53 protein-coding genes (1 of these 53 only partly in view) are annotated in these 56,511 nt (G+C 60.6%); 22 read left to right on the top strand and 31 right to left on the bottom strand.

Going from position 1 to position 56,511, the window contains the following annotated elements:
* From MRY17_RS00265 to prlC, 7 genes are all read right to left on the bottom strand, one after another.
* Nucleotides 1-653: the 5' portion of a carbonic anhydrase gene (locus MRY17_RS00265; RefSeq protein ID WP_065895266.1), read on the bottom strand. It extends 79 nt beyond the left edge of the window; the window shows 653 of its 732 coding nt (coding positions 1-653); the start codon lies at nt 651-653; the stop codon falls past the left edge of the window.
* Between the two features lie 227 nt (nt 654-880).
* Nucleotides 881-1,939, bottom strand: coding sequence for a PA0069 family radical SAM protein (locus tag MRY17_RS00260; protein WP_181285410.1), 1,059 nt, complete (start codon nt 1,937-1,939; stop codon nt 881-883).
* 70 nt (nt 1,940-2,009) lie between these two features.
* Entirely contained in the window at nt 2,010-3,308 is a 1,299-nt protein-coding gene (locus MRY17_RS00255; RefSeq protein ID WP_243353090.1) for a cytochrome c, read from the bottom strand.
* A 12-nt stretch (nt 3,309-3,320) separates the two neighbouring features.
* Nucleotides 3,321-5,105, bottom strand: coding sequence for a GMC family oxidoreductase (locus MRY17_RS00250; RefSeq protein ID WP_065895305.1), 1,785 nt, complete (start codon nt 5,103-5,105; stop codon nt 3,321-3,323).
* Nucleotides 5,106-5,107: 2 nt separating this feature from the next.
* Complete coding sequence (locus tag MRY17_RS00245) at nt 5,108-5,860, bottom strand: gluconate 2-dehydrogenase subunit 3 family protein (protein ID WP_191956294.1); 753 nt, start codon at nt 5,858-5,860, stop codon at nt 5,108-5,110.
* A gap of 764 nt (nt 5,861-6,624) precedes the next feature.
* Complete coding sequence (locus MRY17_RS00240) at nt 6,625-6,900, bottom strand: YheV family putative zinc ribbon protein (RefSeq protein WP_065886753.1); 276 nt, start codon at nt 6,898-6,900, stop codon at nt 6,625-6,627.
* The gene (gene prlC / locus MRY17_RS00235; protein WP_181285632.1) at nt 6,897-8,948 is read right to left on the bottom strand and encodes an oligopeptidase A; all 2,052 of its coding nucleotides are present in this window, start codon (nt 8,946-8,948) and stop codon (nt 6,897-6,899) included. Before prlC ends, MRY17_RS00240 begins: the two co-directional genes overlap by 4 nt.
* Nucleotides 8,949-9,049: 101 nt before the next feature.
* Between prlC and MRY17_RS00230 the strand changes: the two genes are divergently transcribed.
* Together MRY17_RS00230 and MRY17_RS00225 are read left to right on the top strand one after the other, a co-directional pair.
* Complete coding sequence (locus tag MRY17_RS00230) at nt 9,050-9,592, top strand: gamma carbonic anhydrase family protein (protein WP_191956293.1); 543 nt, start codon at nt 9,050-9,052, stop codon at nt 9,590-9,592.
* Nucleotides 9,589-10,248, top strand: coding sequence for an HAD family hydrolase (locus tag MRY17_RS00225; protein WP_191956292.1), 660 nt, complete (start codon nt 9,589-9,591; stop codon nt 10,246-10,248). Before MRY17_RS00230 ends, MRY17_RS00225 begins: the two co-directional genes overlap by 4 nt.
* 101 nt (nt 10,249-10,349) lie before the next feature.
* On the opposite strand, the gene MRY17_RS00220 is transcribed toward MRY17_RS00225, so the two are convergent.
* A complete protein-coding gene (locus MRY17_RS00220; RefSeq protein WP_243353089.1) occupies nt 10,350-11,393 on the bottom strand; it encodes an aminopeptidase in 1,044 nt (347 codons plus the stop codon).
* 101 nt (nt 11,394-11,494) lie between these two features.
* On the opposite strand from MRY17_RS00220, the gene MRY17_RS00215 reads away from it, so the two are divergent.
* A complete protein-coding gene (locus tag MRY17_RS00215) occupies nt 11,495-11,917 on the top strand; it encodes a hypothetical protein (RefSeq protein WP_057725722.1) in 423 nt (140 codons plus the stop codon).
* Here MRY17_RS00215 and MRY17_RS00210 read toward each other — a convergent pair whose 3' ends face one another.
* A complete protein-coding gene (locus MRY17_RS00210) occupies nt 11,918-12,157 on the bottom strand; it encodes a DUF1161 domain-containing protein (protein ID WP_057725723.1) in 240 nt (79 codons plus the stop codon).
* Between the two features lie 204 nt (nt 12,158-12,361).
* Nucleotides 12,362-12,793 (bottom strand): OsmC family protein, encoded by a 432-nt coding sequence (locus MRY17_RS00205; RefSeq protein WP_065886746.1) that lies wholly within the window; start codon nt 12,791-12,793, stop codon nt 12,362-12,364.
* A 214-nt stretch (nt 12,794-13,007) separates the two neighbouring features.
* Here MRY17_RS00205 and MRY17_RS00200 point away from each other — a divergent pair, with 214 nt between their 5' ends.
* Nucleotides 13,008-14,009, top strand: coding sequence for an LLM class flavin-dependent oxidoreductase (locus tag MRY17_RS00200; protein WP_181285628.1), 1,002 nt, complete (start codon nt 13,008-13,010; stop codon nt 14,007-14,009).
* Nucleotides 14,010-14,154: 145 nt separating this feature from the next.
* Here the strand turns inward: MRY17_RS00200 and MRY17_RS00195 are convergent, their stop codons facing one another.
* Complete coding sequence (locus MRY17_RS00195; RefSeq protein ID WP_181285627.1) at nt 14,155-14,379, bottom strand: DUF1161 domain-containing protein; 225 nt, start codon at nt 14,377-14,379, stop codon at nt 14,155-14,157.
* Nucleotides 14,380-14,495: 116 nt separating this feature from the next.
* On the bottom strand, nt 14,496-14,711 hold the full coding sequence (locus MRY17_RS00190) for a dodecin (protein WP_057725727.1): 216 nt from the start codon (nt 14,709-14,711) through the stop codon (nt 14,496-14,498).
* Nucleotides 14,712-14,868: 157 nt separating this feature from the next.
* On the opposite strand from MRY17_RS00190, the gene MRY17_RS00185 reads away from it, so the two are divergent.
* A complete protein-coding gene (locus tag MRY17_RS00185; protein ID WP_003170746.1) occupies nt 14,869-15,195 on the top strand; it encodes a DUF883 family protein in 327 nt (108 codons plus the stop codon).
* Here the strand turns inward: MRY17_RS00185 and MRY17_RS00180 are convergent.
* Entirely contained in the window at nt 15,192-16,088 is an 897-nt protein-coding gene (locus tag MRY17_RS00180) for a LysR family transcriptional regulator (protein ID WP_181285626.1), read from the bottom strand. The genes MRY17_RS00185 and MRY17_RS00180 overlap by 4 nt on opposite strands.
* Nucleotides 16,089-16,198: 110 nt before the next feature.
* Here MRY17_RS00180 and trpB point away from each other — a divergent pair, with 110 nt between their 5' ends.
* The 3 genes from trpB to MRY17_RS00165 all read left to right on the top strand — a co-directional run bounded on the left by trpB (nt 16,199) and on the right by MRY17_RS00165 (nt 20,064).
* On the top strand, nt 16,199-17,425 hold the full coding sequence (gene trpB, locus MRY17_RS00175; RefSeq protein ID WP_181285625.1) for a tryptophan synthase subunit beta: 1,227 nt from the start codon (nt 16,199-16,201) through the stop codon (nt 17,423-17,425).
* The gene (gene trpA / locus MRY17_RS00170) at nt 17,425-18,234 is read left to right on the top strand and encodes a tryptophan synthase subunit alpha (RefSeq protein WP_181285624.1); all 810 of its coding nucleotides are present in this window, start codon (nt 17,425-17,427) and stop codon (nt 18,232-18,234) included. Before trpB ends, trpA begins: the two co-directional genes overlap by 1 nt.
* A gap of 168 nt (nt 18,235-18,402) precedes the next feature.
* Nucleotides 18,403-20,064 carry an FAD-dependent oxidoreductase gene (locus MRY17_RS00165; RefSeq protein WP_181285623.1) on the top strand — a complete coding sequence of 554 codons (1,662 nt, stop codon included), beginning with the start codon at nt 18,403-18,405 and terminating at the stop codon, nt 20,062-20,064.
* 73 nt (nt 20,065-20,137) lie between these two features.
* Here MRY17_RS00165 and MRY17_RS00160 read toward each other — a convergent pair whose 3' ends face one another.
* From MRY17_RS00160 to MRY17_RS00135, 6 genes are all read right to left on the bottom strand, one after another.
* A complete protein-coding gene (locus MRY17_RS00160; RefSeq protein ID WP_243353088.1) occupies nt 20,138-21,442 on the bottom strand; it encodes an MFS transporter in 1,305 nt (434 codons plus the stop codon).
* Nucleotides 21,443-21,566: 124 nt separating this feature from the next.
* Nucleotides 21,567-22,715, bottom strand: coding sequence for a galactonate dehydratase (gene dgoD, locus MRY17_RS00155; protein WP_003170741.1), 1,149 nt, complete (start codon nt 22,713-22,715; stop codon nt 21,567-21,569).
* Between the two features lie 48 nt (nt 22,716-22,763).
* Nucleotides 22,764-23,384 carry a 2-dehydro-3-deoxy-6-phosphogalactonate aldolase gene (locus tag MRY17_RS00150; protein WP_243353087.1) on the bottom strand — a complete coding sequence of 207 codons (621 nt, stop codon included), beginning with the start codon at nt 23,382-23,384 and terminating at the stop codon, nt 22,764-22,766.
* A gap of 1 nt (nt 23,385) precedes the next feature.
* Nucleotides 23,386-24,345, bottom strand: a complete 960-nt coding sequence (locus MRY17_RS00145) for a 2-dehydro-3-deoxygalactonokinase (RefSeq protein WP_181285620.1) — start codon at nt 24,343-24,345, stop codon at nt 23,386-23,388.
* A gap of 164 nt (nt 24,346-24,509) precedes the next feature.
* Entirely contained in the window at nt 24,510-24,836 is a 327-nt protein-coding gene (locus MRY17_RS00140; protein WP_243353086.1) for a DOPA 4,5-dioxygenase family protein, read from the bottom strand.
* Between the two features lie 30 nt (nt 24,837-24,866).
* Complete coding sequence (locus MRY17_RS00135; RefSeq protein ID WP_243353085.1) at nt 24,867-25,817, bottom strand: choline sulfate utilization transcriptional regulator; 951 nt, start codon at nt 25,815-25,817, stop codon at nt 24,867-24,869.
* A gap of 103 nt (nt 25,818-25,920) precedes the next feature.
* Between MRY17_RS00135 and betC the strand changes: the two genes are divergently transcribed.
* The 3 genes from betC (at nt 25,921) to MRY17_RS00120 (ending at nt 30,175) form a co-directional block, all read left to right on the top strand.
* Nucleotides 25,921-27,432 carry a choline-sulfatase gene (gene betC, locus MRY17_RS00130; protein WP_243353084.1) on the top strand — a complete coding sequence of 504 codons (1,512 nt, stop codon included), beginning with the start codon at nt 25,921-25,923 and terminating at the stop codon, nt 27,430-27,432.
* 19 nt (nt 27,433-27,451) lie between these two features.
* Nucleotides 27,452-28,366, top strand: a complete 915-nt coding sequence (choX, locus tag MRY17_RS00125) for a choline ABC transporter substrate-binding protein (RefSeq protein WP_181285616.1) — start codon at nt 27,452-27,454, stop codon at nt 28,364-28,366.
* Between the two features lie 240 nt (nt 28,367-28,606).
* The gene (locus tag MRY17_RS00120) at nt 28,607-30,175 is read left to right on the top strand and encodes a SulP family inorganic anion transporter (RefSeq protein WP_243353083.1); all 1,569 of its coding nucleotides are present in this window, start codon (nt 28,607-28,609) and stop codon (nt 30,173-30,175) included.
* Nucleotides 30,176-30,288: 113 nt separating this feature from the next.
* Here MRY17_RS00120 and aroE read toward each other — a convergent pair whose 3' ends face one another.
* Both aroE and hemF read right to left on the bottom strand, forming a co-directional pair.
* Entirely contained in the window at nt 30,289-31,107 is an 819-nt protein-coding gene (gene aroE, locus MRY17_RS00115) for a shikimate dehydrogenase (RefSeq protein ID WP_191956289.1), read from the bottom strand.
* On the bottom strand, nt 31,107-32,039 hold the full coding sequence (gene hemF / locus MRY17_RS00110) for an oxygen-dependent coproporphyrinogen oxidase (protein WP_181284490.1): 933 nt from the start codon (nt 32,037-32,039) through the stop codon (nt 31,107-31,109). Before hemF ends, aroE begins: the two co-directional genes overlap by 1 nt.
* Before the next feature lie 159 nt (nt 32,040-32,198).
* Between hemF and MRY17_RS00105 the strand changes: the two genes are divergently transcribed.
* Nucleotides 32,199-33,176, top strand: coding sequence for an NADPH:quinone reductase (locus tag MRY17_RS00105; protein ID WP_124356410.1), 978 nt, complete (start codon nt 32,199-32,201; stop codon nt 33,174-33,176).
* A 104-nt stretch (nt 33,177-33,280) separates the two neighbouring features.
* Here MRY17_RS00105 and MRY17_RS00100 read toward each other — a convergent pair whose 3' ends face one another.
* The 3 genes from MRY17_RS00100 to MRY17_RS00090 form a co-directional block, all read right to left on the bottom strand.
* The gene (locus MRY17_RS00100; RefSeq protein ID WP_057725743.1) at nt 33,281-33,838 is read right to left on the bottom strand and encodes an L-threonylcarbamoyladenylate synthase; all 558 of its coding nucleotides are present in this window, start codon (nt 33,836-33,838) and stop codon (nt 33,281-33,283) included.
* A 58-nt stretch (nt 33,839-33,896) separates the two neighbouring features.
* A complete protein-coding gene (dprA, locus tag MRY17_RS00095) occupies nt 33,897-35,000 on the bottom strand; it encodes a DNA-processing protein DprA (protein ID WP_243353082.1) in 1,104 nt (367 codons plus the stop codon).
* A gap of 63 nt (nt 35,001-35,063) precedes the next feature.
* On the bottom strand, nt 35,064-35,840 hold the full coding sequence (locus tag MRY17_RS00090; RefSeq protein ID WP_243353081.1) for a peptidoglycan-binding protein: 777 nt from the start codon (nt 35,838-35,840) through the stop codon (nt 35,064-35,066).
* 135 nt (nt 35,841-35,975) lie between these two features.
* Between MRY17_RS00090 and def the strand changes: the two genes are divergently transcribed.
* The 5 genes from def to MRY17_RS00065 all read left to right on the top strand — a co-directional run bounded on the left by def (nt 35,976) and on the right by MRY17_RS00065 (nt 40,538).
* A complete protein-coding gene (gene def / locus MRY17_RS00085; RefSeq protein WP_005783383.1) occupies nt 35,976-36,482 on the top strand; it encodes a peptide deformylase in 507 nt (168 codons plus the stop codon).
* Nucleotides 36,483-36,551: 69 nt separating this feature from the next.
* Complete coding sequence (gene fmt, locus MRY17_RS00080) at nt 36,552-37,505, top strand: methionyl-tRNA formyltransferase (RefSeq protein WP_181284494.1); 954 nt, start codon at nt 36,552-36,554, stop codon at nt 37,503-37,505.
* Nucleotides 37,502-38,812, top strand: a complete 1,311-nt coding sequence (gene rsmB, locus MRY17_RS00075; RefSeq protein ID WP_191956286.1) for a 16S rRNA (cytosine(967)-C(5))-methyltransferase RsmB — start codon at nt 37,502-37,504, stop codon at nt 38,810-38,812. The genes fmt and rsmB overlap by 4 nt, the downstream gene beginning before the upstream one ends.
* A gap of 22 nt (nt 38,813-38,834) precedes the next feature.
* Nucleotides 38,835-40,208: a Trk system potassium transporter TrkA gene (gene trkA, locus MRY17_RS00070; protein ID WP_124360585.1), complete on the top strand. Its 1,374-nt coding sequence runs from the start codon at nt 38,835-38,837 to the stop codon at nt 40,206-40,208.
* 18 nt (nt 40,209-40,226) lie between these two features.
* Nucleotides 40,227-40,538, top strand: a complete 312-nt coding sequence (locus tag MRY17_RS00065; RefSeq protein ID WP_065897832.1) for a tetratricopeptide repeat protein — start codon at nt 40,227-40,229, stop codon at nt 40,536-40,538.
* 124 nt (nt 40,539-40,662) lie between these two features.
* On the opposite strand, the gene MRY17_RS00060 is transcribed toward MRY17_RS00065, so the two are convergent.
* Both MRY17_RS00060 and MRY17_RS00055 read right to left on the bottom strand, forming a co-directional pair.
* Nucleotides 40,663-41,550, bottom strand: a complete 888-nt coding sequence (locus MRY17_RS00060) for a lysophospholipid acyltransferase (RefSeq protein ID WP_124369040.1) — start codon at nt 41,548-41,550, stop codon at nt 40,663-40,665.
* 40 nt (nt 41,551-41,590) lie between these two features.
* On the bottom strand, nt 41,591-42,148 hold the full coding sequence (locus tag MRY17_RS00055; protein WP_243353080.1) for a DNA-3-methyladenine glycosylase I: 558 nt from the start codon (nt 42,146-42,148) through the stop codon (nt 41,591-41,593).
* Nucleotides 42,149-42,229: 81 nt separating this feature from the next.
* On the opposite strand from MRY17_RS00055, the gene glyQ reads away from it, so the two are divergent.
* From glyQ to MRY17_RS00035, 4 genes are all read left to right on the top strand, one after another.
* The gene (gene glyQ / locus MRY17_RS00050; RefSeq protein WP_003187265.1) at nt 42,230-43,183 is read left to right on the top strand and encodes a glycine--tRNA ligase subunit alpha; all 954 of its coding nucleotides are present in this window, start codon (nt 42,230-42,232) and stop codon (nt 43,181-43,183) included.
* Nucleotides 43,180-45,234, top strand: coding sequence for a glycine--tRNA ligase subunit beta (gene glyS, locus MRY17_RS00045; RefSeq protein WP_191952445.1), 2,055 nt, complete (start codon nt 43,180-43,182; stop codon nt 45,232-45,234). Before glyQ ends, glyS begins: the two co-directional genes overlap by 4 nt.
* Complete coding sequence (gene gmhB, locus MRY17_RS00040; protein ID WP_181284509.1) at nt 45,234-45,773, top strand: D-glycero-beta-D-manno-heptose 1,7-bisphosphate 7-phosphatase; 540 nt, start codon at nt 45,234-45,236, stop codon at nt 45,771-45,773. The genes glyS and gmhB overlap by 1 nt, the downstream gene beginning before the upstream one ends.
* Before the next feature lie 82 nt (nt 45,774-45,855).
* On the top strand, nt 45,856-46,626 hold the full coding sequence (locus tag MRY17_RS00035) for a lysophospholipid acyltransferase family protein (RefSeq protein ID WP_181284498.1): 771 nt from the start codon (nt 45,856-45,858) through the stop codon (nt 46,624-46,626).
* Between the two features lie 179 nt (nt 46,627-46,805).
* Here the strand turns inward: MRY17_RS00035 and MRY17_RS00030 are convergent, their stop codons facing one another.
* Nucleotides 46,806-49,082, bottom strand: a complete 2,277-nt coding sequence (locus tag MRY17_RS00030; protein ID WP_181284499.1) for a CHASE2 domain-containing protein — start codon at nt 49,080-49,082, stop codon at nt 46,806-46,808.
* Nucleotides 49,083-49,450: 368 nt separating this feature from the next.
* Here MRY17_RS00030 and MRY17_RS00025 point away from each other — a divergent pair, with 368 nt between their 5' ends.
* Nucleotides 49,451-50,173 (top strand): response regulator transcription factor, encoded by a 723-nt coding sequence (locus tag MRY17_RS00025; RefSeq protein ID WP_181284500.1) that lies wholly within the window; start codon nt 49,451-49,453, stop codon nt 50,171-50,173.
* Nucleotides 50,174-50,310: 137 nt separating this feature from the next.
* Here the strand turns inward: MRY17_RS00025 and gyrB are convergent, their stop codons facing one another.
* Genes gyrB through dnaA form a run of 4 tightly spaced genes read right to left on the bottom strand, consistent with a single transcriptional unit; the run spans nt 50,311 to nt 56,504 of the window.
* Nucleotides 50,311-52,728 carry a DNA topoisomerase (ATP-hydrolyzing) subunit B gene (gene gyrB, locus MRY17_RS00020; RefSeq protein ID WP_181284502.1) on the bottom strand — a complete coding sequence of 806 codons (2,418 nt, stop codon included), beginning with the start codon at nt 52,726-52,728 and terminating at the stop codon, nt 50,311-50,313.
* 4 nt (nt 52,729-52,732) lie between these two features.
* Nucleotides 52,733-53,836 carry a DNA replication/repair protein RecF gene (gene recF, locus MRY17_RS00015; RefSeq protein WP_191956283.1) on the bottom strand — a complete coding sequence of 368 codons (1,104 nt, stop codon included), beginning with the start codon at nt 53,834-53,836 and terminating at the stop codon, nt 52,733-52,735.
* A gap of 20 nt (nt 53,837-53,856) precedes the next feature.
* On the bottom strand, nt 53,857-54,960 hold the full coding sequence (gene dnaN / locus MRY17_RS00010) for a DNA polymerase III subunit beta (protein ID WP_065886702.1): 1,104 nt from the start codon (nt 54,958-54,960) through the stop codon (nt 53,857-53,859).
* A 38-nt stretch (nt 54,961-54,998) separates the two neighbouring features.
* Nucleotides 54,999-56,504 (bottom strand): chromosomal replication initiator protein DnaA, encoded by a 1,506-nt coding sequence (gene dnaA, locus MRY17_RS00005; RefSeq protein ID WP_181284503.1) that lies wholly within the window; start codon nt 56,502-56,504, stop codon nt 54,999-55,001.
* Between the last annotated feature and the right edge of the window lie 7 nt (nt 56,505-56,511).

Here is a 56,511-nt window from a genome sequence, read left to right as displayed (position 1 = left end):
TAGGCCCGGATCTCGCTGGTCTCGATGTTGTAGATCCAGCCGTGAATAAACAATTGGCCATTGGCCATGCGCGAAGCCACGGAAGGGTGGGTGCGCAAGTGCTGCAACTGGGCGATGACGTTTTCTTCAGTCAACACCTTCATGCTCTCGCCTTCATTGGCGCAGTCGCAGTTGTCGTGAACCATCGTTTTGGCTACCTCGGCATGACGCAACCAGGCCTTGACCGTCGGCATCTTCTCGAGGCTGTCGGGATTGAGTACCGCACGCATGGCGCCGCAATCGGAGTGCCCGCACACGATGATGTGCTGTACGCCCAGGGCGAGTACCGCGTATTCGATGGCCGTGGAAACACCGCCGTTCATCTGGCCGTAGGGAGGGACCACGTTACCCACGTTGCGGGTCACGAACAGGTCGCCGGGCGAGCTTTGCGTAATCAGCTCGGGCACGATGCGCGAATCGGCGCAGGTAATGAACATCGCACGCGGGCTCTGGGCCGTGGCGAGTTTCTTGAAGAGTTCTTCCTGCTGGGGGAAGACGTCGTGATGAAAATGCAAAAAACCGTCAACGATATGCTGCAGCGCTGCATCGGCGGTTTCCGCCACTTGAGGGGCTGAAGCCGACGCAGCCAACGGCTGTTTATCCTTATCACTCATGATTCAACCTCTTGATCAATGCAGGGAAAGTGTTCAGGTCAGTTCGACGCCTGGGCGGTGAAATAGTTGGGAACTTCACCGACCAAGGCACCGACTCATCAGTCACTCGTTGAACAAGGTACCCATCGAAACTTAACTCAAACTGAATGAACCGCTCTAGATCGGGGGTTTCATTGATATCAAAACGCGACCATTCCTACAGCGGTTTCGCATTTGTCTGCTTCAGTCTACAACAATGCCATTTGCCTGCCCGGTGGGCAAAATGCCGTGCAATCAAGATTGAAGCCTTCGCGCCGGTTGAGCCCAAGACGTTTGATCGCCTTGCTGAAACGCTGGGCCAGCAGATCGGCAAACGGGCCCTCACCGCGCATGCGCACACCGAAACGGCTGTCATACACCTGGCCACCACGCACCTGACGCACCAGGCTCATCACATGCGCCGCGCGCTGCGGGTAATGCGCCGCCAGCCACTCCTCGAACAGCGGCGCCACCTCGAGCGGCAGGCGCAGCATCATGTACGCGGCACTTTGCGCACCTGCGGCATGGGCCTCGGTAAGCAGGCTTTCCAACTCCATGTCATTGATCATCGGAATCATCGGCGAGCACAGCACACCCACCGGAATACCTGCCTCCCGCATCACCCGTATCGCCCGCAATCGCGCCTTGGGTGCTGCCGTGCGTGGCTCAAGGATGCGCTTGAGCTCATCGTCGAGGCTGGTGAGGCTGATCATTACCGCCACAAGCCGTTGCCGGGCCAGTTCGGCAAGCAGGTCCAAGTCGCGCAGGATCAATGAGCCCTTGGTGATGATGGTCACCGGGTGCCGATAGCGCAGCAGCACTTCGAGGGTTTGGCGGGTGATCCTGTATTCACGCTCGATAGGCTGGTACGGGTCAGTGTTGGAGCCCAGGTTGATCGGCGCGCATACGTACCCCGGCTTCGAGAGCTGCTGTTCAAGCACGTCGGCGGCATTGCTCTTGGCGATCAGTCGGGTTTCGAAATCCAGCCCCGGCGACATGTCCCAGTAGGCATGGCTGGGCCGTGCATAGCAGTAGATACAGCCGTGCTCACAGCCGCGATAGGGGTTGATGGAACGATCAAACGGCAAGTCCGGCGAGTTATTGCGGGTGATGATGGTCTTGGCCGTTTCGATGCGCACTTCGGTGCCCTGGGTGGGCGGCACTTCCTGGAACCAGCCGTCGTCCTCGGCCACGCTGACGGTAGGCGCGAAACGATTATGCAGGTTGGTGGCCGTGCCCCGGCCACGGGGTGGCAGTGCAGTGGTCATGAAAACGCCTCGATACTGTTTTTATATACAGTATCGAGACGCGAGGTTTCTGACCAGTGCCGTCCGGCGGTCAGTGCTTTTGCGTGACCTGTCCCAGGTCGTCACCCGAGGTGGTGCGCATATCGTTCTTGCGTAGATCGGCCACGTCGCCTGCGCTCACGGGTGCGCCCTGATTGCCCCAGCTGCCACGGATGAAACTGACCACGTCGGCCACTTCCTGGTCCGACAAGCGCCAGGCGAATGCCGGCATGGTGAAGGTCGACGGCGCGGCGTGGGTGGCGGGCAAGGTACCGCCGTTCAACACAATGTTGATCAACGACGTGGCATCCGCCGTCTGCAGCACCGGGTTGCCCGCCAGCGCCGGGAACACCCGCGTATAGCCATGCCCATCGGTACGGTGGCAGGCCGCGCAGTTGTCGATGTACACCGAGGCGCCCGGCTTGCTGTCATCCCCTTTCCACAGCGCCTGGGCCACTTGTTTGTCGTACTGGTGCGGCTGGTCCTTGGGGTCCACCGCCGGCAGGCTCTTGAGGTAACGGGCAATCGCGGTCAGGTCGTCCTGCGACATGTGTTGCATGCTGTGGACCACCACATCGCTCATGCCGCCGAACACCGCGCTGCGATCACTGCGACCGGTCTTGAGAAATTGCACCAGTTGCTCTTCGCTCCAACTGCCGAGGCCGTCCTTGTGGTCGCCGCGCAGGCTTTTCGCAATCCAGCCTTCCAGCGGCGCGCTGCCGGACAGGAATGCGCTGCCGTCGGCGGCGCTCAGGGCTTTTTCCTGCATGGTCAAGGCGCGCGGTGTATGGCACGCACCGCAATGGCCCAGGCCTTCGACCAGGTAGGCGCCACGGCTGACCACGGGGTCGGCGGCCGCTTGTACCTGATATTCCTCGACCGCTGGCGCGAACATCCAGCGCCATGCCGCCAGGGGCCAGCGCATGCTTAACGGCCAGGGAATATCACTGTCCTTGTTCTCCTGGGCGACCGGCTCGACGCCTTTCATGAAGTAGGCATATAGCGCCTGCATATCGCTGTCGCTGACGCGTGCGTAAGACGGGTAGGGCATCGCCGGGTACAGCGTACTACCGCTCTTGGCGACGCCATGGCGCACGGCCTTGTCGAAGTCTTCGAAGCTGTAGTCGCCCAGGCCGGTTTTGTCCGGTGTGATGTTGGTGGAATAAATCACACCAATGGGGGTTTCCATCGGCAGGCCGCCGGCGAATGGCTTGCCGCCCTTGGCGGTGTGGCAAGCCACACAGTCACCGGCACGGGCCAGGTATTCACCCTGCTTGATCAGGTCGGTTTCAGCCGCGCTGACCGAGCAACTGCTCAGCAGCGCCAGAGAGGCGATAACGAGTGCTTTCATGGTCATCGCTCCTTATGCCTGAACCAGCGGGCCGGGGTTTTTCAGGTACTGCTCGCGGATTGCCCGAGCCGACCAATAGGTCAAAGCTGCTACCAGACCGGTAGGGTTGTAGCCCAAACCTTGTGGGAACGCGGACGCTCCCGGGACAAATACGTTGTGTACATCCCAGCTCTGCAGGTAGCGGTTCAACGCGCTGGTTTTCGGGTCGGTGCCCATGATCGCGCCACCGTTGAGGTGAGTGGTCTGGTACGACGCGGTATTGAAATGCTCACCGACCTTTTTGCCCAACACGGCGATCGCCTTGGGATTCATGGCCTGGGCGACCTTGCCCATTTTTTCCATCATGAAGCGGTTCATCTTGATGTCGTTTTCCTGCCAGTCGAAGGTCATTCGCAACAGCGGCAGGCCGTAGGCATCGCGGTAAACCGGGTCCAGATCCAGGTAATTGCTGCGGTAGGACTGATGCGCACCGTGGGAATCCATCGATACCTGGTGGGTGTAGTAATCGGCGGTGGCACGCTTCCACGCACTGCCCCAGGCCGGCGTGCCCGGCGGGTTGGAAGTGCCGGCAATCGGCCGGCTGCCCGCCTGATTGACCCACATCGGCGAGCCGCCCACGAAGCCGTGGGGGCCGTGGTCGAAGTTGTCGGCGTTGAAGTCGTCGATGGCCACGCCATTGCCGCCCGCGCCGATAAAGTTGTTGGTGTGGGTGTCCTTGTCGAAGAACGCCTTGATGGTGCCCATGTTCTGGTAGGCAAAGTTCCTGCCGACCACGCCTTCGTTGGTAATCGGGTCGTAAGGCTTGCCGATGCCCGACAGCAGCATCAGGCGTACGTTGTGGAACTGGAATGCACCGAGGATCACCAGGTCCGCCGGTTGCTCGCATTCCCGCCCCTGGCCGTCGACATAGCTCACACCGGTGGCTTTCTTCCCGGTGCTGTCGAGGTTGACCTTGAGCACATGGGAATTGGGCCGCAGCTCGAAATTCGGCACCTGACGCAACGCCGGCAGGATGTTCACGTTCGGCGACGCCTTGGAGTACATGTAGCACACGTAGCCACTGCAAAAGCCGCAGAAGTTGCACGGTCCCATCTGCGCGCCGTAAGGGTTGGTGTAAGGCCCCGAGGTATTGGCCGACGGCAGATTGTAGGGTTTGTAACCCACATCAGCAGCCGCTTTCTGAAACAACTGCGCGGAGACCGTGTTTTTCTGGGCCTCCAGCGGGAAGGGGTTGGAGCGATCCGGTGCATAGGGGTTGCCGCCGCGACCTTCACCCACCAATTGACCCTTGACGGTCCAGGCCTGGCCGGAAGTGCCAAAGACTTTTTCCGCGTAGTCGAAAAACGGCTCCAATTCTTCGTAGCTGACCCCGAAGTCCTGAATGGTCATGTCCTTGGGAATGAAGTGCTTCCCATAGCGTTCTTCGTAGTGGCTGCGCATGCGCAATTCGATGGGATCGACACGAAAATGCACGCCCGACCAATGCAGGCCTGCGCCGCCGACACCGTTACCCGGGAGGAAGGCGCCGAGCTGACGGTTGGGCAGGGCGACGTCATTCACGCTATGGCGAATGGTGACCGTCTCTTTGGAAATGTCCTGGAAGAGTTTTTTACGCACGCTGTAGGTCAGTTCGTCGATGACCTGGGGATAGTTGCCGTCCGGGTAGGTGTCCTGCATCGGGCCGCGCTCCAGCGCTACCACGTTGAGGCCGGCTTCGGTCAGTTCCTTGGCCATGATCGCGCCGGTCCAGCCAAAGCCCACGATCACCGCGTCCACTTTCTTCATGATGGTCGCCACGGTCATGCCCTCTCGCCGCGAATGGAAACAGCCGGAAAGGGGTATGGCTCGTTGCGCTCCACCCAGTCCATGAAATCGGCGCGGGCGCCGGGGAACCCGATCATGGTCCAGCCGACCATGCCTTTGTTGCCGCCGTGGATGGGGTCGCAGAAAAAGCCCTCCTTGGTGTTCTGCAACAGCAGGTTGAAGAACATCTTCGGCGGCACCGCGTCGAAATGAGCGCTCACTTCGCTGCCACCCGCCTCCAGACGGCGCAACATATCGTCCCGGGTAGCGCTGTCTTGCGCAGCAAAAGCTTTACCGTTGAACGCCTTCGACCAGGCATCCGTCGCGGCGATACCCAGGCGATAGATCTCCTTGGGCACCAACTTGCTCTGCCAGCCCATCTCGGGCGCGGCATCGGCATTGAAGGGGCCTTGCATGAACCACAGCGCGCCACTGGCGTACGGGGTGTTCATCTGACGGTCGATGTATTCCGGCGCGCCGGCTTCCAGGGCGCCTGGGCCCTGGGCATCAGCGGGAATCAAACGCTCGACGGCGGCGTTGATAAACGCCCATTCCTCGGCGGTGAAATAAGTCGGTTCATACGCCTTGTCACTGGGAGCCGGCTGGACTGGCGCGGCCTGGACAGGCTCGGGCGTAGCCATCAGCATCGAACCGCCAAGGCCGGTACTGGCAACCGTGACCACCGGGATCAAGGTCAAGGATTTGCGCAGAAAATCACGCCGGGGGTTGTCTTGATCTTGATCAGACATGGGTGCACCTCATCATGTGGTCACGGGTTTGGCCGCCGCTTCTGGGGAGCGGCTTGGCTTTTTTTGCTGGGAGCGGCAACTAATGGTTACAAATGATAGCAGGCTAAGCATGTGGAGGAGGAATTCAGCGACCTAAGTCGCATACAGGCGGGCAAAAAAATGGGAGGGGGCTTGCTTCCGATGGCGGTGGGTCAATCATGTGTAGGCGTAGATATACACAACTCTGTAGCGCTCAACCGTAACCACGATGCGAAGCGAGCCGCTCTTGCTTTTGATCTCAGGCGCCCCGTTAAACCACGCTGGCCGAACGCAGGCTTGAATCCGTGGGCAACCCGGCAGGACGCCGGGTTAGCCGCACTGGGCCATGGATGGCCCATTGCGGCGGCCCACGGATTCAAGCCGGAGAGAGGGCACACCGAGCCCAGGCGAGGTGCCGAGTGGTGGGGCAAGAGCGTTTTGCTTACTTTTGCGCTTTTCAAAAGTGAGCCGCTGTAAAAGCGGAACCCATAGCAGCCGTGACCGCAGAAACGGATATGTACTCGATCTGATCCAACATCCTGGTCGGTCCTGAGGCCGCCATCGGGGGCAAGCCCCCTCCCACATTTGGACATCGGAGCGTCAGGTAGAACCGCGTCGGCTGTCCAGCCGTCACGGGGGCAAGCCCCTCCCACATTTGGACATCGGAGCGTCAGGTAGAACCGCGTCGGCTGTCCGGCCGTCACGGGGGCAAGCCCCCTCCAACATTTTGGATCGACGTAAGGCTGCTAGTCTTTTTTCAACTTTGGATTGGGGAAGAACTGCACCGCTTGCACCTTCGGGTCCGCCGGCGCTTTCAACGCCGAGGTATTGACCCGCGTACCCAACTCCCTGGGCACTGACAGCCCCTGGTCATTGAGCGTATCGGTATAGCCGCAGGCCACGCATTCACGGTGCGGCACGTTGTCTTCGGTCCACATCTTCAGCTTGTCCGGCTCGCTGCACGCCGGGCAGACCGCCCCGGCGATAAATTGCTTTTTGGTGATCACAGGCCCTTCACTCATGCTGCCGCGTCCTCACTCAGGCCGCTGTGGCGCAAGAGTGCGTCAATCGACGGCGCCCGTCCGCGGAAGTCGACGAACAACACCATCGGCTCCTGGGAACCGCCCCGTGCGAGGATCGCTTCACGGAAGGCGCGACCGGTCTGGGCATTGAGCACGCCGTCTTCTTCGAATTTGGAGAAGGCATCCGCCGAGAGCACTTCGGCCCACTTGTAGCTGTAGTAACCCGCCGCATAACCACCAGCGAAAATGTGCGCGAAGCTATTGGGGAAGCGGTTGTAGGCCGGTGGGCGCATCACTGAGACTTCATCGCGCACGCCTTCGAGCACCTGCGCCACAGTGCGACCGTCGCCGCGGGTGGCATGCAGTTCGAAGTCGAATAGCGAGAACTCCAGCTGGCGCACCATCATCAGGCCGGACTGGAAATTTTTCGCCGCGAGCATTTTTTCCAGCAGGTCCTGGGGCAACGGTTCACCGGTTTCATAGTGACCGGAAATCAGCGCCAGGCCTTCAGGCTCCCAGCACCAGTTCTCCATGAACTGGCTCGGCAACTCCACCGCATCCCAGGCCACGCCGTTGATACCGGACACGCCGGCATGTTCAACGCGGGTCAGCAGGTGGTGCAGGCCATGGCCGAACTCGTGGAACAGGGTGGTGACTTCATCGTGGGTCAGCAGGGCCGGCTTGCCGCTGTCGGCCGGGGTGAAATTGCATACCAAGTTGGCCACCGGGCTTTGCAGGACCCCATCGACGGTGCGGCGGCGGTCGCGGGCGCCGTCCATCCAGGCACCACCGCGCTTGTTGGCGCGGGCATACAGGTCAAAGAAGAAACGGCCGACGTGCTGGCCGTTTTCCTTGATCTCGAACAGGCGCACGTCCGGGTGCCAGGCGTCGAAACCTTTCTGTTCGGCGATTTCGATGCCGTACAGGCGCTGCACAATGGCGAACAGACCGCCCAGCACCTTGTCGATCGGGAAGTAGGCGCGCAAGGCTTCCTGGGAGACGCTATAGCGTTGCTCACGGAGTTTTTCGCCGTAGAAACCGCTGTCCCAGCTTTGCAGGTCGGCGCAACCTTGTTCGGCGGCGTAGGCCTTGAGCTGCTGCAGATCCTGGGTGGCGAACGGCTTGCTGCGCCGGGCCAGGTCGCGCAGAAAACTCAGCACCTGGTCGCTGGACTCGGCCATCTTGGTGGCCAGGCTCAGTTCGGCAAACGACGCGTAGCCCAGCAATTGAGCCAGCTCCTGACGCAAGTCGAGGATCTGTTCCATCACCGGGCCGTTATCGTTCTGACCGGCATTCGGGCCCTGGTCCGACGCGCGGGTGCAGTAGGCCGCGTAGACTTCTTCACGCAGGGCACGGTCCTGGGCGTAGGTCATTACCGCGTAATAGCTCGGAAATTCGAGTGTGATCAGCCAGCCATCGAGGCCTTTGGCCTGGGCGGCAGCGGCCATTTGCGCCTTGGCCGAATCGGTTAGGCCGGCGAGGGTGGCCTGGTCGGTGACGTGCTTGGTCCAGGCCTGGGTGGCATCGAGCAACTGGTTGGAGAATGTGCTGCCCAGCTCCGAAAGCTTGCTTTGCACGTCGGCGTAGCGCTTCTGCTGCTCGGGCGGCAAATCGATACCCGACAGGCGGAAGTCGCGCAGTGAGTGTTCCAGGATGGTTTTTTGCGCCACATCGAAACCGGCGGCCTCCGGGCTGTTGGCCAGGGCTTCGAAGGCCTGGAACAGTTCACGGTTCTGCCCCATTTCGGTGGAGTAGGCGCTCAAGGCCGGCAGGCAAGCCTCATAGGCTTCGCGCAGCTCGGCGCTGTTACACACGGCGTTGAGGTGGCTGACCGGGCTCCAGGCCGCGCCCAAGCGATCGTTGAGCTCGTCCATGGCCAGAACCAGGCCCGCCCATGTCGGATTTTTGCCCTGGCTTTGCAGGATGTCTGCGATCGCTGCACGGTTGTCGGCCAGGATCTGTTCGATGGCCGGCTGGACATGCTCGGCACGGATCGCCGAGAACGGCGGCAGGTCGTAGGGCTGCAGAAGAGGGTTGTTCGCGCTCACGGTTGGCACCTTGGCTGAAGAAACAGATAAGACAAAGATGGGGCCATCTTAATTACAATCAACACCCACCGCAGCTATCAGTACAACAGAGAGAGGCTATCGTGACCCTTCGCACCTATCAGAATCACACGCCAACCCTGTGCGCCGGGGCGTTTGTCGATGTTTCGGCGGTGGTGATCGGCGATGTCGAAATCGGCGCCGACAGCTCGGTATGGCCATTGACGGTGATTCGCGGCGACATGCACCGCATCCGTATCGGTGCGCGCACCAGCGTGCAGGACGGCTGTGTGCTGCACATCACCCACGCCGGCCCGTTCAACCCGGACGGTTTCCCGCTGTTGATTGGCGACGACGTCACCATCGCTCATAAAGTCATGCTGCATGGCTGCACCGTAGGCAGCCGCATCCTGATCGGCATGGGCAGCATCGTCATGGACGGGGCCGTGGTGGAAGATGACGTGATCATCGGGGCCGGCAGCCTGGTGCCGCCGGGCAAGAAACTCGACAGCGGTTTTTTGTACGTCGGCAGTCCGGTTAAACAGGTCCGCCCACTGACCGACAAGGAGCGTGCCTTCTTCACCTACAGCGCGGCGAACTACGTAAAGCTAAAAGACCTGCACATCGCTGAAGGATTCGATCAATGATCCTGCACCACCGGACGGTACTGTTCGACCTCGACGGCACCCTCACCGACCCGCGCGAAGGCATCACGCGTTCGATCCAGTATGCCCTCGGCAAGCTGGGCATCGACGAGCCGGACCTGACCCGCCTCGAACACTTCATCGGCCCGCCGTTGTTGCAGGCGTTCATGCAGTTCTATGGCTTCGACGAGGCAAAGGCGTGGGAAGCGGTGAATTTTTATCGCGAACGCTTCAAGGTCACCGGGCTTTATGAAAACCAGGTGTTCGACGGCGTGATGCCACTGCTGGAAGAACTGAACAGCCAGGGCCGCCAGCTCTACGTGGCAACATCCAAGCCGTGGGAATTCGCCCGTGAGATCGCGCGGCATTTCGACTTTGCCAAGCACTTCAAGGTGATTTACGGCAGCGAGCTGGATGGCACACGCACCAACAAGGTCGAGTTGATCGCCCATCTGGTGCGTGAAGAAGGGTTGGACCCGGCCACCACCTTGATGATCGGTGATCGCAAGCATGACCTGATCGGCGCGCGCAGCAATGAGCTGGACTCGGTGGCGGTAGGCTATGGATTTGGCAGCTTTGAGGAACTGAATGCCGAAGCGCCGACCTGGCATTTTGAGACCTTGGTAGAAATGCATCAGGCGTTTTTGCGGCGGACGTGAGGCCGCCATCGGGGGCAAGTCGAATCGTCGCACCGCCCCTCCCACATTTTGAGCGGTGTACACAGGCCAATTGTGGGAGGGGGCTTGCCCCCGATGAGGCCCTAATGGGCAACACTCTCCAACTGCCTCAACGCCGCCTTGCGCTGCTCCACCGGCAACCCGCCTAACATTTCCACCGCCCCATAGAACCTCACCCAATCCCGCCCTTCCTGCGCAAACAACGCCGCAAACGCCGGCACCCACTGGTCATACAGCCCGAACGGCAGCAGCCGCGCGTTGTTCATCGGCTGGTTGATCCAGGCGTCATAACGCTTGTCGCCGCCCCACTGGGTGTCGCGCAGGTGGCGGTACTCACGGCGCAGGCGTTCGAACTGCGCGGCCTTGGCCTGGCGCATCACATCGGCGGCCAAGGGCTGGGCGTAAAGGGTTTCCAGGCGTTTGCGGGTATCGAGAATCAACCGGGTAAACTGGTCGCGCTGCTGCAACGTCGCATCGCTCAGCGGCGCCAGGCCACGGGCGGCGCGCCATTGCCGCGTACCCTCCTGCTCGACGAAGGTGGCGAATGACTCGTTGAATTCGGTGTCGTCCTTCACGTAAAAGCGCTGATGCGCCAGCTCGTGGAAGATCAATGTGGCCAGACGCTCATCACCCCAGCTCATCATCGAACTGATGATCGGGTCATTGAACCAGCCCAGCGTGGAATAGGCTTCGACGCCGCCAATCGCCACGTCCATGCCTTGCTGGCGCAGCAACGCCGCCTCGCCACGCGCCGCGCCCTGGCGGTAATAGCCGCGATAGGCCACGCAACCGGCGATGGGGAAGCAGTGGTTTTGCGCAGAAAGAGAAAACTCCTGCGTGGCGAACACATTCCACACCACATAGGGGCGGCCAATATCGGCGTAGAGCCGGTAGCTTTGATTGTCCGGCAGGTGCAGCTGTTGGCTGGCGAAGGTACGAGCCTTCTGCGATTGAAGCAGGTGCTCACGCAACGATGGAGGACGGGCCGGATCGGCAACGACCTCGGCCACCGGTTCCCGCGCCCGCAGCAAGTGCCACTGGCCACTGGCTAACTGGCCGTAGTAACTGACGCTGGAGCAGCCGCCGAGCAACATAACCATCAACCCTGGAAGAAAACGCCTGATCATGCCGCGACTGCTCCTGGGCAGTGGGTGCTTGAATTGAATTTGAATTTTCCACGCGATGGCGTGTTTATACTCAAAATATCTTCTCGCGTTGAGTACCTGCCATGCGCCAGCTTCTGTATCCCGTCGCCGCCCTGTTGCTCAGCGCTTGCGCATCGACCCCAATCCCGCCCGTCGATCCGCAGCAGGCCTGGGTCGATTTCACCACGCCAACTCCGGGCGCCAAATTGGTCATGGCTCAGCGCCTGGACGGGAAAAACCTTGAAGACGGGCGCTATTTCCAAATGCCGCCCGGGGCCCACGAATTGATGGTGCGCTTCGACTTCGAAGTGCCCGCCGGTGGTGGGTTGGGGGGGCTCAGCCAGATGATGTATCGAACTTGCTTCATGACCTTGCAGTACGACCACTTCCAGGCCGGCCAACGCTATGTACTGGAAGGGCGCTCCTTGGCCTTCACGCCCAACATCCGCCTGTACGACTCGGCGCGCCAGTTGCTCGCCGAAGAGCGCAGCGTGAACTGCATCTGATCAGTCGTTGTTTTTCTGATAGATGATGCGCTTGGTGCCGTTTTCGCACGAGCCGACAATCATGGCGCTGTCATGATTCTTGGCTTCTTCGGCGGTGATGATTTCCAGGGTATAGGACGGGATCGCCTTGGCCTGGATGTTGACTTCGATTTCCTTGCGCAGCTCTTCGCAGTCTTTTGGCGCGGCCACGGCCGAAGTGGCCAATACGCCGCAGATAACCGCCAAAGCAAAACGTTTCATGTGTGTAGCTCCCTGAATGCATTGCGCACGGGTGTGCGTCTAGGCTGCATAGGCTATAGGACCACATCTATGAAACACGAGTTCTGATTTAACGCAGAACAAAATGTAGGAGGGGGCTTGCTCCCGATAGCGGTGGTTCAGCTACAGATTGGTTGGCTGATACATCGCTATCGGGAGCAAGCCCCCTCCCACACTGTCCAGGGGTTAGTTCAAAAGCGTGGCATCCAGGGTGATGGTTGCATTCAGCACTTTGGACACCGGGCATCCTTCCTTGGCCTTTTTGCTCAGTTCGTCGAACTGTGCCTGGCTGGCGCCTGGGATCTTGGCTTTAAGCACCAGATGCACAGCGGTAATCGCAAAACCGCCCTCGACCTGGTCGAGCGTCACCTGAGCTTCGGTGTCGATGCTGTCAGCCTTAAGACCTGCATCGCCGAGAATCATGGAAAATGCCATGGAGAAACAGCCGGCGTGGGCCGCACCAATCAGCTCTTCAGGGTTGGTACCCTTGCCGCCTTCGAAACGAGCCTTGAAGCCGTAGGGCGCTTCGCGCAGCACGCCGGTCTCGGTGGAAATGGAACCCAGGCCGGTCTTCAGATCGCCTTCCCAATGCGCGGATGCCTTTTTAACGATACTCATAGCTTTCTCCTCGAACGGTGGTTTGCGTCAGTAAGGTTCTGAGGATAGACGCCGTGGCAAAGTTCATCTTGTCGGAAAGACCTACCAAACAAGTAGGAAATTTCATGACTGCTATTGAATCTCGGGTATATGCCCTCATTGCATAGACCATGCACATGAAGCGGCAGGTTTTGGTTCGTCTAAGAAGCCTGCGCCCCTATTGGAGAAGCAGGCTATGAAATCGCTGTCCGACGTGAAGTTCTCGACCCTCGACCTGGTGCCCGTACGCGCCAACGGCAGTGCGGCGCAATCGTTGCGCAACTCCCTGGACCTTGCCCAGCACGTGGAAAAACTCGGCTATAACCGTTTCTGGGTAGCTGAGCACCACAATATGGACGGTATCGCCAGCTCGGCCACGTCGGTGTTGCTCGGCTATCTGGCCGGTGGCACCTCGACTATCCGCGTCGGCTCCGGCGGAGTGATGCTGCCCAACCACGCGCCGCTGGTGATTGCCGAACAGTTCGGCACCCTGGAAAGTTTGTATCCTGGCCGTATCGACCTGGGCCTGGGCCGCGCGCCCGGCTCCGACCAGATGACCGCCCGCGCCTTGCGCCGTGAGCGCTCCGGTAGTGCGGACGACTTCCCGCAAGATGTGGCCGAACTGATGGCCTATCTCGGCCCACGCACGCCCGACCAGCGGGTGATCGCGGTGCCCGGCACTGGCACCAACGTGCCGGTATGGTTACTGGGCTCAAGCCTGTTCAGCGCGCAATTGGCTGGTGAACGTGGCTTGCCCTACGCCTTCGCCTCACATTTCGCACCGCGGCTGATGCATGAAGCGATTCGGGTGTACCGCAACCACTTCAAGCCTTCGGCGGTGCTGGACAAGCCCTACGTGATGCTCGGCATTCCGCTGGTCGCCGCGGACACCGACGAACAGGCCGACTACCTGGCCACCTCGGTGTACCAGCGCATCCTCGCGCTGATGCGCGGGCAAAGCCTGGTGCAGCGCCCACCGGTAAAAACCATGGAAGGCCTGTGGCTGCCCCACGAGAAAGAAGCGGTGGGCAGTTTCCTCGGCCTGGCGATGGTGGGCAGCCCGGCGAAGATTCGCGCCAAACTGGAGGTGTTGATCGAACAGACCGGCGCCGACGAACTGATCTTTACCTGCGACCTGTATGAGCACGCCGACCGGATTCATTCCTACGAGCTGCTGGCGCAGGTGATGAAGAGCTGAACCCCAGACGACAAACGACGCACCTGTGGCGAGTGAGCTTGCTCACGCTGGGCTGCGAAGCGGCCCCAAAAACGGGAGCGCTACGCACTCCAGCGGGAGCAAGCTCCCTCGCCACAGGTGCGTCGTTTATGTCTGCAGCACGGGATCAACCGCGCTTGTAGACGATTTCCTTGGTGCCGCCTTCACAGCTGCCGACTACATCGCCGCCGGCCGCAGCACCTTTATCCACCACTTCAAGCGAATACCCCGACGCGCCCTTGGCGTCGATTTTCGCTGCAATTTCGCTTTTCAGTTCTTCACAAGGCTTGCCCGCCGCCAGGGCCGTACCTGCAATGCTCAACAAACCTACCGCCAACAAGAACTTCTTCATCCGATACTTTCCTTGCGCTGGTCGAAAAGAGCATGCCGACGCTCAGGGCGTCGGCATGCATTGGGTGTAGCGCAGGTTATGGCAATCGGCCAGCGATCAAAGTTCCGCGCGCCCGATCAACTACTGGCAATTCGGAATCCCACCTTCAGGGTGACCTGATAGTGAGCAACCTTGCCATTCTCGATATGCCCACGGGTTTCAGTCACTTCAAACCACTCCAGATGCTTGAGGCTCTTGCTGGCTTCGGCCAGGGCGTTCTGGATCGCGTCCTCGATGGTGGTGGTGGATGAGCCCACCAGTTCGACTTTCTTGTAGGTGTGATGTTCGCTCATGGTGTTTCTCCTGTAGGTCGTCAATCAAGACTAGCAGTGAATATTCGTACTGCTTGAGGCGACCGCTTGGCTGCGAAAGTTCAGATTTAATGCACTTTCCGAGACAGGCGCAGTCGGTATCTACACACGCCACTCAATCACTTCAGGAGATGTCCACATGGCCAACACTTCTTTACGCAAAGCGTCGCTGGAAAGCATGGAAGCCGAGATTTCGAGCCTGCTCAAATCCCTCGAGAGCCTCAAGGACGACGCATCCGATGAGTCGCGCAAAACCCTGAAGGCCCTGAAAAGCAATGCCGAGAATGCCCTCAAGCACTCCCGCCACCTGATCAGCGACGCCTACGAAGAAAGCAAAGTCAAAATCCGCGAAACCGGCGTTGCCACTCGCGACTACGCACAAGAGCACCCATGGACTACAGCCGGCGTTGCGGTAGGCGCTTTGGGTCTGCTGGCCGCTTACCTGCTGTGCAAACGCGGCGACTAAACAGGTTGGCGCGCTAGCTCAGCCTTGAGCCACTGCGCCAATTGCCCGGCGCGCCCGTCTGCGGCGCGCTTGGGTAGCCACAACGCCAGGTGCGCCGGGGTTTCACTGAAACCCCACGGCGCCACCAGGCGACCCGCTCGCAGGTCCTCCGCCACCAGCGGTTGTGGCGCAATCGCCACGCCCAGTCCTGCCACCGCCGCTTCCAACAAATAATACAAATGCTCAAAACCCTGGCCGAGTTTCAGCACGCCGGGTTCGATCCCGTGTTGCTGTGCCCAACTGGGCCAGGCTTGCGGCCGCGATGTAGTGTGCAACAGAGGTTCGCCACGCAAGGCCTGGGCGGGGGCCTGGCGAAGGCGCTCATAGCCGGCGAAGCGCGGACTCATGACTGCGCCGATGCGCTCGGCGGCCAGCTCGTATACCTGCATATCGGCCGGCCACGGTGGCTCGGCGAATACCAGCAAGGCATCGAGGCCGGGGCGGCGGGGATCGAGATCACCGTCACCCGCCGACAGATGCAGACGCAAGTCCGGCAAATCGGCATTCAAGCGTCCCAGACGCGGTATCAACCAGCGTGCCAGCAAGCTGCCCGAACACCCCAATACAAACGGCGCGTCGGCGCTGCGCTGGGTGAGTTCGGCACACACATCGCGCAGGCGCTCGAACGCCTCGGCGCTGGCATCGCGCAACCTTGCCCCGGCATCTGTGAGTTTAAGGCCGCGCCCGTCCTTGACGAACAGGCTGACACCCAAGTGTTCTTCAAGTACTTTCAACTGGCGACTGACCGCGCCATGGGTGACATGCAATTGCTCTGCAGCCTGGCTGACACTGCCGAGGCGGGCGGTGGCTTCAAATGCGCGCAGCGCATTGAGCGGCGGAAGGTCTCGGCTCATCTGTGAGTTTTCCTGACAGGTTACGGCGATCTTATCGGTTTTCAGTCCGCAGCGGCAGGGGTAGAGTGGTCCTCATTGTTTTCCGCCCCCTTTCTTTCCTGGAGCGTCCCATGACTCAGTCCCAGACCGACCTGCGCAACGGCCCCGACGTCAACGGCCTGTTTGGCGCGTTCGGCGGCCGTTACGTCGCTGAAACCCTGATGCCGTTGATCCTCGAACTGGCCCGTGAATACGAAGCGGCCAAGATCGATCCGGCGTTCAATGAAGAATTGGCCTACTTCCAGCGCGATTACGTCGGGCGTCCAAGCCCGCTGTACTTCGCTGAACGCCTGACCGAGTTCTGCGGCGGCGCCAAGATCTACCTCAAGCGCGAAGAGCTGAACCATACCGGCGCGCACAAGATCAACAACTGCATCGGCCAGATCCTGCTGGCACGGCGCATGGGCAAGAAACGCATCATCGCCGAGACCGGCGCCGGCATGCACGGTGTGGCCACTGCCACCGTCGCTGCGCGCTTTGGCCTGCAATGTGTGATCTACATGGGCACCACCGACATCGAACGCCAACAGGCCAACGTGTTTCGCATGAAGCTGCTGGGCGCTGAAGTGATCCCGGTGGTCGCCGGCACCGGCACCCTGAAAGACGCAATGAACGAAGCCCTGCGTGACTGGGTGACCAACGTCGACGACACGTTCTACCTGATCGGCACCGTGGCCGGCCCGCACCCTTACCCGGCCATGGTGCGTGACTTCCAGGCCGTGATCGGCAAGGAAACCCGCGACCAGATGCAAGCCCAGGAAGGCCGCCTGCCGGACAGCCTGGTGGCATGCATCGGCGGCGGTTCCAATGCCATGGGCCTGTTCCACCCGTTCCTGGATGACACCAGCGTTGAGATCATCGGCGTTGAAGCAGCCGGCCACGGCATCGAAACCGGCAAGCACGCCGCCAGCCTGAATGGCGGGGTGCCCGGTGTACTGCACGGCAACCGCACCTTCCTGCTGCAGGACGATGACGGCCAGATCATCGACGCGCACTCGATTTCCGCAGGCCTGGACTACCCCGGCATCGGCCCTGAACACGCCTGGTTGCACGACATCGGCCGCGTCCAGTACACCTCGGTGACGGACGACGAAGCCCTCGACGCTTTCCACAAATGCTGCCGCCTGGAAGGGATTATTCCTGCGCTGGAAAGCGCCCACGCCCTGGCCGAAGTATTCAAACGCGCGCCGACCCTGCCCAAGGATCATCTGATGGTGATCAACCTGTCCGGTCGAGGCGACAAAGACATGCAGACCGTCATGCACCATATGGAACAGTCCCAGCAGGAGAAACATTGATGAGCCGCCTGCAAACGCGCTTCGCGCAACTCAAGGAGCAGAACCGCGCCGCCCTGGTGACCTTCGTCACTGCCGGCGACCCGGGTTATGACGCCTCGCTGGCGATCCTCAAAGGCCTGCCCGCTGCCGGAGCCGACGTGATCGAGCTGGGCATGCCCTTCACCGACCCGATGGCCGACGGCCCGGCCATCCAATTGGCCAACATCCGTGCGCTGGAAGCCAGGCAGAACCTGGCGAAAACCCTGCAGATGGTTCGCGAGTTCCGCAAAGACAACAACGACACGCCGCTGGTGTTGATGGGCTACTTCAACCCGATTCACAAGTACGGTGTGCCGCAATTCATCACCGACGCCAAGGAAGCGGGCGTAGACGGGCTGATCGTGGTGGACATGCCGCCTGAACACAACGGTGAACTGTGCGATCCGGCCCAGGCGGCGGGTATCGACTTCATCCGCCTGACCACGCCGACCACTGACGATGTACGCTTGCCGACGGTGCTCAACGGCAGCTCCGGCTTTGTGTACTACGTGTCAGTAGCGGGCGTGACCGGTGCCGGCGCGGCAACCCTGGAGCACGTCGAAGAAGCGGTGAAGCGCCTGCGTCGCCATACCGACCTGCCGATCAGCATCGGCTTCGGCATTCGCACGCCGCAACAAGCGGCGGCCATTGCGCGCCTGGCGGACGGTGTGGTGGTGGGCTCCGCGCTGATCGATCACATCGCCAGCGCCAGCAGCGACCAGCAAGCGATCGATGGCGTACTGAGCCATTGCGCGGCGCTGTCCGAAGGCGTGCGCAACGCTCGCCGGTAAGCGCGCCTGCGGATTCTTGCGCTAGGCTTGTGGGGTGACATACCGTCACCCCACAAGCACTTCATGCCTCTTGTCGTCTAACTGCCTCTGCAAGCCCCCGCAGTTCTTGCCATCCGGTCGTTAAGTTAGCTGCATCAGAAGTCATCTTTGGCTCTTAAGGAGTACATCATGGCATTTGATCTCATTACGTCTTCAGACTCCCGTCACTCCACCTTGCAGAAAGGCTTCAACCTGCGCTGGCCGTTGGGCAACGTGCAGGGCGAGTCGTCGTCCAACGGCGCGAGTCGCATCTACCTCTGCCACAGTCCCCAGGACATCATCGACGCCGCCGCCGAGGCGCTGGCGATCACCCACGGCCGTATAACGGTTCGAAGCGGTGGTCACTGCTACGAAGGTTTCGTCTCCAACAGGATGCCCGGCAACAGCGACGAGGTGCTATCGATTCTGGATATCAGCCCGCTGAACCAAGTGGTCTACGCTGCCGACGGGCAACTCGCTTCCGCGCTGGTGCCCGCGCGGCCTGAACGCTACAGCTTTCGCCTGGAGGCCGGTGCGCAGAATTGGGACGCCTACGTCAGGTTGTACAAGCTGGCCAATAAAACATTGCCGGGCGGCTCGTGCTATTCGGTAGGCCTGGGCGGGCATATCTGCGGAGGCGGCTATGGGTTGCTGTCACGCAAACATGGCCTGGTGTGCGATTGGCTGCACGGCGTGGACATGTTGGTGCCCAATGCACAGGGCAGCGGACTGACACCCGTGCATGTCTCGCGAGACAGTACAGACCCTGACGAGCTGGACCTCTTCGCGGCGTGTTGCGGCGCAGGCGGCGGTCAGTTCGGCATCATCACCAGCTATTACTTCAAGGCGTTGCCCGAGGCGCCGAAGGAAGTGCTCTGGCTGGCGCTGGAATGGGACTGGTCGCTGCTGACCGAGAAGTCCAGGCTCGACAATCTGCTTATTGCCTATCAAGACTGGTTCGCCCTCAACCAAAACAATCCCGACACCTGGGGATTGGCCACAAAACTGGAGATGCGCCACCCAAACACCGGCAATGTGACCCTGGGCGTTCACTACGTTGATCGGGCTGGAGGGCTGGAAGACCAGGCGCCCTTTGAAGATTTCGTCGCAAAAATGCTCGCCGCCATTGGCCTGCCCGCGACGGAATGCCTGGTGCCGTTTTACGTCGTGCATATGCCAAGCGGCGGCGCCCGCGGACGCACCATCAATGCATTGCCGGACGCATTGGCGGCCACACGACGCCTGGATTGGCTGGTGTGCCAGCAGACCTTGAACGGTTCGGGGGACAATCTGCGAGGGCGCTACAAGTCAGCCTATCAAAAGGGTGAGTTCACCCCTCAGGTGCTCCAGGCGATCTGGGACACACTGCACCTGGACGACCCTGATGAACACTTGACCCAGAGCCTGATACAAATCCAGTCATTTGGCGGGCGTATCAACGAGCCTTCACCGGCGGTTCGCAAAGAGTCGTCGGCTTCACAACGCTCCTCCTACCTGAAGTGGCAACCGCAATGTTATTGGCACGGTGCCGGCGAGGCGGCAGACCAGGCACACGCCCGCTGGATTCAGGGACTGTTTTTCCAAGCGTTTGCCAATGACCAGGGAGTGCCCCTCAATGACCAGTTCGAGGGTTGCTACATCAATTACCCGGACCTGGACATGACCCATGTCGGCGGCGACCCCAGCAATGGGAAAAATCCCTACTGGTACAAGATTTTCGTCCCCGACCTCATGATCGAAAGCCGCCTGCGCCGCACCAAGCGGCACTGGGACCCGCACAACATGTTCCGTAACGAGATGTCCGTGCCGTGAACAGGTAAGGCAACCCCAGGAACGATCGTTCCCACGCTCTGCGTGGGAACGATCAGCCTCAGGGTCGCATTGCTTACAACTCGATTCGCTCGACCTTGCCCACCAGCAACACATAGGAAAGCGCCCCCAGCAGCGCCAGCACCGCGATATAGGTAATCGCCGGCGCAAATGAATCACCACTGGCGAGAAAACCGATCACGATCGGCGTGGCAATGGCCGACAGGTTGCCGATGAAGTTGAACACACCACCGGTCAGCCCCAGCAAGCGGGCAGGTGCCAGCGTGGACACCAACGACCAGGTGATCGACGCCAGGCCGTTGCCGAAGAACGCCACCGCCAGGAATGCAATCACCCAGGCGGTGGAATCCACGTAGTTGGCGCCGATGATCGCGGTGGAAATCAGCAGCCCGCCGATGATCGGCAACTTGCGCGCAAAGCCTACCGACGCGCCCCGGCGAATCAGCCAGTCGGAAAAAATCCCGGAGCACAGCACACCGACGAACGCCGCCAGGAACGGCAGCGAGGCGAGCAGACCGGATTTGATGAAGTCCATGCCGCGATACTTCACCAGGTAGGTCGGGAACCAGGTCAGGAAGAACCACAGGGTGGAGTTCAGGCAGAACTGCCCCAGGTAGATGCCCCACAGCTTGCGCTTGCTCAGCACAATGCCCAGGTCAACCCAACTGAACGGCGCCTTGACGGCCTTTTCCTGCATATCCACCAGGCCGCCGCCCTCACGGATCAACTGGATTTCCGCCGCGTTGGCGCCTTTGAAGTCCATGGGCTCGCGGTACACCGCGTACCAGATCAGCGCCCACAAAATGCCGACGCCACCGGTGGCGACGAACACCATGTGCCAGCCGAATGCATGCTGCAGCCAGGCCAGCACGGGGGTGAGAAACGCCAGCCCGACAAACTGTCCGGAGGTGTAGACGCCAATCGCCGTGGCGCGCTCACGCTCGGGAAACCAGGTGGTCACCACCCGGCTGTTGATCGGATAGGCCGGGGCTTCCAGGGCGCCGACCGCCATGCGCAGCACGAACAACGCGATAAAGCTTGCGGCAAAGCCGAGCATGACGGTGGCAATGGACCACAGCAGCAGGGCGGCGGTGTAGAGAATGCGCGGGGGCACGCGGTCAACCAGCCAGCCGCCAGGGATCTGCATCGCAGCGTAAGTCCAGCCGAAGGCCGAGAAAATCAGCCCGACATGGACCGGGTCAATGCCCAGTTCGCTGGTCAGCGCCGGGGCGGCAATCGACAGGTTGCTGCGGTCGAGGTAATTGATCACCACGGTGATGAACAGCAGCACCATGATGAAGAAGCGCTTTCGGCTAGGCGTGACTAAAGGAGCCTGTCCGGTGAGGGATTCAGGGTGCATGGGGAGGTGCCTCTTTTTATGTTTATTGAGGTCTGAAAAACTGAGCTGTCTGACGAAATTGGATCAAATGTGGGAGGGGGCTTGCCCCCTCCCACATTTTTGACCGCATTTCAGTCAATCAACATCACCACTCGGCGAAACTTCCATCGGCATGGCGCCAGATCGGATTGCGCCAGCGGTGGCCGATGGCCGCGCGCTCGATCACATATTCCTCGTTGATCTCAATGCCCAGGCCCGGCCCGTTGGGGATCTTCACGAAGCCCTGGTCATAATCGAACACGCCCGGATCGCGCACGTAGTCGAGCAGATCATTGCTCTCGTTGTAGTGAATGCCCAGGCTCTGTTCCTGGATAAACGCGTTGTAGCACACCGCATCCAGTTGCAGACAGGCCGCCAGGGCAATCGGGCCCAGCGGGCAGTGCAGGGCCAGGGCCACGTCGTAGGCTTCGGCCATGTTGGCGATCTTGCGGGTTTCGGTGATGCCGCCGGCGTGGGACGCATCCGGCTGAATGATGTCGACGTAGCCTTCACTGAGTACACGCTTGAAGTCCCAACGCGAGAACAGGCGCTCGCCCAGGGCAATCGGGGTGCTGGTCAGCGGTGCCAGTTCCTTGAGGGCCTCGTAGTTTTCGCTGAGCACCGGTTCTTCGATGAACATCAGCTTGTACGGGTCCAGCTCCTTCATCAGCACCTTGGCCATGGGCTTGTGCACGCGGCCATGAAAGTCGACGCCGATGCCGACGTTGGGGCCGACCGCATCACGCACAGCAGCGACGTTGGCCAGGGCCAGGTCGACTTTTTCGAAGCTGTCGACGAACTGCAGCTCTTCGGTACCGTTCATTTTCACCGCAGTGAAACCACGGGCCACGGCCTCTTTGGCAGCGCGGGCGGTGTCGGCGGGGCGGTCGCCGCCAATCCACGAATACACGCGGATCTTGTCGCGCACCTGGCCGCCCAGCAGATCGCTGACGGACACACCCAGAGCCTTGCCCTTGATGTCCCACAACGCCTGGTCGATACCGGCCAGGGCGCTCATGTGCACAGCGCCACCGCGGTAGAAACCGCCGCGGTAGAGCACGGTCCAGATATCTTCGATATTGCGTGGGTCTTTGCCGATCAGGTAGTCGGACAATTCTTCGACGGCAGCGGCCACGGTGTGGGCGCGACCTTCAACCACGGGTTCACCCCAGCCGGTGACGCCCTGGTCGGTTTCGACCTTGAGGAAGCACCAGCGCGGCGGGACGATGAAGGTCGTCAGTTTGGTGATTTTCATCTGTTGTCTCTCTTATAGATGCAGCGCCAGCAGGCGCGGAACTTGAAATCAGCTCAGGGCTTTCCAGGCCGCGACATAAGCCTGGGCGCGGCTCGCAACCTGCTCGACGGTCATCCCCGGTTTGAACAATCCGGAGCCCAGCCCGAAGCCTTTGGCACCGGCGTCGGTAAACACTTGCATGTTGTCCGGGGTGATACCGCCCACCGGCAGCAGCAACGTGCCCGCCGGCAATACCGCAAGCCAGGCCTTGATCACCGCCGGGGCCATTTGCTCGGCCGGGAACAGTTTCAATACGTCGGCGCCTTCGGCCAGTGCGGCAAAGGCTTCGGTCGGCGTGGCGACGCCCGGCGACAGATACAAGCCCGCCGCTGTCGCCGCCCGCAATACCTTGGCATCGCTGTGGGGCATCACGATCACCTGACCGCCGGCGGCCTTGACCTGCTCGACCTGTTCGGGCGTGAGCACCGTACCGGCACCGATCAGGCAATCGGCGGGCAAGCTGTCGCGCAGGGTGCGGATGCTGGTGTAAGGGTCCGGCGAGTTGAGCGGCACTTCGATCACGCGAAAACCGGCCTGGTACAGCGCCCGGCCGACCGCTTCGGCTTCGTCCGGGCGCACACCGCGCAGGATCGCGATCAAACCGTTTTGTGCGAGTGCTGTTTTAAGCATGTCAGGCCTCCGTTACAGGTTGAGTGAGCCCGGCCGCCACGGCCAGTTGCCACAAACCGCGCTCGCTGGCTGCCTGCGCCAGGCTGACGTCGGCGAAGCCGCACAGCGCGAGGGCACGTTGATAGCGGGCGCAGAGGGGGGCGGCACCGACCAGGACGATCGGCTTGGGTTTTGCGCTGTCGGGTAAACCGGCGAGTTCATGACCGATCAGCAGGCCGGACAGGTAGTCGGGCTGCTGCTCAGGCGTCAGTTGGGCGGTCAGGCCGAGGGTACGGGCACTGAACAGGGTCGAGAGCACGCCGCGCCGACCGTCTGCCGACAGCGCGACCTGCACGCCGCGGTCAAACGCCTCGGTATGGAAATGTTTCGATGATTGCTGGGTACGCCCCAGGATGCTGTGCTGGCTCAATACGGCGAACAGCTCACCGGTCATGAACGTGTCGAAGTGAGTGATGCACCCCTCGACCACCTCGACCCATTTGGAATGGCTGCCCGGCAGGCCGATCAGTACTTGAGTCGCAAGCCCGTGCAGCACGCCGAGCACCTGGGTTTCTTCGCCGCGCATCACATTGGGCAGGCCGACCTGTTCGATCACGCCCGGCACGATATGCACATCGACACCACGCACGCTGCGCACCTTGTGCAGCGCCTGGCCCAGGCTGGCCACATCCACCGGGGTGTTGCGATAAGCCGCTTCGCTCCAACCCTGTGCGCTGCCGACCATGCCGCAGGCAATCACCGGCAGGTCGGGCTGGGCGTCGAGCCAGTCCCCGCAGGCGGTATCAAAGGCCAGCTCGAAACCATTGCTGCAACGCACGCCCGCGATGTCACGCGGTTCACTGGGCAAATGCATGATGCCCGACGCCAGTGAGCGTTGTTCCAGCACCACGCCGGCGGGGCCTAGTTTGTAAGCACGAAGGGAGCTGGTTCCCCAATCGAGCGCGATCAATTGCGCCTGCATCGCTTCACCTGAAATGAGTGGGTGCTGAAAAAAGCAGATGGGCGAATATAAACCTAAGCTTTGTAATATCTCAATATATAAATACATGTCCCATATATTGGGAGTATGACGCACAAAATCCTACAGCTCATTGAGAAAATGAGCATTGCATCAACGCAAACAGGTTAGAAAACAGACAAATCCAGCTCCCGCATCGCGCCCATCCAGATCGCGTAATCGGTGTGATCCTTCAGGTCATCGCCGGTCTCGGGGTGCAGGAACACCACCAGGCCATTGCGGTGCAGCGCCAGCCACGGCAGCACCACGCCAATGTATTCCGGCTCGAATGCCAACTGGCAGCTCCAGTCCGGGTGCGGGCCCACCGCACGCTCATGCACACGCCCCATGCGCAGCGGGAACAGCGCCGCCGCGTCCTCACACAAGGTGCGTGCCTGCTCAAGGGTGTCGGCGTCGAAGTAGATATGGGCGTGATAGGCCTTGATACGTTGCATGACGGACTCCGGATCCACTGTGCGCCGATCCTAGACCGCAATCGACGGCAGGGCCAGCCCGGTCAATGACTGCGCACTGCTGGCCTGCTCCGCCACCAGCCAATCGACAAACCGTTCGACCAGCTGCCCACGACGCTTGCGCTGAGGCTGCACCACGTAATAGCCGAAGCGCGAGACCACCGTGTCGCCGATCGGCCTGCACAGCCAGTTCTGCTCCAACAGGTTATCCACCAGGTGGCGCCAGCCGATCGCGACGCCCTGGCCGGCAATAGCCGCCTGAATCAACAGCGTGTAATTGTCGAAACGCAACTGGCCAGGGGTGGGTGCGGCGCTGATACCCAGTTCGCGAAACACACCGGCCCAATCGAACCATTGCCGATTGTTCTCCTGGCGCAAGTGCAGCAGGGGGTAGTCCGGCAGGGTCTGCACCGTCAGCGCTGTGGCCTGGTTCCTGAGCCACTGCGGGCTGCACACCGGGAACACTTCCTCGTTGAACAACCAGAGGCTGTCGCCTTGCTTGAAACGTCCATCGCCAAACAGCACCGCCACGTCGATGTCGCTGCGCAGGCTGGCGTGGTTGCGCTCGCTGGTCACCAGGCTCACGTCGACCTGCGGGTTGGCCTGGTGGAAACGATGCAGACGCGGCATCAGCCAGTAGGCGGCGAAGGCGAAGTCGGTGGCCACTTGCAGCACTTCATGCTGGTCCTGCCGGGTGACGGTGCCGAGGCCCAGGTTGATGGTTTGCAGGCCCGCTTGCACGTGTTCGAACAACAGGGCGCCGGCGTCGGTCAATTCGATGCCACGGTAGATGCGATCGAACAAGCGGATCGCCAGTTGCTCTTCAAGCCGTTTGATCTGTTGGCTGATGGCCGGTTGGGTGGTGCCCAGCTCCATCGCGGCGCCGGTAAAACTGCGCTGGCGCGCAGCCGCTTCGAACGCACGCAGCAGGTCGAGGGAGAGGTCTCCGAGCGCTTCATACATAAGCCGTGCTTATCCTAGGTATTGTTCTTCATGGGCTTTACCGCTATTTCATGGGGCCGCATGCTCATTCGCATAAACACTGCCTATGGAATGCCGAGAAACCATGAAGCGCAAGAACATTCTTTTCATCATGGCCGATCAAATGGCCGCGCCGATGTTGCCGCTCTACGGGCCTTCCCCGATCAAGCTGCCAAACCTGAGCCGCCTCGCCGAACAAGGCGTGGTCTTCGACGCCGCCTACTGCAACAGCCCGCTGTGCGCACCTTCGCGCTTCACACTGGTCAGCGGCCAGCTGCCGAGCAAGATTGGCGCCTACGACAACGCGGCGGATTTTCCCGCCGATGTGCCGACCTATGCCCACTACCTGCGTCGCCTCGGCTACCGCACGGCGCTGTCGGGCAAGATGCATTTCTGTGGTCCCGACCAGTTGCACGGTTATGAAGAGCGCCTGACCAGCGACATCTACCCGGCCGACTACGGCTGGGCGGTGAACTGGGACGAACCGGATGTACGCCCCACCTGGTATCACAACATGGCCTCGGTGCTGCAAGCCGGGCCATGCGTGCGCACCAACCAGCTGGATTTCGATGAAGAGGTGGTGTTCAAGGCTCAGCAATACCTGTTCGATCATATCCGCGAGGACAGCGAGCAGCCGTTCTGTCTGACGGTGTCGATGACCCATCCCCACGACCCGTACACCATTCCCAAACCATTCTGGGACCTGTACGACGACAACGACATTCCCTTGCCGGCGACGCCGGCCCAGGGCGATCTCGACCCCCATTCCCAGCGTTTGCTCAAAGTCTATGACCTGTGGGGCAAGCCGCTGCCTGTGGATAAGATCCGCGATGCACGGCGTGCCTATTTCGGCGCATGCAGCTACATCGACAGCAACGTTGGCAAGCTGCTGCAAACCCTGCAAGACACCGGCCTGGCCGATAACACCATCATCATCTTCTCCGGCGACCACGGCGATATGCTGGGCGAACGCGGCCTCTGGTACAAAATGCACTGGTTCGAAATGGCCGCCCGCGTGCCGCTGCTGATCAGTGCGCCAGGCCAATTCGCGGCGCGCCGTGTGACCCAGGCCGTCTCGACCGCCGACCTGTTGCCCACCCTGGTGGAGCTGGCCGGCGGCGAGCTGGACCCGCGCCTGCCGCTGGATGGCCGTTCGCTGCTGGCACACTTGCAAGGCGAGGGCGGGCACGACGAAGTGTTTGGCGAATACATGGCCGAAGGTACCATCAGCCCGCTGATGATGATTCGCCGGGGCGCCTATAAATTCATCTACAGCGAAGACGACCCCTGTCTACTGTTCGATGTGCATAACGACCCGCACGAGCGGGAGAACCTCAACCAGTCACCGGAACACCGGCCACTGTTCGAGGCGTTCTTGAATGAGGCCCGGGCCAAATGGGACATCCCGGCGATCCACCAACAGGTGCTCGCCAGCCAACGCCGCCGTCGCCTGGTGTTCCAAGCACTGACCCAGGGCAAGCTCAAGAGCTGGGATCACCAGCCACTGGTGGACGCGAGTCAGCAGTACATGCGCAACCATATCGACCTCGACGACCTGGAGCGCAAGGCACGTTATCCACAACCCTGCCAACACTAAAAAATACAGAGGGAAGGCCATGCAAAAGTTAACGGTAGTGCTGGGCATCCTGGCGTTGAGCAGCGCCAATGCATTTGCGGACTCGAGTTGCGAAACGGTGAAAATGGCCGATCCCGGCTGGAGCGACATTGCGGCCACCAATGCCATCACCGGTTTTCTGCTGACCGGCATGGGCTACACGCCCAAGGTCGACACCCTGGCCGTGCCGATTACCTTTGGCGGGCTCAAGGATGGCCAGGTGGATGTGTTCATGGGCAACTGGATGCCGGCGCAACAAGGCTTCTACGACAAGTTCGTGGCCAATGGTGATGTCGTACAGTTGGCCAAGAATCTCGACGGCACCGAGTTCACCCTCGCCGTGCCGGACTATGTGTGGAACGCCGGCGTGCATGATTTTGCCGACCTGAATAAATTCGCCGACCGGTTCGGCAAGAAGATCTACGGCATCGGCTCCGGCGCGCCGGCGAATATCTCGTTGCAGGAGATCATCAAGAAGAATGATTTTGACCTCGGCCAGTGGAAGCTGGTCGAGTCGAGTGAGCAGGCGATGCTCGCCGAAGTCTCGCGAGCGGTAAAGAAACAGCGCTTCGTCACCTTCCTCGGCTGGACGCCGCACCCCATGAACGTGCAACTGAAAATGCACTACCTCACAGGCGGCGAGCAGTATTTCGGCAGCACCGGCAGCGTCTACACCTTGACCCGCAAGGGCTATGCGCAAGCCTGTCCGAATGTGGGCAAACTGCTGACCAACCTGAGTTTCACCCAGGACATGGAAAACAGCATCATGGCTGAAGTGGCCAACAACAAGGCCAGCAATACCGAAGCTGCCAAGGCGTGGATCAAGGCCAACCCGGCGGTATTGGACAAGTGGCTGGAGGGCGTGAAAACCCTGGATGGCAAGGATGCGTTGGCAGCGGTAAAAGCCAACCTCTAAGACACATCACAATCCAAATGTGGGAGGGGGCACTTGCCCTAATGCCCTCTGTAGGAGCGAGCTTGCTCGCGAAAAACGTCAACGATAACGCGTGCTTTCTGAATGAACGCGGTGCCTGTGAGTTTTTCGCGAGCAAGCTCGCTCCTACAACAAAGCTGACTGGCACTAGGGGCTTGTTCCCTCCCACAAGGATCAGTGTGTACTGATACCCTGAGCCCAACCTGTGAATCCGAGCCTGCGATGTCCCGGCCCAACCGCTACACACTGTTCCCTTTCCTCAGTTGGCTGCCGTGCCAAACCCGCGCCAGCGTCGGTCGGGACGCCATCGTCGGCCTCAGTGGCGCCGTACTCGCGCTGCCACAGTCGATTGCCTACGCACTGATTGCCGGGCTCCCACCGGAGTACGGGCTGTACGCGGCCATCATTCCGGTGTTGATCGCGTGCCTGTGGGGCTCGTCCTGGCACCTGATCTGCGGTCCTACAGCGGCAATTTCCATTGTGCTCTACGCCAGTATCAGCCCGCTGGCGGTGCCGGGTTCCCAGGATTACATCACCTTGATCCTGCTGCTGACCGTCCTCGCCGGAGTGTTCCAGTGGTTACTGGGCATGCTGCGCTTCGGCGCGCTGGTGAATTTCGTCTCCCATTCGGTGGTGCTGGGGTTCACCCTGGGCGCCGCCGTGGTGATCGCCCTGGGTCAGTTGCCCAACCTGCTGGGGCTGGACCTGCCGAGCCAGGCCACCGCGATTAACAGCCTGCTGGCGCTGCTCGAGCATGCCGGCGAGTGGGACCGCGCATCGCTCATCCTGGGCCTGGGCACCTTGCTGGTCGGCGCACTGCTCAAATACCTGGTGCCACGCTGGCCGAGCCTGTTGATCGCCCTGGCCCTGGGCAGCCTCGCCACATGGCTGTGGCCGGCGCTGTTCGGGCAGGTGGCGTTGGTCAGTTCGTTCATCGGCAAGCTGCCACCCTTGCGCCCGTTGCCCATGGACCTGGACACGATCCTGCGCCTGCTGCCGAGCGCCGTGGCGGTGGGCATGCTGGGGCTGGTGACCAGCCTGTCGATTGCCCGCTCACTGTCGGCCCGTTCGCAGCAACTGCTCGACGCCAATCAAGAAGTTCGCGCCCAGGGCTTATCCAATATCGTCGGCGGATTTTTCTCCGGGTATCTGTCGGCAGGTTCATTCACCCGTTCCGGCCTCAGTTATGAGGCGGGCGCCCGCTCGCCATTGGCCGGCGTGTTTTCCGCGCTCTGGGTGGCGCTGTTCGCGCTGTTTGGCGCGGGGTTGATCGCGCACATTCCGATTCCGAGCATGGCGGCAAGTATCCTGTTGATCTGCTGGGGGCTGGTGGACCACCGCGGCATCCGTGCGTTGTACCGCGTGAGCCGCGCCGAATTCGTGGTGATGGCGCTGACATGTGTTGCTACCTTGCTGCTGGAACTGCAAACGGCGATTTACGCCGGGGTACTCGCGTCGTTGTTTTTCTACCTCAAGCGCACCTCTCAACCCCGGGTGCAGCAATGGCGCGACGGTGACGAGGATGTGTTGCGCGTGGGTGGCTCGATCTTTTTTGGCGCCAGCCACTACCTGCAGGTGCGGCTGCAACGGTTGCAGCGCGAGCGGGTGGTGATCGAGGCGCAGCAGATCAACTTTATCGACTACTCCGGGGTGGAGATGCTGCACCAGGAAGCGCGGCGGCTGAAGGGGCTGGGACGCAGCCTGACCTTGCGCGGGGCCAGGCCGCAGGTGGTTGAAGACTTGAAGAAGCTGGAAGGCGCCGAAAACTGCCCCATCCATTTCGAAGACTGAATGCGATCAAAGTGTGGGAGGGGGCTTGCCCCCGATAGCGGTGCTTCAGCCAACACATGGGTAGCTGACAGATCGCCATCGGGGGCAAGCCCCCTCCCACATTTGGATGTATGTCAGGCCAACTGGCGGCGCAGCTCGGCCAGTACCGGCGCCGACTCTGGGCGCACGCCGCGCCACAGGAAGAACGCTTCGGCCGCCTGTTCAACCAGCATGCCCAGGCCGTCCATCGCTACCGCTGCACCCTGCTCACTGGCCCAGCGACAGAAGGCGGTCGGCTCCTTGGCATACATCATGTCGTAGCAGAACGTCCTGCCCGGTTCGATCAAACTGCCCGCAATCGGCGGTACATCGCCTGACAGGCTGGCGGAGGTGGCGTTGATAACCACGTCCACCGGCTCACGCAACCAGTCGAAACCACTGGCGGACACCGGCCCCAGGTCGTCGAACAGTTCGGCCAGCGCTTCGGCTTTTTCCACGGTGCGGTTGGCGATGATCAGCGAGGCAGGCTTCTCGGCCAGCAACGGTTCCAATGCGCCGCGTACCGCGCCACCGGCGCCCAGCAGCAGGATGCGCTTGCCATGCAGGTCCAGCCCGGCGTTGACCTTGAGGTCACGTACCAGGCCAGCGCCGTCGGTGTTATCACCCAGCAACCTGCCATCGGCCAGCGTGCTCAGGGTATTCACCGCGCCGGCGCGTTGGGCGCGCTCGGTGAGGGTGTCGGCCAGCCGGAAAGCGTCTTCCTTGAACGGTACGGTGACATTGGCCCCACGCCCGTGTTGAAAGAACTCACGGGCGCAGCCGATGAAATCCTCCAGTGGCGCGAGCAGCGTGCTGTAGTCCATTTGCTCGCCGGTCTGCTCGGCGAACAGGCGGTGAATCAACGGTGACTTGCTGTGACCGATGGGATTGCCGAAGACGACATAGCGATCCATCACACCACCACCTCGGGCGCAGCCAGGCCGAGCCAGTCGCGGTCTTGCAGGAAATAGTCGGTAAGGCGCGCTTCTTCGCTGCCGGCCTCGGCTTTCCAGTCGTAGCTCCAGCGCACCTGGGGCGGCAGCGACATCAGGATCGACTCGGTACGCCCGCCCGACTGCAGGCCAAACAGCGTGCCGCGGTCATAGACGAGGTTGAACTCGACGTAACGGCCCCGACGGAACTCCTGGAACTGGCGTTGCTGTTCGGTATAGGCCATCGCCTGGCGACGTTGCACGATCGGCAGGTAGGCGTCGATGTAGGCATCACCGATGGCGCGGATGAAGGCGAAACAGGTGTCGAAGCCCCACTCGTTCAAGTCATCGAAAAACAGGCCGCCGATGCCGCGCGGCTCGTTGCGGTGCTTGATATGGAAATAGGTGTCGCACCAGGCCTTATAGCGCGGGTAAACGTCCGCACCGAACGGCGCGCAGGCCTGCTCGGCCACGCGATGCCAATGGATGCAATCTTCTTCGTTGCCGTAATAGGGCGTCAGGTCAAAGCCGCCACCAAACCACCACACCGGTTCTTCGCCTTCTTTTTCGGCAGTGAAAAAGCGCACGTTGGCGTGGGAAGTCGGCACGTGAGGGTTGTGGGGATGGATCACCAGCGACACGCCCAGCGCCTCGAAGCCGCGACCGGCCAGTTCAGGGCGATGGGCACTGGCGGACGGGGGCAAGCCGCTGCCAAACACGTGGGAAAAATTGACGCCGCCTTTTTCGATAACCGACCCGTTTTCAATCACACGGGTGCGCCCGCCGCCGCCGGCAGGCCGGGTCCAGGCGTCTTCGATAAAGCGCGTGTCCGTCTCAAAGGTTTCCAGGGCGCTGCAAATGCGGTCTTGCAGATCGAGCAGGTAGGCTTTTACAGCCTCGGTGCGAGTAGTCATGGCATCACCTTGAATCGGGCAAAGCTACGCGAGGCCATTGGGCATCGGCGGCAAATGGGCGCACAGGATAACACTGCACTCCACGCCGTCGCAGTTGACGGAGATCAAGCTTAGGAGTCCGATAGGGGCCTTCGTTTATTCGACCCAAGGAGAAGGTAGATGGCCAAACGTATCCAGTTCAGCGCCCATGGCGGCCCCGACGTGCTCGAGTATGTGGACTACACGCCAGCGGAGCCTGGCCCACAGCAGGTTCGGGTGCGTAATGAAGCCATTGGCCTGAACTTCATCGACACGTATTTTCGCAGCGGCCTCTACGCGCCACCGGCGTTGCCCTCGGGCCTGGGGGCCGAAGGCGCCGGTGTGGTCGATGCCGTGGGCAGTGAAGTCAGCCAATTCAAGGTCGGCGACCGCGTGGCCTATGGCAGCGGCCCGCTCGGCGCCTACAGCCAGTTGCACGTACTGCCCGCCGCCAACCTGGTGCATCTGCCGGACGAAATCAGTTTCGAACAGGCCGCCGGCGCCATGCTCAAGGGCCTGACCGTGCAATACCTGTTACGCCAGACCTATGAGTTGAAGGGCGGCGAAACCATCTTGTTCCACGCAGCTGCCGGCGGCGTCGGCTCCCTGGCCTGCCAATGGGCCAAGGCGCTGGGTGTGAAGTTGATCGGCACAGTGAGCTCACCGGAGAAAGCCGCCCTGGCCAAATCCCTTGGCGCCTGGGAAACCATCGATTACAGCAAGGAAAATGTCGCACAACGCGTGCTGGAATTGACTGACGGTAAAAAGGTGCCGGTGGTGTATGACGGCGTCGGCAAGGACACCTGGTTAACCTCGCTGGACAGCGTGGCACCGCGTGGCCTGGTGGTGAGTTTCGGGAATGCGTCGGGCGCGGTGGACGGGGTGAACCTGGGGATTCTGTCGGCGAAGGGGTCGTTGTATGTCACGCGGCCGACGCTGGCGACCTACGCGAGCAACCCGAAGGACTTGCAGGCGATGGCCGACGATCTGTTCTCGATGATCAAGAGCGGCAAGGTGCGCATTGATATCAACCAGCGCTATGCGCTGGCGGATGCGGCGAAGGCGCAGACCGAGTTGTCCGGACGGCGCACGACCGGTTCAACAATCCTGCTGCCTTAAGAAAGCCATCGGGGGCAAGCCCCCTCCCACCCTTGATCGGTGTCCGTCATGACAACTCGGTCAAATGTGGGAGGGGGCTTGCCCCCGATAGACGCGACTCGGTCTCAGGACGGCCGCACCACATCCCCCGTCGCCAGGTCACGAATCAGGCTCGGATTCTTGCGCCCACCCAGGGCGCCGCCCAGCACAAGGTCCACCTGCCCCCGGAAATACTGCTCCACCCGAATCCGCGTACGCGCGGCCGGGCGGCCCTGAGGGTTGGCCGACGTGGAAATCAGCGGCCCGACCTGGGCGCACAAATCCCGTACCAGCGGATGATCACTGACCCGCAGCGCCACGGTGTCATGCACACCCGTGACCCATTCCGGCAGCAAGTCCTGATGGGGCACCAGCCAGGTATTCGGTCCAGGCCAGGTGCTGGCCATGCGCTCGATCCAGGTGTCGGGAAAGTCTTCGAACAGGAAGTCGAACTGGCGAATATTATCGGCCACCAGGATCAGGCCCTTATCCACGGAGCGATTTTTGATCGCCAGCAGACGGTCCACCGCTTCTTCATTCCACGGGTCGCAGCCCAGCCCCCAGACCGCTTCGGTCGGATAGGCAATCACCGCACCTGCGCGAATTTCTCGCGCGGCTTCCAGCACACGCCACCTGTTGACCATTGTTTACTCTCCGAACTAAAGCTCTGGGCAGTTTACCGATCTTCGTTACAAAACCCAGCTACAACCGCTCGCCGCGCGCAAGCCAGCGCCCACTTTCACAGATCACCTGGCCCTCGAGTTCAAGGTCGGTGAGGCTCGCCAGTACTTGGGACAACGGCTGTCCACTGGCAAGCGCCAGGGCTTCGCTGGTATGCGGCGCTGCATGCAACAGGGCGACCAGCGGATGCACAACCGGCACCGGCGCCGGGCGTGACAACGCCTGCCAACCGCGCAAGCCTTCAAGAATGTGCTCGATGGTTTCCACCAGCACCGCGCCATCGCGGATCAACTGGTGACAGCCCCTGGCTGCAGGGTGATGGATGGAGCCCGGAATGGCATACACCTCTCGTCCTTGTTCCGCCGCCAGCCGTGCGGTAATCAGCGAACCGCTGGCGATGCTGGCTTCCACCACCAGAACCCCCAGGGACAAACCGCTGATAATACGATTGCGCCGTGGAAAGTTACCGGCCTGGGGTGGCGCGTCCAGTGGAAACTCGGAAACCACGGCGCTGCCTTGGGCAATCATGGTGGCGGCGAGGTGCTTGTGGCGCTGTGGATAAAGTTTTTCCAGACCGGTGCCGAGTACACCGATGGTACGACCGCCCACGTCCAATGCCGCCTGATGGGCCGCGCCATCGATACCCAAGGCAAGGCCGCTGGTGATGACAAAGCCGGCGCTTGCCAGGCTGCGGGAAAAGGCGGCGGCGGTGTCCATGCCGGGTCGGGAAGCACGACGACTGCCCACCACGGCCAACTGCGGTTTTTCCAGCAGCGATGGGTCGCCGGCAACGAATAACAGCGGCGGAGCGCCCTCAATCTGGCCGAGCAGCGCAGGGTAATCGGGCTGGTCCCACATCAGTAAATGCTGGCCCGGGCGGGCCAGCCAGGCCAATGCCGCACTGGCCCCATCGCGAATATCCGCACTGCGCCGGGCATCGGCACTGACGGCCGGCAACCCGAGCGCGCGCCAGGCACTGGCGGGTGCGCTGATGGCTTTCGATGCGGAGCCGAACGCCTCGATCAACCGGTGGAAACGCCTGGGACCCAGTTCCGGCAGCCTGTGCAAGCGTAGCCGGGCCTCCAGCTCAGCGGGGGAAATATCATTGCTGTTTATCGGGAACATCTGATCATCCTTGATCGGAACAAGCTGTGGATAACTCTGTTGGTAACTTATTTAGCAGGCTATTTATTGCATGGGGTCGTCAGTCTCGAAACGATCCATGACCGCCAACGGTCGCGATGCGCTTAGAACCAGGGCATAGCTGAGTTTTTCATAGGTGCGAAACACCAGCAGGGTCCCGGCGCGCACATCCGGGAGTCGCGTCGGGGCGCCGGTGAGTACATCGCGCAGCGAGGCGCCGGGCCTGATCACGGTGAGCAATTGGCCTTCGACCACGCCATCCCGGCGCCCCTTGTTCAACGTTACCGCATCCAGGATGCCGATCTGCGTGACGCCCTTGGGGATGTCGATGATGTGACCTTCAACAAAGGGAGCGGATGCAGGCGTTTGCAGATTGGCCAGGTCCACGCCAGGTTCGGTGCGGAGCAAACGATCGCCTGGGCGCACTTCCTGGGTAACCCGCTGCACGGCGAGGGTGGTGAGGTCATCGGTCAGCAAAAAACGCGCGGTACCGATGTGGCTGGCGTTAATCCCAAGCAGTTCGTGGGTGTCGGGATCGGTGTAGACCTTGCCCTGGCGGAAGATTCCGTAGCTCGTCTGAGCCGGGTCCAGCCTGCCCCTGGCGTAGATGCGCTCTGCATTGGCGCCCAGCACGCGCCCTCCCTCGGCGGCGACAATATAAGGCGCGTTGTCCAGGTCCTGGGGCGAATCGAGCAGGCGGTTATGCAGTAAAAAGCCCTGTATAGCCTTTTGCGTGACAGGGTCCAGGCGCTGGCCGGGCTGTGGAATCAGCGCCATGGCCAGCGGGGCCCATAGCAGCAAGACGAGTAGCGATTTCCTCATGGGGTCAATCTCCTTTATTATGTGCGTTCGCGTGAAACGCCATAGCCTTCGCGGCTTTCGAACGTTTCACACCGGCTGCCTGGGTCCATCCCACCGCCGATTTGCCTCTACCTCACATGTGCAGCAATTACGCTTATGGCTATTTTGAACATCCTCGAATTTCCCGACTCGCGCCTGCGCACGATCGCCAAGCCGGTGGCCGTAGTGGACGACAAGGTTCGTCAGTTGGTCGATGACATGTTTGAAACAATGTATGAAGCCCCGGGCATCGGCCTCGCCGCGACCCAGGTCAACGTGCATCTGCGCGTCGTGGTGATGGACCTGTCCGAAGATCGCAGCGAACCCCGGGTTTACATCAACCCCGAGTTCGAACCGCTGACCGACGAGATGGGCGAATACCAGGAAGGTTGCCTGTCGGTGCCGGAGTTCTACGAGAACGTCGAACGCCCATTGCGTGTGAAAATCAAGGCCCTGGACCGCGACGGCAAGCCGTTCGAGCTGATTGCCGAAGGCCTGTTGGCGGTGTGCATCCAGCACGAGTGCGACCACCTCAACGGCAAGCTGTTTGTCGATTACCTGTCCACGCTCAAACGTGACCGGATCAAGAAGAAGCTGGAAAAAAAGCATCGCCAGCAAGCTTGATGCCCTCCTTCCAAAGGCTTGCTGCGGCAAGCCTTTTTCTTTTGTGACTGCTTTTAACCGAGAACTCCGATGACCGAGCCACTGCGCATTGTTTTTGCCGGTACACCCGAATTTGCCGCCGAACACCTCAAGGCGCTGCTTGCCAGCCCTTATGAAATCGTCGCGGTGTACACCCAGCCGGATCGCCCGGCCGGGCGCGGGCAAAAACTGATGCCCAGCCCGGTCAAGCAACTGGCGCTGGAGCACAACATTGCCGTGCTGCAACCGCCGACCCTGCGCAACGCCGACGCCCAGGCGGAACTGGCCGCGCTCAAGCCGGACCTGCTGGTGGTCGTCGCCTACGGCTTGATCCTGCCCCAGGCTGTACTCGATATCCCACGTTTGGGCTGCATCAACAGCCACGCTTCGTTGCTACCACGCTGGCGCGGAGCGGCGCCAATCCAGCGCGCCGTGGAAGCGGGCGACAGCGAAAGCGGTGTGACGGTGATGCGCATGGAAGCAGGGCTGGACACCGGCCCCATGCTGCTCAAAGTCACCACGCCGATCACTGCCCAAGACACCGGCGGCAGCCTGCACGATCGCCTGGCTGAAATGGGCCCGCCGGCCGTCATCCAGGCCATCGCCGGTCTTGCTGCCGGCACCCTGGAAGGCGAGGTGCAGGACGACAGCCTGGCCACCTACGCCCACAAACTGAACAAAGACGAAGCGCGCATTGACTGGAGTCGCCCGGCCGTGGAGCTTGAGCGTCTGGTGCGTGCGTTCAACCCATGGCCTGTCTGCCACAGCACGCTCAACGGCGAAGCCTTGAAAGTATTGGCCGCGACCCTGGCCGAGGGCACAGGCGCTCCGGGTGAAATCATCGGCGCCAGCAAAGACGGTCTGTTGGTGGCGTGCGGCGAACAAGCGCTGTGCCTGACCCGTCTGCAATTACCCGGTGGCAAGGCGCTGAATTTCAGCGATCTGTTCAACAGCCGTCGTGAGAAGTTTGCCCTGGGCACCGTTCTCGGCGTGGTCGCCCAATGAACCCGCGTCTGGCCGCCGCCAAGGCCCTCGCCGCCGTGCTCAACGGCAAAGCATCGCTGAACAGTTCGCTGCCCACGCAGATGGATAAGGTTGAAGACCGTGATAGGGGCTTCACCCAGGACCTGGCCTTTGGCACTGCGCGTTGGCAGCCACGCTTGTCGGCACTGGCAACCAAGTTGCTGCAAAAGCCGTTCAAGGCGGCCGATGCCGATGTTGAAGCGCTGCTGCTGGTCGGTCTCTACCAACTGCTCTATACCCGCGTACCGGCCCACGCCGCCATTGGTGAAACGGTGGGCTGCGCCGACAAACTGAAAAAACCCTGGGCCAAGGCCCTGCTCAATGCCGTGCTGCGCCGCGCCCAGCGCGAAAGCGAAGAGCTGCTGGCCGAGCTGGAACATGACCCGGTGGTGCGCACCGCGCATCCGCGCTGGCTGCAAAAATCCCTGAAGGCGTTCTGGCCGCAGCAATGGGAAGCCATTTGCGCGGCGAACAATGCCCATCCGCCGATGATCCTGCGCGTCAACCGTCGCCATCACAGCCGCGACGCCTACCTGCAACTGCTCACCGAGGCCGGCATCAACGCCGCGCCGTGCGTGTACAGCATCGACGGGATCGTGCTCGAAGTCGCCACCGACGTGCGCAGCCTGCCGGGCTTTGCCGACGGTTGGATCAGCGTGCAGGACGAGGCCGCACAACTGGCCGCCGACCTGCTCGACCTGGCACCCGGCCAACGCGTCTTGGACGCCTGCTGCGCGCCGGGCGGTAAAACTTGCCACATTCTGGAAGTCGAAAAGGACCTGGGCGGTGTGGTAGCGGTCGACCTGGAAGCCAAACGCCTGGCGCGCGTACGGGAAAACCTCGCACGCCTGGGTTTGAGCGCCGAGCTGATCGCCGCCGACGGACGTGACACCGCCACTTGGTGGGACGGCAAACCGTTCCAGCGCATCCTGCTGGATGCGCCCTGTTCGGCCACCGGCGTGATCCGCCGCCACCCGGATATCAAGCTGACCCGCCAACCTGACGACATCGCCGCTCTGGCCGTGTTGCAGGGCGAACTGCTCGACGCACTGTGGCCCACCCTGGAAGTCGGCGGCATTCTGCTTTATGCCACCTGTTCCACCTTGCCCACCGAGAATACCGAGGTCATCCAAGCCTTCCTCGCCCGCACCAGCGGCGCACGGGAACTGGACCTCGCGACCACGGCCGGCATCAAGCAACCGCACGGTCGCCAATTGCTCGCGCAGGAAGGTGGGCATGATGGCTTCTACTACGCCAAACTGATCAAGATCGCCGCCGCGCGCGGCTGAATGGTTTTAAGGGAGTGACCGGATGAAAATCATCATCCTCGGGGCAGGGCAGGTCGGTGGCACGTTGGCTGAACACCTGGCCAGCGAAGCCAACGACATCACCGTGGTCGACACCGATGCCGAGCGCCTGCGCAATCTGGGCGACCGCCTGGACATCCGCACGGTGCAAGGGCGTGCGTCGTTCCCGACCGTGCTGCGTCAAGCCGGCGCCGACGATGCCGACATGCTCGTCGCGGTCACCAACAGCGACGAGACCAACATGGTCGCCTGCCAGGTCGCCCACACGCTGTTCCACACCCCGACCAAGATCGCCCGTGTGCGCGAAGCCGCCTACCTGACCCGCGCGGGCCTGTTCGACAACGATGCCATTCCGGTGGATGTGCTGATCAGTCCGGAACAGGTGGTCACGCACTACATCAAGCGCCTGATCGAAATTCCGGGTGCCTTACAGGTGATCGACTTCGCCGGGGGCAAGGCGCAACTGGTCGCGGTGAAGGCTTACTACGGCGGGCCGCTGGTGGGACAGCAACTGCGTCAATTGCGCGAACACATGCCGAATGTGGAAACCCGCGTCGCCGCGATTTTCCGGCGTGACCGGCCGATCCTGCCCCAGGGCGACACGGTGATCGAAGCAGATGACGAGGTGTTTTTCATCGCGGCCAAGGCGAATATTCGTGCGGTAATGAGCGAAATGCGCCGGCTCGACGAGACCTATAAACGCATCGTCATCGCCGGCGGCGGGCAGATCGGTGAGCGCTTGGCGGAGGCCATCGAAAGTCGCTACCAGGTGAAGATCATCGAGATGAGCCCTGCGCGCTGCCGGCATTTGTCCGACACCCTCGACAGCACCGTGGTGCTGCAAGGCAGCGCCTCGGACCGCGATCTGCTGATGGAAGAAAACATCGCCGATGCCGATATCTTCCTGGCGTTGACCAACGACGACGAGGCCAACATCATGTCCTCGCTGCTGGCCAAGCGGCTGGGGGCGAAGAAGGTGATGACCATCATCAACAACCCGGCCTACGTCGATCTGATTCAGGGCGGCGATATCGACATCGCCATCAGTCCGCAATTGGCGACCATCGGCACCTTGCTCGCTCACGTGCGCCGTGGCGACATCGTCAGCGTGCACTCCCTGCGCCGTGGCGCGGCGGAGGCCATTGAGGCGATCGCCCATGGCGACTCCAAGTCGAGCAAAGTCATCGGCAGAGCCATCCGCGATATCGGCTTGCCACCGGGCACCACCATTGGCGCAATCATTCGCGATGAAGAAGTGATCATTGCCCACGACGACACGGTGATCGCCACCGGTGACCATGTGATCCTGTTCCTGGTGGACAAGAAACATATCCGCGATGTGGAGAAGCTGTTCCACGTGGGCTTGAGCTTTTTCTGATCAAACGGAGTGACCGACATGCTCGAATCCCTGGAGAAAATGCTCGCCAAGGGTGTGGATAATTCGCTGCTGCGGTTTGGCTTGGGCAAGGGTTATCTGGATCTGAAGGACAACGCCAAGGCGGCAGAGCATTTGCAGCGCTGCGTCGAGTTCGATCCGAAATATTCGGCGGCGTGGAAGTTGCTGGGCAAGGCGCAGCAAGGGCTGGGGGATAGCGTGGCCGCTCGCCAGGCGTGGGAGAAGGGCATCGAAGCGGCCCAGGCCCATGGGGACAAACAGGCCGAAAAAGAAATGACGGTATTCCTGAAGAAACTCGACCGCCTGGCCTGAGCGGAATCCAAATGTGGGAGGGGGCTTGCCCCCGATAGCAGTGTGTCAGCCAATGCATCTGTGACTGAACAACCGCTATCGGGGGCAAGCCCCCTCCCACATTGGTTTCTGTGGTGATCTTGAGTCAGTACCACCGCGCTTCACCCGGCGGCCGTTTCTTGAAGCGTTTCATGCTCCACATGTACTGGCTCGGGTAGGCGCCGACATACCGCTCCACCACCTTGCTCATCGCTGCGCAGGACGTGGCGGTGTCAGTGCTGTACATGTCTTCCGGGGCCGCTTCCAGGATCACCTTGTAGCCCGAGCCGTCCGGCAGGCGCAGCGCGTGCAGGAACACGCCCACCGCCTTGTGACCCGCGAGCATGTTCGGCACGAACTTGCTGGTCAGCGCCTGGGTGGCGAAGAACGGCACGAAAATGCCGGCGGATTCAGCCGGCTCTGGGTCAGCCGGGATACCCACCTGGCCGCCTTTGCGCACTTCCTTGATCACGCTGAGAATGCCTTCCTTGGTGGAAGCGGCCACGCGGTTACCCAGTTGCACGCGTTGCTTGCGCAACAAGTCATCAACAGCCTTGAGCTTGGGCGGGCGATAGAAAATGATCGGTTTGCACTGGCTGCAATAAAAGTGATTCAGCACTTCCCAGTTGCCCAGGTGGCTGGTGATGCCCACCACCCCTTTACCCGAGGCCAGGGCTTCGTGCAGCACCTCCAGACCCTCGACTTCGCGCACCAGGTCGATGGAACGCTGGGCCGGCCAGATCCAGGCGCAGGCGCTTTCGGTCAGTGACTTGCCGATGTCCATCAGGCTGCGGCCCACCAGGCGCTCGCGTTCGACCGGGTCCATGTCCGGGAAACACTTGGACAGGTTGATCCGCACCGTGTCGCGGGAGCGGTTGGGGGTTTTCCACATGATCCAGCCGATGCCCGTGCCGACGGCTTGTACGGCGCGCCAGGGCAGCAGGGCAAACAACCGAAGAGCGCCTACCAGCAAGGCGCCTTTAAACTTTTCCACAGGTCACTCCTGATCGTGTGTGGTACGCAAAGCGCGCATTCTAACCGGCGTTGACCAGGTCCGCGTAACGGTCGCAGTCCTGGGTGTGGTCCATGACCATGCCCGAGGCCTGCATGAACGCGTAGCAGATGGTCGGCCCGACAAAGGTGAAGCCGGCTTTCTTCAAGGCGCGGCTCATGGCTTCGGCTTCGGGCGTAATCGCCGGGACGTCGCTGCGATCCTTGAAATGATTGACCTTGGGCTTGCCGCCGACAAACGACCAGAGCAACCCCACCGGGTCTTTCAGCGCCAGCCAGGCGGCGGCGTTGCGGCGTGTGGCATTGAGCTTGAGGCGATTGCGCACGATGCCCGGGTCCTGCATCAGCGTTTCGATTTCAGCGTCGGTCAGCCTGGCCAGGCGCTGCGCATCAAAGCCGAACAGCACCTTCCGGTAATGCTCGCGTTTGCGTAAAACGGTGATCCAGGACAAGCCCGCCTGGAACCCTTCGAGCAAAAGCAACTCGAACAAACCCTGCGCATCGCGCAGCGGCGTTCCCCACTCTTGATCGTGATAAGCCATGTACAGCGGATCTTCAGAACACCAAAAGCAGCGTGGCATAAGGCTCCAGGGAGTGGTGGCAGGGCCGAATCGGGTATACTCCCGCTCTTTAAATCGCAGCCCAAGTAACAGGTGAATTTCGTGAGCCAGCCTACGCCAGCCGTGCGTACCTTCCAAGACTTGATCCTCGCCCTCCAGCAATACTGGGCCGAGCAAGGTTGTGTGGTACTTCAGCCCTACGATATGGAAGTAGGCGCCGGCACTTTCCACACCGCTACCTTCCTGCGGGCCATCGGCCCGGAAACCTGGAACGCCGCTTATGTGCAGCCCAGTCGTCGCCCGACTGACGGCCGCTACGGCGAAAACCCGAACCGTCTGCAGCACTACTACCAGTTCCAGGTGGTATTGAAGCCCAACCCGGACAACTTCCAGGAACTGTACCTGGGCTCGCTGAAACATGTCGGCCTGGACCCACTGGTCCACGACATCCGTTTTGTCGAAGACAACTGGGAATCGCCAACCCTGGGCGCCTGGGGCCTGGGCTGGGAAGTCTGGCTCAATGGCATGGAAGTGACGCAATTCACCTACTTCCAGCAAGCGGGCGGCATCGAGTGCTACCCGGTGACCGGCGAAATCACCTACGGCCTGGAGCGCCTGGCCATGTACCTGCAGGGCGTGGACTCGGTCTATGACCTGGTGTGGGCTGACGGCCCGTTCGGCAAAGTCACCTACGGCGACGTGTTCCACCAGAACGAAGTGGAGCAGTCCACCTACAACTTCGAACACGCCAACGTCGACAAGCTGTTCGAACTGTTCGACTTCTATGAAAGCGAAGCCAAGCGCCTGATCGAACTCGATCAGCCGTTGCCGTTGCCGAGCTATGAAATGGTGTTGAAGGCCTCCCATACCTTCAACCTGCTGGACGCGCGCCGTGCCATCTCGGTAACCGCACGCCAGCAATACATCCTGCGAGTACGCACCCTGGCGCGTTCCGTCGCTCAAGCCTACCTGCTGGCGCGCGCCAAGCTGGGCTTCCCGATGGCAACCCCGGATTTGCGTGATGAAGTGTTGGCTAAGCTGGAGGCTGCACAATGAGTGCTCAAGATTTCCTGGTTGAACTGGGCACCGAAGAGCTGCCGCCCAAGGCACTCAACACCCTGGCCGACGCATTCCTGGCCGGTATCGAAAAAGGTCTGCACAGCGCTGGCTTGAAGTTCGAGGCGAAGAAAGTCTACGCCGCGCCACGTCGCCTGGCGGTATTGCTGACCGCACTGGAAACCCAGCAGCCGGACCGCAATATCAACCTCGACGGCCCGCCGCGTCAGGCCGCATTCGACGCCGAAGGCAACCCGACTCAAGCGGCACTGGGCTTTGCCAAGAAGTGCGGCGTCGAGCTGAGCGAGATTGACCAGAGCGGCCCGAAACTGCGCTTCAGCCAGGTCATCCCCGGCAAGCCGACGGCCAGCCTGTTGCCGACCATCGTGGAAGATTCCCTGAACGACCTGCCGATCCCCAAGCGCATGCGCTGGGGTGCGCGCAAGGAAGAATTCGTACGCCCAACCCAGTGGCTGGTGATGCTGCTCGGTGACCAGGTCATCGAGTGCACCATCCTCGCCCAGAAGGCCGGTCGCGATTCCCGTGGCCATCGCTTCCACCACCCCGAGAGCGTGCGCATCACCTCGCCGGCCAACTACCTCAATGACCTGCGCGCCGCTTACGTGCTGGCCGATGCCAATGAGCGTCGTGAGCTGATCAGCAAGCGTACCGAGGAGCTGGCGCGCCTGCAGGAAGGCACCGCCATCGTGCCGCCAAGCCTGCTCGACGAAGTGACCGCCCTGGTTGAATGGCCGGTGCCGCTGGTGTGCTCGTTCGAAGAACGTTTCCTCGATGTGCCGCAGGAAGCGCTGATCACCACCATGCAGGACAACCAGAAATACTTCTGCCTGCTGGACGCGGACGGTAAGTTGCTGCCGCGCTTTATCACCGTGGCCAACATCGAAAGCACGGACCCGCAACAGATCATCGCCGGTAACGAGAAAGTCGTGCGTCCGCGCCTGACCGACGCCGAGTTCTTCTTCAAGCAGGACAAGAAGCAGAAGCTCGAAGACTTCAATCTGCGCCTGCAAAACGTGGTGTTCCAGGAAAAACTCGGCAGCGTCTACGACAAGGCCGTGCGCGTTTCCAAGCTGGCGGCCTACATCGCGCCTCGCATTGGTGGCGACGCTGCCTGGGCCGCGCGCGCAGGTCTGCTGTCCAAGTGCGACCTGGCCACCGAAATGGTCGGCGAGTTCCCTGAAATGCAGGGCGTGGCCGGTTACTACTACGCCCTCAACGACGGCGAACCCAACGATGTGGCCCTGGCGCTGAACGAGCAATACATGCCACGGGGTGCCGGTGCCGAGCTGCCTAGCACCCTGACCGGTGCGGCCGTGGCTATCGCCGACAAGCTGGACACCCTCGTTGGCATCTTCGGTATCGGCATGCTGCCCACCGGCAGCAAAGACCCGTATGCGCTGCGCCGTGCGGCCCTGGGCGTGTTGCGTATCCTGATCGACAAGCAGCTGGACCTCGACCTGACCCAGGCCGTGGTGTTCGCAGTCGGCCAGTTCGGTGCCAAGGTCAAGCAGGCGGGCCTGGCCGAGCAAGTGCTGGAGTTCGTATTCGACCGCCTACGTGCGCGTTACGAAGATGAAAGCGTGGACGTTTCCGTCTACCTGTCGGTGCGTGCCCTGCAGCCGGGTTCGGCGCTGGACTTCGATCAACGCGTACAGGCGGTACAGGCATTCCGCAAGTTGCCGGAAGCCGATGCCCTGGCCGCCGTGAACAAGCGCGTATCGAACCTGTTGAGCAAGGCCGACAACCTGGGTACTGCCGAGGTGGATCCAAGCCTGTTTGCCGATGCCAAGGAGTTCTCGCTGAACTCGGCCATCGTCAAGGCCGAGAACGCCGTGAAGCCGTTGATCGCCGAGCGTAACTACGCTGAAGCGCTGGCGCGCCTGGCATCGTTGCGTGAACCGGTGGACGCGTTCTTTGAAGCGGTAATGATCAATGCCGACGATGCCGGCGTGCGGAAAAACCGCTACGCCATGCTCGCGCGCCTGCGTGGCCTGTTCATCAATATCGCTGACATTTCCGTACTGGGCTGATCATGTTGAAACTGCTGATTCTCGATCGGGACGGGGTGATCAATTACGACTCCGACGCTTACATCAAGTCGGTGGCGGAATGGATTCCATTGCCCGGTTCGATCGAGGCCATCGCGCAGTTGAGCAAAGCTGGCTGGACAGTGGCCATTGCCACCAACCAGTCCGGCATCGCACGCGGTTATTACGACATTGCCACCCTGGACGCCATGCACGCGCGCTTGCGCAGGCTGGTGGCGGAGCAGGGCGGCGAGGTGGGGCTGGTGGTTTACTGCCCTCACGGGCCGAATGAGGGCTGCGACTGTCGCAAACCCAAACCTGGCATGCTGAAAATCATTGCAGAACATTACAAGGTGCCCTTGGCTGGGATATGGTTCGTCGGAGACAGTCTCGGTGACCTGGAGGCGGCCAAAGCCGTCGACTCTCAGCCAGTTTTGGTAAAGACCGGAAAAGGCGAAAAGACCCAGGTAAAAAACCTGCCGGTCGGCACCTTGATTTTTGACGATCTGGCGGCGGTTGCCGCAGAACTTATCAACAACTAGCCGCCCTCGACTTCCTGACCAAGGATTGCTCGGGAGTGCGCTTTTAACAGGCGGGCCGTGTCCCGCAACGGTAAATGCTGCCATGTCGATCTTGCAGGCCATCAGAACCTTTTTCTTTTACCTGCTGCTGGGCACCAGTTCGTTTCTCTGGTGCACCCTGAGCTTTTTTATTGCACCTTTCCTGCCGTTCAAGGCGCGCTATCGCTTTATCAATGTGTATTGGTGCCGCTGCGCGCTGTGGCTGTCCAAGGTATTGCTGGGCATCCGCTTCGAAATCAAGGGCGCGCAAAACGTCCCGGAGCAGCCCTGCGTGATTCTGTCGAACCACCAGAGCACTTGGGAAACATTCTTCCTCTCGGCGTATTTTTCACCCCTGAGCCAGGTGCTCAAGCGTGAGCTGCTGTACGTGCCGTTCTTTGGCTGGGCCATGGCGATGCTGCGTCCGATTGCGATCGATCGTGACAATCCCAAGGCGGCGCTCAAGCACGTGGCCAAAAAGGGCGACGAGCTGCTCAAGGATGGCGTTTGGGTGCTGATCTTTCCCGAGGGTACGCGCGTGCCTTATGGCACCGTAGGAAAGTTCTCGCGGGGCGGCACTGCATTGGCGGTCAACGCCAACCTGCCGGTGCTGCCGATTGCCCATAACGCCGGCAAGTTCTGGCCCAAGACCGGCTGGGCCAAACGCGCAGGCACCATTACCGTGGTGATCGGCGAGCCCATGTATGCAGAGGGCGAAGGCCCACGCGCCATTGCCGCCTTGAATGATCGCGCCGCAGCATGGAATCAAGCGCAGCAACGGGCCATGGGTTCATTGCCGCCGGAGCCTGTAGTGGTAGAGACACCGGTTATTTGAGCATCTGTGGATAAGCTGTGTACGGAATGTTGGAGAATTGGCGCTTTTACTTCATAACTAGCTGATTTAGGTACATATTTCTGAAGCTTATAAAACAGCTAAAACCGTGCATAAGTTTTTTCTCATAAAAAAACCGGTCCTTGTGACCGGTTTTTTATACACAGCAAAAAAATCGCTTTTCAATCGTCTAACTGCGGCAGCCGCAGGATAAAAGTCGAGCCGGTACCCAGCTCGCTTTCGCATATCACGCGCCCACCGTGGCGTTCCACCACAGCCTTCACCATCGTCAGGCCCAACCCCAAACCGTCGCTGCCGTGGGCCGAATCGAAGCGCCGATATTGATTGAACAGTTCCGGCAAATCCTGCGGGGCAATACCGGGCCCCTGGTCGCTGATGCGACATTCCAACCAGCCCCGCACGCTGACGTGGCTTAACCTGATGGTGGTGGTGGACGGCGAATATTTGATCGCATTCTCCAGCACATTGAACAGCGCTCGGGTGAGCAGCGATTGATCGGCGTTCACCATGCCTTCATCGGCTTCATCCAGATCGTGAACCAGATGAATGCCCTTGAGCTGGGCGATGATCGCTACCTGGTCGAAAGCATCCATCACTAGCATGGCGAACAGGGTGGGCTGAAATTGGTAGCCGTCAGCCTCGGCTTTCGCCAGTTGCACGAAGGATTCGGTCAGGCTCAGCGCCCGACGGACCTGTTGTTCGATCTGGTCAAATACGGGCGATTCACTTTCATGTAGATCCAACAGGGCGAGGATTGCCGAATGTGGCGCCCGCAGGTCATGGGACAAAAAACGCAGCATGGTCTCGCGATGCTGTTGGGCTTCGCGTTCCTTGCTTAAATCCGTGAGGCTCAGCAGCCAACCAAGGGCGATGTCACCTTCGGCCGGCAGCAAGGGTGCAAGCTCCATGCGCAAGCTACGTTGGTGAATATCTCGGAACTCGACCAACTCCAATTCGCACAGGGCAGGGCGCATACCGTTATGCAGCGGCGGATAACCCAGATCGGCCAGATGTTCCAGGAGGTTTTCGCGCACCAGGTCGCCGCCGAATACATCACGGGCAACGCGATTGGCCAACAGGATGCTGCCCTGAGGGTCGGTAATCAGTGTCGCGACCGGCAAGCATTCCAATCCATCGGCCATAAAGCGCCGAGTATCGCGCGTGCGACTGACCACCTGCTCAAGGGCGAAGATGCGCCCTTGCAGCACATCGCCCTTACTGGCAGGCGCGCGCCGCCGCTCTGGCAAGACTTTGGGTTCGTTATCCAGACGGGCGAGTTCCCAGCCGAAGTAGGCGAGGATCACACTCAAGCGTCGCCAGTTCCAGATTAAATAGCTGAGCAACAAGCCAATCAGACACGCTGCGGGCGACCACCAGTGTCCGAGGCTCAACAGCACCCACGAACCGAGTATCGAGGCAGCCATGCCGCCCAGAGTCATCCACAGCGCGTAACGCGGTCGATACAGCAGCAGGCCCAGCAAAAGAGCCACCAGGGCGGTAGCCAACAACGCCGCGAGCCAATCCGGTAGATCCACAATACTGCGCCCCTGCAGCAAGCCATTGAGCACATTGGCCTGAATCTCAACACCCGCTGTCGAGCGAGTAGAGGAGAGCGGCGTAACAAAATTTTCGCCCATCCCATAGGCTGTGGCGCCAACCAGAATCAGACGACCGCGCAGCCATTCTGGAGATACTTCGCCACGCAGTACGCTGGCGTAGGAAACACTCGGGAAGCGCTCATGCGCAGAGGTAAAAGGCACGCGAATTTCATGCTCCTGATGCCATTGCTGAGCATCAGGCTCTTGAGGTATGCCCGGCATTCCCCCTGGTTGCCCGTTCAACGTGAATGCCAGCCAAGCCAACTGCGGGAGTGCGTTTCCCGGTGGGCCTTCACGTAGATACAGGCTGCGCACAACACCATCACTATCCGATTCGACGTTGATGTGTCCGATACCCATGGCGCACTTGAACAGGGGCGAAAATGGCTCTCCTGACTGACTGGACCGTGCACCGCTATCCATCACAACGGGTAGCAATACATTGCCTGCCTTGCACACGGCCTCGGCCAATCGTTGATCACCTGCGCCTTCGCCGGGACCACTGAAGATGACATCGAACAAGATGGCTGCCGGCTGTGCGGCGCTGAGGCGTTCGACCATGTCCGCATGCACGCTGCGCGGCCAGGGCCATGGACCAATTTCTTCCAGGCTTGGCGCGTCAATGGTCACCAACACAATGCGAGGGTCTACCGGCAACGGCGTCAACTGGCGCAGGCTGTCATAGAGCGGGTTATTGAGGGCCAGGCCCGGGCTCAAGGATAAGTATGCGGTCAAGGGCAGCAATACCAGGCCGATCAACAGCCACTCCCGCACCAGCCCGTGAAAAAGAAGTTGCGCCCGGGTGGGTTGGCGTTTTTCAGCCTTGCCCCATAGTTTCATACGGCCACCGCCGCAGGCTCGCCAAGGCATCGACAACCGCTAGGTGAAAAAGTCATAAGCCCCGGTCTCCCTCCAGGTGGTTACGCTGAAACGCATCAGAGGTACTGAGACCGGTGAAGCTGATTTCTGTCGTATTGGCGTATCAGGCGATCACCATACCGTACATCGATCCTTTTCCTCATAGCCAGGAGCCGGTATCTTTCCCTCGGGATACCGAAGTCTTTCGATGGACTACGGCGCTTTGATATCAGCGTATCGAGAGATTCCACCTTGGATGTATCCGACCATAATTATTCAGATTCAGAGGCGGGTATTCGTACAAGTTGCCTCTGATTGAGCAGTCGTATTTTTGCAGGAAGGACCCACTTATGCGCGTCGCAATACTGGACGATGAACCCGCCGAATTGAGACGCGTGGAACAGACACTGCGACAGATTCCCGGCACATCGGAACAGCCCTGGTCCCTGCATTGCTTTGAGCGCGGTGAGGACCTGCTGCGCCAACTGCGCCGTGAAACCTTCGACCTGCTGATACTCGACTGGCAACTTCCGGATATCAGTGGAATCGCGTTGCTGCGCTGGACTCGCGAGCACATGCAATCACCGCCCGCCGTGGTCATGCTTACCAGCCGCGATGCCGAGAGCGATATCGTCACGGCACTCAACAGCGGGGCAGACGATTACGTCAGCAAACCTTTTCGACCTAACGAACTCAAGGCCCGCGTCACCGCGGTCCTTCGTCGGCATGGACTTCAAAAGCCGGCTGGTAATGAAATCCAAAGCTTCAACGATCTGACATTCGATGATGCCGAGCTGACCGTTACCCGCGCCGGCAAACCGATCAACCTCACCGAACGGGAATACCGTTTGGCCAGTTGCCTGTTTGCCAACCTGGCGCGCCCGCTTTCTCGCGAGTACTTGTATGAGCGATTCTGGACCCACGAAGAAATGGTGTCGTCCCGACCGCTGGATACCCACATCTACCGTTTGCGTAACAAGCTCGGATTAACGGCCGACCGAGGCTGGCAACTGCTGACCATCTATGGGTATGGGTACCGATTGGAGAGCGTGGCAACGCAGGCTGAAAGCTGAAAGAAGTGAGATGTTCCACGTGGAGCATTTGGCATTGAACATGATCGTTCCCACGCTGAGCGCGGGAACGATCAATAAATAACCAATAAAAAAGGCCAACGCTAAGCGTTGGCCTTTTTGTTTTTTGCGGGACCTGATCAGAAATCCAGGTTGGAAACCGCCAGCGCGTTGCTCTCGATGAAGTCACGACGAGGCTCGACCGCATCACCCATCAGGGTGTTGAAGATCTGGTCTGCGCCAATGGCGTCTTCGATAGTTACGCGCAGCATGCGACGCTGAGCCGGGTCCATGGTGGTTTCCCATAGCTGATCCGGGTTCATTTCGCCCAGACCTTTGTATCGCTGGATGGTGTGACGCTTGGTGCTTTCAGCCATCAACCAGTCCAGGGCTTCCTTGAACTCCTTGACCTGCTTCTTGCGCTCTCCACGCTGAATGTAAGCACCGTCGTCGAGCAACGTGCTCAATTGCGCGCCAAGGGTAACGACCGTCTTATAGTCATTGCTACCGAAGAAGTCGCGGTTGAACGTAACGTAGTTCGACAGGCCGTGGGAGATCAGTTCAACCTCCGGTAGCCAGACGTTACGTTCACGGTCTTCACGCAAGCTGGCTTTGTAGACCAGGCCGGATTTTTCCGAAGTACGCAGGCGAACTTCATACTGTGCAAGCCAGTTCTGCATGTGCGCATGATCGCCCAGCTGTTCGAGGCTGACAGACGGCAGGTAGATGAAGTGCTCGGTCAGCTCCTGAGGGTACAGGCGCGACAAGCGCTTGAGCGTCTTCATCACCATGCGGAAGTCGTTTACCAGGCGCTCCAGCGCCTCCCCGGAAATACCTGGGGCTTCGTCGTTCAAGTGCAGGCTGGCATCTTCCAGGGCCGACTGCGTCATGTACTCTTCCATGGCGTCGTCGTCTTTGATGTATTGCTCTTGTTTGCCCTTTTTCACTTTGTACAACGGCGGTTGGGCAATGTAGATGTAGCCGCGCTCGATCAGCTCAGGCAACTGACGGAAGAAGAAGGTCAGCAGCAGGGTACGGATGTGCGAACCGTCGACGTCAGCATCGGTCATGATGATGATGTTGTGGTAGCGCAGCTTGTCGATGTTGTATTCGTCACGGCCGATACCGCAGCCCAGCGCCGTGATCAAGGTGCCGACTTCCTGGGAGGAAATCATCTTGTCGAAGCGCGCCTTCTCGACGTTGAGGATCTTGCCCTTCAACGGCAGGATGGCCTGGGTGCGACGGTTGCGACCCTGCTTGGCGGAACCGCCAGCAGAGTCACCTTCCACCAGATAGAGTTCGGAGAGGGCAGGGTCCTTCTCCTGGCAGTCCGCCAACTTGCCTGGCAGGCCGGCGATGTCCAGCGCGCCTTTACGGCGGGTCATCTCGCGGGCCTTACGCGCCGCTTCACGGGCACGTGCGGCGTCGATCATCTTGCCGACAACCAGCTTGGCTTCGTTCGGGTTCTCCAGCAGGAAGTCGGAGAAGTACTTGCCCATTTCCTGTTCCACAGCGGTCTTCACTTCGGAAGACACGAGCTTGTCTTTGGTCTGGGAGCTGAACTTCGGATCCGGCACTTTTACCGAGATGATCGCTGTCAGGCCTTCGCGCGCATCGTCACCGGTAGTGGCGACTTTATGCTTCTTGGCCAAGCCTTCGGCTTCGATGTAAGTGTTCAGGTTACGCGTCAGCGCAGAGCGGAAACCCACCAGGTGAGTACCGCCGTCGCGCTGAGGAATGTTGTTGGTGAAGCACAACAGGTTCTCGTTGAAGCTGTCGTTCCACTGCAGGGCGATCTCCACACCGATGCCGTCTTCACGCTGGATGTTGAAGTGGAACACCTGGTTGACCGCAGTCTTGTTGGTGTTCAGATATTCAACGAACGCACGCAGGCCACCTTCGTACTTGAACAACTCTTCCTTGGCGCTACGCTCATCCTTGAGGATGATGCCGACACCAGAGTTGAGGAACGACAGTTCGCGAATCCGCTTGGCCAGGATGTCCCAGCTGAAGTGGATGTTCTTGAAGGTGTCAGCCGATGGCTTGAAGTGGATCTGGGTACCCGTGGTTTCACTGTCACCGACGATTTTCATCGGCTCCTGTGGCACACCGTGAACGTAAGTCTGTTCCCAGATTTTGCCGCTGCGACGTACGGTGAGCACCAGCTCTTCGGAAAGTGCGTTCACTACCGATACACCTACACCGTGCAAACCACCGGAGACTTTGTAGGAGTTGTCGTCGAACTTACCGCCGGCGTGGAGCACGGTCATGATGACCTCTGCCGCCGAGACGCCTTCTTCTTTATGCACATCTACCGGAATACCGCGACCGTTGTCGCGCACGGTAATGGATTCGTCCGGGTGGATAATAATGCTGATGTCGTCGCAGTGACCGGCCAAAGCTTCGTCGATGGAGTTATCGACCACCTCGAACACCATGTGGTGCAGACCGCTACCATCATCGGTGTCGCCAATGTACATACCGGGACGTTTGCGTACGGCATCCAAACCTTTCAGCACTTTAATGCTGGTCGAGTCGTACGTGTTTTCTTCGCTCATGCCTTCACTCCCGATGGTCGTGGGTCTGGGTGATACGGCCTTGTTCCACGTGGAACAAAGCGACTGGCGTTTCCGTCTGCCAGCCTTCCCTCAATAATTCGTGGTCTACACAGGTGATAAACACTTGGCAGCGTAAGTCTTCCAATAAGCGGCATAGCGCGCGGCGGTGCTGCTCGTCGAGTTCGGACGGCAAGTCATCCACCAGATAAATACACTGGCCGCGTCGGGCCTGGCTGACCAGATGCCCCTGCGCAATACGCAATGCACACACCACCAACTTCTGCTGGCCGCGGGACAAGATATCCGCAGCATTGTGAGCGCCTAATCTAAGGCGCAAATCAGCGCGTTGAGGTCCGGCCTGGGTGTGGCCAATTTGCTGGTCACGCTGCAGGGAGGTCGCAAGCACTGCATTCAGCTCGCGTTCCTTGTCCCAACCGCGGTAATAACTCAGCGTCAGCCCCTCGAGGTCCAACAGCTCGCTCAAGGTCTGCTCAAAGACTGGTTTCAAGGCTTTGATATAGGCACGGCGGTATTCATCTATTTCGTCGCTGGCCAGGCACAGCTCCCGGTCCCAGGCCGCTTGTGAAGCGGCGTCAAGTGTACCATGCCGCAGCCACGAGTTCCGCTGCCGCAGGGCCTTCTGCAGGCGCTGCCACGTGGCCATGAACCGTGGTTCCACGTGGAACACTCCCCAGTCGAGGAATTGTCTGCGGATTTTTGGTGCGCCTTCCAACAAGCGAAAGCTGTCGGGGTTGATCAATTGCAACGGCAGGATTTCCGCCAGCTGCGCTGCACTGCGCGCATTTTGCCCATCGATGCGAATCTGAAACTCCCCGCTGCGATCACGAGATATCCCCAGGGCGCTGTGCCCACCTTCGGCCAATTCAACCTGGCCAAATACCGTGCATGCCAGCTGCTCGTATTGGATCACCGGTAACAGGCGGGCACTACGAAAGGAACGGGCGAGCCCCAGCAAGTGGATGGCTTCCAGCACGCTGGTTTTGCCACTGCCGTTGGCGCCATGGAGAATGTTGATGCGAGGGGAAGGGGAGAAGGTCACCGGGTGCAGATTGCGCACCGCGGTGACCGAGACGCGACTGAGGGACATCTAGCTTCTGCTGAGCATGATTACAGACGCATCGGCATAACAACGTAAGCCGAGTCGTCGTTATCGGATTCTTGTACCAGTGCGCTGCTGTTGGAGTCCGACAGAATCAGGCGAACCTGCTCGGTGGTCATCACGCCCAGTACGTCCAGCAGGTAGCTCACGTTAAAGCCGATTTCCAGGTTGCCGCCGTTGTAGTCAACGCCGACTTCTTCTTCCGCTTCTTCCTGTTCCGGGTTGTTCGCCTGGATTTTCAACTGACCATTAGCCAGCTGCAGGCGAATACCCCGGTATTTTTCGTTAGAGAGAATGGCGGTACGGCTGAACGCTTCACGCAGGGCCTGGCGATCACCGAGTACCAGTTTGTCGCCACCTTTAGGCAACACGCGCTCGTAATCGGGAAACTTGCCGTCGACCAGCTTGGAAGTGAAGGTGAATTCGCCGGTGGTCGCGCGGATATGATGCTGACCCAGAACGATGCTGACGTTGCCATCCGGCTCAGTGAGCAAGCGCGCCAACTCCAGGATACCTTTACGCGGCACGATGACCTGGTGACGATCCGGCTGGCCGATATCGGCGCGCATCGAGCACATCGCCAGACGGTGACCGTCGGTGGCGACCGCACGGATGATGCCTTCGGACACCTCCAACAGCATGCCATTGAGGTAGTAACGCACGTCCTGCTGGGCCATGGCGAAGCTGGTGCGCTCGATCAAGCGACGCAGCTTGCTCTGCTCCAGGCTGCAGGTCAGCGAACCCGGACCTTCTTCCACCGTCGGAAAATCGTTGGCCGGCAAGGTGGAGAGGGTGAAACGGCTGCGACCGGCTTTGACAACCAGTTTCGATTCATCGACCTTGATGTCGATCAGCGCGTCGTTCGGCAGGCTCTTGCAGATATCCATCAGCTTGCGCGCCGGCACGGTGATCTCGCCAGGTTCGGCGGGCTCTTCGAGCTGCACGCGGCCAACCAGTTCGACTTCCAGGTCGGTACCGGTCAGGGACAACTGCTGGCCTTCGACCACCAGTAATACGTTGGAAAGCACCGGCAAGGTCTGTCGGCGCTCGACGACGCCTGCGACCAGTTGCAGGGGTTTCAACAGGGCTTCGCGTTGAATGGTGAAATGCATGGTCTAGTCCCTTGCCTTAATAAGCTGCGCTGGTGTCATCAGGTAGTCAGTGTACGCAGCAGGTTCTTGTAGTCCTCGCGAATATCCGCGTCGGATTCCTTAAGTTCGTTGATCTTGCGGCACGCGTGCAAAACCGTGGTGTGGTCGCGACCGCCGAACACATCACCGATTTCCGGCAGGCTGTGGTTGGTCAGCTCCTTGGAGAGGGCCATGGCCACCTGGCGCGGGCGCGCTACCGAGCGCGAACGGCGTTTGGACAGCAGGTCGGAAATCTTGATCTTGTAGTACTCGGCAACGGTGCGCTGGATGTTATCCACACTCACCAGTTTGTCCTGCAGCGCCAGCAAGTCTTTCAGGGATTCGCGAATCAGCTCGATGGTGATGTCGCGCCCCATGAAGTGCGAGTGCGCAATGACCCGCTTGAGTGCACCTTCCAGCTCACGCACGTTGGAACGAATACGTTGGGCAATGAAGAACGCGGCGTCGTGGGGCAGATCGACCTTGGCCTGGTCGGCCTTCTTCATCAGGATCGCGACGCGGGTTTCCAGCTCGGGTGGCTCAACGGCAACAGTCAGACCCCAACCGAAGCGCGACTTCAAGCGCTCCTCGAGACCTTCGATTTCCTTTGGATAACGGTCACTGGTGAGGATGACCTGCTGTCCACCTTCGAGCAGAGCGTTAAACGTGTGGAAAAACTCTTCCTGGGAACGTTCCTTGCGCGCGAAGAATTGAATGTCATCGATCAACAATGCATCAACGGAGCGATAGAAACGCTTGAACTCGTTGATGGCGTTGAGTTGCAGGGCCTTGACCATGTCCGCCACGAAGCGCTCCGAGTGCAGGTAGACCACCTTGGCATTCGGGTTCTTCTTCAACAGGTGGTTACCCACCGCGTGCATCAAGTGGGTTTTACCCAAGCCGACGCCGCCATAAAGGAAGAGCGGGTTGTAACCGTGCTTGGGGTTGTCGGCCACTTGCCAGGCGGCCGCCCGGGCCAGCTGGTTGGACTTGCCTTCGACAAAATTCTCGAAGGTAAAGGTCCGGTTCAGGTAGCTGGTGTGCTTGAGCGCGCCTTCCACCTGCACAGTGCGCTGTTCAGCACGAACCGGAGCTTGTTGAGAGCTGGCGCCAGCCATGGGGTCGAAGCTGTCACGGGACGGTTCTTCGTTCTCGGGTGCATTTTTAGGCGCAGACGATTTTGCGGGCGTCGCCGCAGGCGCTGCAGCAACCGGTGCGGCCTGGGACTGCGATGCAGCTGCGGCCAATGGCGCGTTCGGGGCAGCGCGAGGTGCAGAACTGCGTTTGCTGCCTATTAATAAGGAAAGCACGGGCGCGATGCCGTTACCGTGTTCGTCGAGCAATTCGAGAACGCGGCTCAGGTACTTCTCGTTGACCCAGTCGAGAACAAAACGATTGGGCGCGTAGACACGCAACTCGTCGCCTTCGGCTTCGACCTGTAGCGGACGGATCCAGGTGTTGAATTGCTGGGCAGGCAGCTCATCGCGCAAAAGCTCCACGCACTGCTGCCAAAGTTCCACTGACACGGATATC

This window comes from Pseudomonas orientalis (genome assembly GCF_022807995.1).
GTDB lineage: Bacteria > Pseudomonadota > Gammaproteobacteria > Pseudomonadales > Pseudomonadaceae > Aquipseudomonas > Aquipseudomonas orientalis_B.
Note: the sequence above shows the minus strand (reverse complement) of the source record. Positions and strands in the feature narration are given on the sequence as shown.

What these genes read in the sequence shown, in the direction of transcription:
- MRY17_RS00260 (WP_181285410.1), bottom strand. Translation starts at nt 1,939, where the DNA reads ATGACCACTGCACTGCCACCCCGTGGCCGGGGCACGGCCACCAACCTG.
- MRY17_RS00255 (WP_243353090.1), bottom strand. Translation starts at nt 3,308, where the DNA reads ATGAAAGCACTCGTTATCGCCTCTCTGGCGCTGCTGAGCAGTTGCTCG.
- MRY17_RS00245 (WP_191956294.1), bottom strand. Translation starts at nt 5,860, where the DNA reads ATGTCTGATCAAGATCAAGACAACCCCCGGCGTGATTTTCTGCGCAAA.
- MRY17_RS00240 (WP_065886753.1), bottom strand. Translation starts at nt 6,900, where the DNA reads ATGAGTGAAGGGCCTGTGATCACCAAAAAGCAATTTATCGCCGGGGCG.
- MRY17_RS00225 (WP_191956292.1), top strand. Translation starts at nt 9,589, where the DNA reads ATGATCCTGCACCACCGGACGGTACTGTTCGACCTCGACGGCACCCTC.
- MRY17_RS00220 (WP_243353089.1), bottom strand. Translation starts at nt 11,393, where the DNA reads ATGATCAGGCGTTTTCTTCCAGGGTTGATGGTTATGTTGCTCGGCGGC.
- MRY17_RS00215 (WP_057725722.1), top strand. Translation starts at nt 11,495, where the DNA reads ATGCGCCAGCTTCTGTATCCCGTCGCCGCCCTGTTGCTCAGCGCTTGC.
- MRY17_RS00210 (WP_057725723.1), bottom strand. Translation starts at nt 12,157, where the DNA reads ATGAAACGTTTTGCTTTGGCGGTTATCTGCGGCGTATTGGCCACTTCG.
- MRY17_RS00205 (WP_065886746.1), bottom strand. Translation starts at nt 12,793, where the DNA reads ATGAGTATCGTTAAAAAGGCATCCGCGCATTGGGAAGGCGATCTGAAG.
- MRY17_RS00200 (WP_181285628.1), top strand. Translation starts at nt 13,008, where the DNA reads ATGAAATCGCTGTCCGACGTGAAGTTCTCGACCCTCGACCTGGTGCCC.
- MRY17_RS00195 (WP_181285627.1), bottom strand. Translation starts at nt 14,379, where the DNA reads ATGAAGAAGTTCTTGTTGGCGGTAGGTTTGTTGAGCATTGCAGGTACG.
- MRY17_RS00190 (WP_057725727.1), bottom strand. Translation starts at nt 14,711, where the DNA reads ATGAGCGAACATCACACCTACAAGAAAGTCGAACTGGTGGGCTCATCC.
- MRY17_RS00185 (WP_003170746.1), top strand. Translation starts at nt 14,869, where the DNA reads ATGGCCAACACTTCTTTACGCAAAGCGTCGCTGGAAAGCATGGAAGCC.
- MRY17_RS00180 (WP_181285626.1), bottom strand. Translation starts at nt 16,088, where the DNA reads ATGAGCCGAGACCTTCCGCCGCTCAATGCGCTGCGCGCATTTGAAGCC.
- trpB (WP_181285625.1), top strand. Translation starts at nt 16,199, where the DNA reads ATGACTCAGTCCCAGACCGACCTGCGCAACGGCCCCGACGTCAACGGC.
- trpA (WP_181285624.1), top strand. Translation starts at nt 17,425, where the DNA reads ATGAGCCGCCTGCAAACGCGCTTCGCGCAACTCAAGGAGCAGAACCGC.
- MRY17_RS00165 (WP_181285623.1), top strand. Translation starts at nt 18,403, where the DNA reads ATGGCATTTGATCTCATTACGTCTTCAGACTCCCGTCACTCCACCTTG.
- MRY17_RS00160 (WP_243353088.1), bottom strand. Translation starts at nt 21,442, where the DNA reads ATGCACCCTGAATCCCTCACCGGACAGGCTCCTTTAGTCACGCCTAGC.
- dgoD (WP_003170741.1), bottom strand. Translation starts at nt 22,715, where the DNA reads ATGAAAATCACCAAACTGACGACCTTCATCGTCCCGCCGCGCTGGTGC.
- MRY17_RS00150 (WP_243353087.1), bottom strand. Translation starts at nt 23,384, where the DNA reads ATGCTTAAAACAGCACTCGCACAAAACGGTTTGATCGCGATCCTGCGC.
- MRY17_RS00145 (WP_181285620.1), bottom strand. Translation starts at nt 24,345, where the DNA reads ATGCAGGCGCAATTGATCGCGCTCGATTGGGGAACCAGCTCCCTTCGT.
- MRY17_RS00140 (WP_243353086.1), bottom strand. Translation starts at nt 24,836, where the DNA reads ATGCAACGTATCAAGGCCTATCACGCCCATATCTACTTCGACGCCGAC.
- MRY17_RS00135 (WP_243353085.1), bottom strand. Translation starts at nt 25,817, where the DNA reads ATGTATGAAGCGCTCGGAGACCTCTCCCTCGACCTGCTGCGTGCGTTC.
- betC (WP_243353084.1), top strand. Translation starts at nt 25,921, where the DNA reads ATGAAGCGCAAGAACATTCTTTTCATCATGGCCGATCAAATGGCCGCG.
- choX (WP_181285616.1), top strand. Translation starts at nt 27,452, where the DNA reads ATGCAAAAGTTAACGGTAGTGCTGGGCATCCTGGCGTTGAGCAGCGCC.
- MRY17_RS00120 (WP_243353083.1), top strand. Translation starts at nt 28,607, where the DNA reads ATGTCCCGGCCCAACCGCTACACACTGTTCCCTTTCCTCAGTTGGCTG.
- aroE (WP_191956289.1), bottom strand. Translation starts at nt 31,107, where the DNA reads ATGGATCGCTATGTCGTCTTCGGCAATCCCATCGGTCACAGCAAGTCA.
- hemF (WP_181284490.1), bottom strand. Translation starts at nt 32,039, where the DNA reads ATGACTACTCGCACCGAGGCTGTAAAAGCCTACCTGCTCGATCTGCAA.
- MRY17_RS00105 (WP_124356410.1), top strand. Translation starts at nt 32,199, where the DNA reads ATGGCCAAACGTATCCAGTTCAGCGCCCATGGCGGCCCCGACGTGCTC.
- MRY17_RS00100 (WP_057725743.1), bottom strand. Translation starts at nt 33,838, where the DNA reads ATGGTCAACAGGTGGCGTGTGCTGGAAGCCGCGCGAGAAATTCGCGCA.
- dprA (WP_243353082.1), bottom strand. Translation starts at nt 35,000, where the DNA reads ATGTTCCCGATAAACAGCAATGATATTTCCCCCGCTGAGCTGGAGGCC.
- MRY17_RS00090 (WP_243353081.1), bottom strand. Translation starts at nt 35,840, where the DNA reads ATGAGGAAATCGCTACTCGTCTTGCTGCTATGGGCCCCGCTGGCCATG.
- def (WP_005783383.1), top strand. Translation starts at nt 35,976, where the DNA reads ATGGCTATTTTGAACATCCTCGAATTTCCCGACTCGCGCCTGCGCACG.
- fmt (WP_181284494.1), top strand. Translation starts at nt 36,552, where the DNA reads ATGACCGAGCCACTGCGCATTGTTTTTGCCGGTACACCCGAATTTGCC.
- rsmB (WP_191956286.1), top strand. Translation starts at nt 37,502, where the DNA reads ATGAACCCGCGTCTGGCCGCCGCCAAGGCCCTCGCCGCCGTGCTCAAC.
- trkA (WP_124360585.1), top strand. Translation starts at nt 38,835, where the DNA reads ATGAAAATCATCATCCTCGGGGCAGGGCAGGTCGGTGGCACGTTGGCT.
- MRY17_RS00065 (WP_065897832.1), top strand. Translation starts at nt 40,227, where the DNA reads ATGCTCGAATCCCTGGAGAAAATGCTCGCCAAGGGTGTGGATAATTCG.
- MRY17_RS00055 (WP_243353080.1), bottom strand. Translation starts at nt 42,148, where the DNA reads ATGCCACGCTGCTTTTGGTGTTCTGAAGATCCGCTGTACATGGCTTAT.
- glyS (WP_191952445.1), top strand. Translation starts at nt 43,180, where the DNA reads ATGAGTGCTCAAGATTTCCTGGTTGAACTGGGCACCGAAGAGCTGCCG.
- MRY17_RS00035 (WP_181284498.1), top strand. Translation starts at nt 45,856, where the DNA reads ATGTCGATCTTGCAGGCCATCAGAACCTTTTTCTTTTACCTGCTGCTG.
- MRY17_RS00030 (WP_181284499.1), bottom strand. Translation starts at nt 49,082, where the DNA reads ATGAAACTATGGGGCAAGGCTGAAAAACGCCAACCCACCCGGGCGCAA.
- MRY17_RS00025 (WP_181284500.1), top strand. Translation starts at nt 49,451, where the DNA reads ATGCGCGTCGCAATACTGGACGATGAACCCGCCGAATTGAGACGCGTG.
- gyrB (WP_181284502.1), bottom strand. Translation starts at nt 52,728, where the DNA reads ATGAGCGAAGAAAACACGTACGACTCGACCAGCATTAAAGTGCTGAAA.
- recF (WP_191956283.1), bottom strand. Translation starts at nt 53,836, where the DNA reads ATGTCCCTCAGTCGCGTCTCGGTCACCGCGGTGCGCAATCTGCACCCG.
- dnaN (WP_065886702.1), bottom strand. Translation starts at nt 54,960, where the DNA reads ATGCATTTCACCATTCAACGCGAAGCCCTGTTGAAACCCCTGCAACTG.